The 55958-nt window shown below is 67.6% G+C and carries 56 protein-coding genes and 1 pseudogene; 24 read left to right on the forward strand and 33 right to left on the reverse strand.

Annotated features, from left to right (window positions below; translation table 11 throughout):
• From DBO33_RS20305 to DBO33_RS20330, 6 genes are all read right to left on the reverse strand, one after another.
• Positions 1-1413, reverse strand: a 1413-nt coding sequence (locus tag DBO33_RS20305; protein WP_234391377.1) for a DEAD/DEAH box helicase, incomplete at its 3' end; no start/stop codon positions are given.
• Between the two features lie 194 nt (positions 1414-1607).
• Positions 1608-2546 carry a M56 family metallopeptidase gene (locus DBO33_RS20310; RefSeq protein WP_107656457.1) on the reverse strand — a complete coding sequence of 313 codons (939 nt, stop codon included), beginning with the start codon at positions 2544-2546 and terminating at the stop codon, positions 1608-1610.
• Between the two features lie 40 nt (positions 2547-2586).
• On the reverse strand, positions 2587-2976 hold the full coding sequence (locus tag DBO33_RS20315) for a BlaI/MecI/CopY family transcriptional regulator (protein ID WP_107656458.1): 390 nt from the start codon (positions 2974-2976) through the stop codon (positions 2587-2589).
• Positions 2977-3054: 78 nt separating this feature from the next.
• Positions 3055-3924 carry an ABC transporter ATP-binding protein gene (locus DBO33_RS20320; protein WP_107656459.1) on the reverse strand — a complete coding sequence of 290 codons (870 nt, stop codon included), beginning with the start codon at positions 3922-3924 and terminating at the stop codon, positions 3055-3057.
• The gene (locus DBO33_RS20325) at positions 3921-5006 is read right to left on the reverse strand and encodes a FecCD family ABC transporter permease (RefSeq protein ID WP_107656460.1); all 1086 of its coding nucleotides are present in this window, start codon (positions 5004-5006) and stop codon (positions 3921-3923) included. Before DBO33_RS20325 ends, DBO33_RS20320 begins: the two co-directional genes overlap by 4 nt.
• Positions 5003-6049 carry a FecCD family ABC transporter permease gene (locus DBO33_RS20330; protein ID WP_107656461.1) on the reverse strand — a complete coding sequence of 349 codons (1047 nt, stop codon included), beginning with the start codon at positions 6047-6049 and terminating at the stop codon, positions 5003-5005. Before DBO33_RS20330 ends, DBO33_RS20325 begins: the two co-directional genes overlap by 4 nt.
• A 107-nt stretch (positions 6050-6156) precedes the next feature.
• On the opposite strand from DBO33_RS20330, the gene DBO33_RS20335 reads away from it, so the two are divergent.
• The 6 genes from DBO33_RS20335 to DBO33_RS20360 all read left to right on the forward strand — a co-directional run bounded on the left by DBO33_RS20335 (position 6157) and on the right by DBO33_RS20360 (position 11153).
• Positions 6157-6867 (forward strand): hypothetical protein, encoded by a 711-nt coding sequence (locus tag DBO33_RS20335; protein ID WP_107656462.1) that lies wholly within the window; start codon positions 6157-6159, stop codon positions 6865-6867.
• 403 nt (positions 6868-7270) lie between these two features.
• Positions 7271-8086: a carbonic anhydrase gene (locus DBO33_RS20340; protein ID WP_107656463.1), complete on the forward strand. Its 816-nt coding sequence runs from the start codon at positions 7271-7273 to the stop codon at positions 8084-8086.
• A 100-nt stretch (positions 8087-8186) separates the two neighbouring features.
• Entirely contained in the window at positions 8187-8576 is a 390-nt protein-coding gene (locus DBO33_RS20345; RefSeq protein WP_407670622.1) for a PaaI family thioesterase, read from the forward strand.
• Between the two features lie 84 nt (positions 8577-8660).
• On the forward strand, positions 8661-8963 hold the full coding sequence (locus DBO33_RS20350; RefSeq protein WP_107656465.1) for an urease subunit gamma: 303 nt from the start codon (positions 8661-8663) through the stop codon (positions 8961-8963).
• A gap of 50 nt (positions 8964-9013) precedes the next feature.
• Complete coding sequence (locus DBO33_RS20355) at positions 9014-9331, forward strand: urease subunit beta (protein WP_107656466.1); 318 nt, start codon at positions 9014-9016, stop codon at positions 9329-9331.
• A 100-nt stretch (positions 9332-9431) separates the two neighbouring features.
• Entirely contained in the window at positions 9432-11153 is a 1722-nt protein-coding gene (locus tag DBO33_RS20360; protein WP_107656467.1) for an urease subunit alpha, read from the forward strand.
• Here the strand turns inward: DBO33_RS20360 and DBO33_RS20365 are convergent.
• Positions 11150-11674: a DUF3558 family protein gene (locus DBO33_RS20365; RefSeq protein WP_107656468.1), complete on the reverse strand. Its 525-nt coding sequence runs from the start codon at positions 11672-11674 to the stop codon at positions 11150-11152. The two genes, DBO33_RS20360 and DBO33_RS20365, sit on opposite strands and share 4 nt — an antisense overlap.
• Before the next feature lie 94 nt (positions 11675-11768).
• On the reverse strand, positions 11769-12107 hold the full coding sequence (locus tag DBO33_RS20370; RefSeq protein ID WP_234390940.1) for an ArsR/SmtB family transcription factor: 339 nt from the start codon (positions 12105-12107) through the stop codon (positions 11769-11771).
• 540 nt (positions 12108-12647) lie between these two features.
• On the opposite strand from DBO33_RS20370, the gene DBO33_RS20375 reads away from it, so the two are divergent.
• The 3 genes from DBO33_RS20375 to DBO33_RS20385 are packed head-to-tail and all read left to right on the forward strand — an operon-like array spanning position 12648 to position 14550.
• Positions 12648-12836 (forward strand): hypothetical protein, encoded by a 189-nt coding sequence (locus DBO33_RS20375; protein WP_107656469.1) that lies wholly within the window; start codon positions 12648-12650, stop codon positions 12834-12836.
• A gap of 2 nt (positions 12837-12838) precedes the next feature.
• Entirely contained in the window at positions 12839-13783 is a 945-nt protein-coding gene (locus tag DBO33_RS20380) for a magnesium transporter CorA family protein (RefSeq protein ID WP_107656470.1), read from the forward strand.
• A gap of 47 nt (positions 13784-13830) precedes the next feature.
• Positions 13831-14550 (forward strand): TetR/AcrR family transcriptional regulator, encoded by a 720-nt coding sequence (locus tag DBO33_RS20385; protein ID WP_107656471.1) that lies wholly within the window; start codon positions 13831-13833, stop codon positions 14548-14550.
• A gap of 10 nt (positions 14551-14560) precedes the next feature.
• Here DBO33_RS20385 and DBO33_RS20390 read toward each other — a convergent pair whose 3' ends face one another.
• Genes DBO33_RS20390 through DBO33_RS20410 form a run of 5 tightly spaced genes read right to left on the reverse strand, consistent with a single transcriptional unit; the run spans position 14561 to position 19869 of the window.
• A complete protein-coding gene (locus tag DBO33_RS20390; RefSeq protein WP_107656472.1) occupies positions 14561-15613 on the reverse strand; it encodes a ferredoxin--NADP reductase in 1053 nt (350 codons plus the stop codon).
• Positions 15614-15617: 4 nt separating this feature from the next.
• Positions 15618-16562 carry an SDR family NAD(P)-dependent oxidoreductase gene (locus DBO33_RS20395; RefSeq protein ID WP_107656473.1) on the reverse strand — a complete coding sequence of 315 codons (945 nt, stop codon included), beginning with the start codon at positions 16560-16562 and terminating at the stop codon, positions 15618-15620.
• Positions 16559-18097: a flavin-containing monooxygenase gene (locus DBO33_RS20400; protein ID WP_107656474.1), complete on the reverse strand. Its 1539-nt coding sequence runs from the start codon at positions 18095-18097 to the stop codon at positions 16559-16561. The genes DBO33_RS20395 and DBO33_RS20400 overlap by 4 nt, the downstream gene beginning before the upstream one ends.
• Entirely contained in the window at positions 18094-18957 is an 864-nt protein-coding gene (locus DBO33_RS20405; RefSeq protein WP_107660435.1) for a metal-dependent hydrolase, read from the reverse strand. Before DBO33_RS20405 ends, DBO33_RS20400 begins: the two co-directional genes overlap by 4 nt.
• A gap of 33 nt (positions 18958-18990) precedes the next feature.
• Complete coding sequence (locus DBO33_RS20410; RefSeq protein WP_107656475.1) at positions 18991-19869, reverse strand: metal-dependent hydrolase; 879 nt, start codon at positions 19867-19869, stop codon at positions 18991-18993.
• A gap of 367 nt (positions 19870-20236) precedes the next feature.
• Between DBO33_RS20410 and DBO33_RS20415 the strand changes: the two genes are divergently transcribed.
• Positions 20237-20524 carry a hypothetical protein gene (locus DBO33_RS20415; RefSeq protein ID WP_228540822.1) on the forward strand — a complete coding sequence of 96 codons (288 nt, stop codon included), beginning with the start codon at positions 20237-20239 and terminating at the stop codon, positions 20522-20524.
• A gap of 139 nt (positions 20525-20663) precedes the next feature.
• Positions 20664-21566: a S1C family serine protease gene (locus DBO33_RS20420; protein WP_107660436.1), complete on the forward strand. Its 903-nt coding sequence runs from the start codon at positions 20664-20666 to the stop codon at positions 21564-21566.
• A gap of 154 nt (positions 21567-21720) precedes the next feature.
• Here the strand turns inward: DBO33_RS20420 and DBO33_RS20425 are convergent, their stop codons facing one another.
• Entirely contained in the window at positions 21721-22410 is a 690-nt protein-coding gene (locus tag DBO33_RS20425) for a TVP38/TMEM64 family protein (protein ID WP_199856703.1), read from the reverse strand.
• A 181-nt stretch (positions 22411-22591) separates the two neighbouring features.
• Here DBO33_RS20425 and DBO33_RS20430 point away from each other — a divergent pair, with 181 nt between their 5' ends.
• The 3 genes from DBO33_RS20430 to meaB are packed head-to-tail and all read left to right on the forward strand — an operon-like array spanning position 22592 to position 27896.
• Entirely contained in the window at positions 22592-24469 is a 1878-nt protein-coding gene (locus DBO33_RS20430) for a methylmalonyl-CoA mutase family protein (RefSeq protein ID WP_107656477.1), read from the forward strand.
• The gene (scpA, locus tag DBO33_RS20435; protein WP_107656478.1) at positions 24469-26763 is read left to right on the forward strand and encodes a methylmalonyl-CoA mutase; all 2295 of its coding nucleotides are present in this window, start codon (positions 24469-24471) and stop codon (positions 26761-26763) included. The genes DBO33_RS20430 and scpA overlap by 1 nt, the downstream gene beginning before the upstream one ends.
• The gene (gene meaB / locus DBO33_RS20440; RefSeq protein ID WP_199856704.1) at positions 26760-27896 is read left to right on the forward strand and encodes a methylmalonyl Co-A mutase-associated GTPase MeaB; all 1137 of its coding nucleotides are present in this window, start codon (positions 26760-26762) and stop codon (positions 27894-27896) included. The genes scpA and meaB overlap by 4 nt, the downstream gene beginning before the upstream one ends.
• A 6-nt stretch (positions 27897-27902) precedes the next feature.
• Here meaB and DBO33_RS20445 read toward each other — a convergent pair whose 3' ends face one another.
• The gene (locus tag DBO33_RS20445; protein WP_107656479.1) at positions 27903-28310 is read right to left on the reverse strand and encodes a type II toxin-antitoxin system VapC family toxin; all 408 of its coding nucleotides are present in this window, start codon (positions 28308-28310) and stop codon (positions 27903-27905) included.
• A 2-nt stretch (positions 28311-28312) separates the two neighbouring features.
• Positions 28313-28636, reverse strand: coding sequence for a type II toxin-antitoxin system Phd/YefM family antitoxin (locus DBO33_RS20450; RefSeq protein ID WP_234390941.1), 324 nt, complete (start codon positions 28634-28636; stop codon positions 28313-28315).
• A 310-nt stretch (positions 28637-28946) separates the two neighbouring features.
• Between DBO33_RS20450 and DBO33_RS20455 the strand changes: the two genes are divergently transcribed.
• Positions 28947-29621: an L-2-amino-thiazoline-4-carboxylic acid hydrolase gene (locus DBO33_RS20455; protein ID WP_107660440.1), complete on the forward strand. Its 675-nt coding sequence runs from the start codon at positions 28947-28949 to the stop codon at positions 29619-29621.
• Positions 29622-29861: 240 nt separating this feature from the next.
• On the forward strand, positions 29862-30326 hold the full coding sequence (locus DBO33_RS20460; RefSeq protein WP_107656480.1) for a hypothetical protein: 465 nt from the start codon (positions 29862-29864) through the stop codon (positions 30324-30326).
• Between the two features lie 137 nt (positions 30327-30463).
• Here the strand turns inward: DBO33_RS20460 and DBO33_RS20465 are convergent, their stop codons facing one another.
• Complete coding sequence (locus tag DBO33_RS20465; protein ID WP_107660441.1) at positions 30464-30958, reverse strand: MarR family winged helix-turn-helix transcriptional regulator; 495 nt, start codon at positions 30956-30958, stop codon at positions 30464-30466.
• Positions 30959-31080: 122 nt separating this feature from the next.
• On the opposite strand from DBO33_RS20465, the gene DBO33_RS20470 reads away from it, so the two are divergent.
• The gene (locus tag DBO33_RS20470) at positions 31081-31722 is read left to right on the forward strand and encodes an NAD(P)-dependent oxidoreductase (protein WP_107656481.1); all 642 of its coding nucleotides are present in this window, start codon (positions 31081-31083) and stop codon (positions 31720-31722) included.
• 61 nt (positions 31723-31783) lie between these two features.
• Positions 31784-32452 (forward strand): hypothetical protein, encoded by a 669-nt coding sequence (locus DBO33_RS20475; protein WP_107656482.1) that lies wholly within the window; start codon positions 31784-31786, stop codon positions 32450-32452.
• A gap of 3 nt (positions 32453-32455) precedes the next feature.
• Here the strand turns inward: DBO33_RS20475 and DBO33_RS20485 are convergent.
• From DBO33_RS20485 to DBO33_RS20500, 4 genes and pseudogenes are all read right to left on the reverse strand, one after another.
• Positions 32456-33475, reverse strand: a pseudogene (locus tag DBO33_RS20485) (amidohydrolase family protein).
• Positions 33472-34506, reverse strand: a complete 1035-nt coding sequence (locus DBO33_RS20490; RefSeq protein WP_107660443.1) for a nucleoside hydrolase — start codon at positions 34504-34506, stop codon at positions 33472-33474. The pseudogene DBO33_RS20485 and the gene DBO33_RS20490 overlap by 4 nt, the downstream one beginning before the upstream one ends.
• A gap of 322 nt (positions 34507-34828) precedes the next feature.
• Entirely contained in the window at positions 34829-36385 is a 1557-nt protein-coding gene (locus DBO33_RS20495; RefSeq protein ID WP_234390942.1) for an MFS transporter, read from the reverse strand.
• A 142-nt stretch (positions 36386-36527) separates the two neighbouring features.
• Positions 36528-37874, reverse strand: coding sequence for a CoA transferase (locus tag DBO33_RS20500; RefSeq protein WP_107656485.1), 1347 nt, complete (start codon positions 37872-37874; stop codon positions 36528-36530).
• A gap of 40 nt (positions 37875-37914) precedes the next feature.
• Here DBO33_RS20500 and DBO33_RS20505 point away from each other — a divergent pair, with 40 nt between their 5' ends.
• A complete protein-coding gene (locus DBO33_RS20505) occupies positions 37915-38688 on the forward strand; it encodes a thioesterase II family protein (RefSeq protein WP_107656486.1) in 774 nt (257 codons plus the stop codon).
• A 35-nt stretch (positions 38689-38723) separates the two neighbouring features.
• On the opposite strand, the gene DBO33_RS20510 is transcribed toward DBO33_RS20505, so the two are convergent.
• The 6 genes from DBO33_RS20510 to DBO33_RS20535 all read right to left on the reverse strand — a co-directional run bounded on the left by DBO33_RS20510 (position 38724) and on the right by DBO33_RS20535 (position 44183).
• On the reverse strand, positions 38724-39113 hold the full coding sequence (locus DBO33_RS20510) for a DUF2784 domain-containing protein (RefSeq protein WP_107656487.1): 390 nt from the start codon (positions 39111-39113) through the stop codon (positions 38724-38726).
• A 21-nt stretch (positions 39114-39134) separates the two neighbouring features.
• Complete coding sequence (locus DBO33_RS20515; protein WP_107656488.1) at positions 39135-40565, reverse strand: SDR family oxidoreductase; 1431 nt, start codon at positions 40563-40565, stop codon at positions 39135-39137.
• A gap of 95 nt (positions 40566-40660) precedes the next feature.
• Positions 40661-41446 (reverse strand): hypothetical protein, encoded by a 786-nt coding sequence (locus DBO33_RS20520; RefSeq protein WP_107656489.1) that lies wholly within the window; start codon positions 41444-41446, stop codon positions 40661-40663.
• Between the two features lie 45 nt (positions 41447-41491).
• Complete coding sequence (locus DBO33_RS20525; RefSeq protein WP_107656490.1) at positions 41492-43015, reverse strand: hypothetical protein; 1524 nt, start codon at positions 43013-43015, stop codon at positions 41492-41494.
• Positions 43012-43218 carry a hypothetical protein gene (locus tag DBO33_RS20530; protein WP_107656491.1) on the reverse strand — a complete coding sequence of 69 codons (207 nt, stop codon included), beginning with the start codon at positions 43216-43218 and terminating at the stop codon, positions 43012-43014. Before DBO33_RS20530 ends, DBO33_RS20525 begins: the two co-directional genes overlap by 4 nt.
• A gap of 35 nt (positions 43219-43253) precedes the next feature.
• Positions 43254-44183 carry an alpha/beta fold hydrolase gene (locus tag DBO33_RS20535; RefSeq protein WP_107656492.1) on the reverse strand — a complete coding sequence of 310 codons (930 nt, stop codon included), beginning with the start codon at positions 44181-44183 and terminating at the stop codon, positions 43254-43256.
• A gap of 199 nt (positions 44184-44382) precedes the next feature.
• Between DBO33_RS20535 and DBO33_RS20540 the strand changes: the two genes are divergently transcribed.
• From DBO33_RS20540 to DBO33_RS20550, 3 genes are all read left to right on the forward strand, one after another.
• Complete coding sequence (locus DBO33_RS20540; RefSeq protein WP_234390943.1) at positions 44383-45075, forward strand: TetR/AcrR family transcriptional regulator; 693 nt, start codon at positions 44383-44385, stop codon at positions 45073-45075.
• A 123-nt stretch (positions 45076-45198) separates the two neighbouring features.
• The gene (locus tag DBO33_RS20545; protein WP_107660445.1) at positions 45199-46344 is read left to right on the forward strand and encodes an acyl-CoA dehydrogenase family protein; all 1146 of its coding nucleotides are present in this window, start codon (positions 45199-45201) and stop codon (positions 46342-46344) included.
• Positions 46328-46999: a TetR/AcrR family transcriptional regulator gene (locus DBO33_RS20550; RefSeq protein WP_234390944.1), complete on the forward strand. Its 672-nt coding sequence runs from the start codon at positions 46328-46330 to the stop codon at positions 46997-46999. The genes DBO33_RS20545 and DBO33_RS20550 overlap by 17 nt, the downstream gene beginning before the upstream one ends.
• A gap of 51 nt (positions 47000-47050) precedes the next feature.
• Here DBO33_RS20550 and DBO33_RS20555 read toward each other — a convergent pair whose 3' ends face one another.
• Positions 47051-47413: a hypothetical protein gene (locus DBO33_RS20555; RefSeq protein WP_107656493.1), complete on the reverse strand. Its 363-nt coding sequence runs from the start codon at positions 47411-47413 to the stop codon at positions 47051-47053.
• Positions 47414-47608: 195 nt separating this feature from the next.
• Between DBO33_RS20555 and DBO33_RS20560 the strand changes: the two genes are divergently transcribed.
• A complete protein-coding gene (locus DBO33_RS20560) occupies positions 47609-48370 on the forward strand; it encodes a DUF4190 domain-containing protein (protein ID WP_107656494.1) in 762 nt (253 codons plus the stop codon).
• Between the two features lie 4 nt (positions 48371-48374).
• Here DBO33_RS20560 and ligD read toward each other — a convergent pair whose 3' ends face one another.
• From ligD to DBO33_RS20585, 5 genes are all read right to left on the reverse strand, one after another.
• The gene (ligD, locus tag DBO33_RS20565; protein ID WP_107656495.1) at positions 48375-49376 is read right to left on the reverse strand and encodes a non-homologous end-joining DNA ligase; all 1002 of its coding nucleotides are present in this window, start codon (positions 49374-49376) and stop codon (positions 48375-48377) included.
• Positions 49373-50497 (reverse strand): ATP-dependent DNA ligase, encoded by a 1125-nt coding sequence (locus tag DBO33_RS20570; RefSeq protein WP_199856993.1) that lies wholly within the window; start codon positions 50495-50497, stop codon positions 49373-49375. Before DBO33_RS20570 ends, ligD begins: the two co-directional genes overlap by 4 nt.
• 142 nt (positions 50498-50639) lie before the next feature.
• Positions 50640-51038 carry a cold-shock protein gene (locus DBO33_RS20575; RefSeq protein ID WP_371865768.1) on the reverse strand — a complete coding sequence of 133 codons (399 nt, stop codon included), beginning with the start codon at positions 51036-51038 and terminating at the stop codon, positions 50640-50642.
• A gap of 40 nt (positions 51039-51078) precedes the next feature.
• The gene (locus DBO33_RS20580) at positions 51079-52179 is read right to left on the reverse strand and encodes an SPFH domain-containing protein (RefSeq protein ID WP_107656497.1); all 1101 of its coding nucleotides are present in this window, start codon (positions 52177-52179) and stop codon (positions 51079-51081) included.
• 30 nt (positions 52180-52209) lie between these two features.
• Positions 52210-52443 (reverse strand): hypothetical protein, encoded by a 234-nt coding sequence (locus DBO33_RS20585; protein WP_107656498.1) that lies wholly within the window; start codon positions 52441-52443, stop codon positions 52210-52212.
• A 166-nt stretch (positions 52444-52609) separates the two neighbouring features.
• Here DBO33_RS20585 and DBO33_RS20590 point away from each other — a divergent pair, with 166 nt between their 5' ends.
• The gene (locus DBO33_RS20590) at positions 52610-55642 is read left to right on the forward strand and encodes a tetratricopeptide repeat protein (protein ID WP_107656499.1); all 3033 of its coding nucleotides are present in this window, start codon (positions 52610-52612) and stop codon (positions 55640-55642) included.
• Positions 55643-55958: the final 316 nt, after the last annotated feature.

Raw genomic sequence — 55958 nt, forward strand, 5'->3', positions numbered from 1 at the left:
CGACCCGGTGCCACTCGATGAACCCGCAGCGCGCCCGCCCGAGGCACCCGCCCCGGACCGTCCCTTCGAACCTTGATCGCGCGACGACCCTTTCGCCGAACCATCCTTGCGCCGATCGGCCGCCGCATGCTCGGCCCGCACCGGCGCGCCCCCGCCGCGCGTCTCACCCGACCGCCGCCCGGCTCCGGAGCGTCGCCGACCGGTCCCCGAATTACTCTCCGCCACAGGCTGCTTGGGAGGTGCAGGTGCGGCGACCGGAACGCCCGAGGGCTGCCGTGCCCCGGTGATCTCGATCAGCCGACGATCGCCGGGCCGAACATCGATGCCCACGATTTCAACGCCGGCCTTGCGCGACATAGCCTCGACCTCGCGCCGTTCCTCGTCCATCACCAGCGTGACGACCACCCCGTCCTCACCCGCCCGCGCGGTCCGCCCGGCGCGATGCAGATACGCCTTGGACTCCGCGGGCGGATCGACGTGCACCACAAGCGAAATGTTGTCGACGTGGATTCCTCGCGCCGCGACGTCGGTGGTGACCAGCACCGGAATCGACCCGTCCGCGAACGCCGCCAGCGTGCGCGTCCGGTTGTTCTGCGCCTTACCGCCGTGCAACGCGCCTGCCGCGACGCCGGCCCCACGCAACTGCTTGGCCAGCCGGTCCGCACCGTGCTTGGTGCGCACGAACATGATGGTGAGCCCGTCGCGCGCGGCGATCTCGGCGGCCACGGACCGCTTGGCGAGCTTGTCGCGCACGAAGAGCAGGTGGTGCGTCATGGTGGTGACCGACGCGGACGCGGGCGCGGTGGAGTGGGTGACGGGGGAGCGCAGGTAACGCTTGACCAGCTTGTCCACCTCGCCGTCCAGCGTGGCCGAGAACAGCAGCCGCTGACCATCTTTCGGTGTCTGGTCGAGCAGTTTGGTGACCTGCGGCAGGAACCCCATGTCGGCCATGTGATCGGCCTCGTCCAGCGCGGTGATCCGCACATCGGACAGCCCTGCCGAACCCTGCGCGATCAGATCGGAGAGTCGCCCGGGTGTGGCGATGAGCAGATCGACGCCGCGCGCGAGCCGCTCGGCCTGCCGCCGGATCGGCGCGCCACCGACCACCGACGCGACCCGCAAGCCCATCGCGAGCGCGGGTCCGTCCAGTGCCCGTTCGATCTGCGCGGCCAGTTCACGGGTGGGCACCAGCACCAGTCCGCGCGGCCGCCCCGGCTTGGTCGACCCGCTGGCCAGCCGGGCCAGCATGGGCAGACCGAACGCGAGCGTCTTACCGGACCCGGTCGGGCCGCGGCCGAGCACATCCTTGCCCGCCAACGCATCCGGCACCGTCGCGGCTTGGATCGGAAACGGTGCCTCGATGCCGTCGTTGCGCAGTGCCTGCACGAGCACGGCGGGCAGCCCCAGGTCCATGAAGGTCACGGTGGGCGCCGCGGCGACGGGTGTCGAGGGGGTCACGGGTGCTGTGTGCCTTTCGTAGGACGCGCTCGTGCTCGGAAAACGCGTTGCAGGTGGGGCGGTGCGCGCTACGGGAGAACAGCAGCGCGAAAAGACGATGCGGCCGACCGAGTAGCAGGCCAAGTGTCCAGGATACGTCCTACGATCCGCTAACCACGGAACAGGCGTTCGAGCTCCACCAGCCAGGGCACCGCGACGGCCATGGTCGGCACGACGAGGATGGCGGCCGAGCCGAGGTAGGCGGCGGTGGCGACCCGAACGTCACCGATCCGCCCGGTGAGGCGCTGGATGCGAATCAGGGTGGTCGGCCCGCCCGCGGCGAGCGCACCCTGCGGCGCGGTGGACTTCGAGCAGGCGACGAGCGCGCGCGCCAGCGGCTTCGGGCCGGTCACCTTCACCGCGGAGTCGTCGGCGAGCAGTTCGATGAGCAGTTTCACCGAGCCGAGCGCGGCCTTGCTTCGGACGAATCGCGGAAACGCTTCGTGCACAGCGGTGAACGCCTCGAGCACCAGGTCGTGCCTGGCGCGCAGGTGTGAGCGTTCGTGGCTGACGATCGCGGTGATCTCCGCGTCGTCCAGGTTGGTCAGGGTGCCTTCGCTGATCACCACGCGCTGGCGGAGACCGGGCAGGCAGTAGGCGATCGGTTCGGTCGCGGCGAGCACTCGGATATCGGAGGCGCGGCGGCGCGGACCGCTCTGATCGAGCAGGTCGACCAGCATCCGGTGCCTGGCCCGCCTGCGCCGCGTGTGCACCCCAACCCGGACGATCGCGTAACAGAGCCGCGCGCCGACCAGCAGTGTCAGCGCGAACACGAAAACGTAGGCCAGCCACAGCGGTAACCCGAGCGCGTCGATCTCGCGGGTGGGTGCGGTGGTCGGCCTGCCGTCGGGTCCGGGCACCAGCAGTTCGGCGGCGATGGCCAAACCGGAGCCGAACGCGCTGAGCACGGCGGCGAGCGCGATGGCCTGCCAGAGCACGAGCGCGGCGCGGGGCGTCCGGTATGTCCAGGTCGCCCGGCTGAGCAAGGCCGGGGCAGGCCCCGCGAGAAGCAATGCGAGTCCGGCGAATACCGGCGCGGTTGCGTTCATCGACTCAGCTCACTGCGTTGGGGGCAAGGTCGCGAGGAGTCTACTGCGGGGGCGGTGTGTCCTCGTTCGCTTCGAGCTTAGCGAGTGCTTCGCGAAGTGCGGCAGCCTCATCCTTTCCGACCTGTTCCACGAAGTGCACCAGCGCGGCGGCGCGGCTGCCCGCGGCGTCGGCCTGTTGTAGTGCGTCCACCATGAGGCTGGCGACCAATTCGTCCCTGCTGTGCACGGGCGCGTAACGATGAGCACGGTCGTCGCGCTGCTGGACCACGAGGTTCTTCTTCGCGAGTCGTTGCAGCACCGTCATCACCGTGGTGTACGCGAGCTCGCGGCGTGCGGCCAATGCCTCGTGCACCTGCCGGACTGTCTGCGGTTCATCGGTCGACCACAACTGGTCCATGACCGCTTTCTCGAGTTCACCAAGTCCTGCCATTCCACAATTTTACGGACTCAACGACGCGCATGCGTACTACAGGGTGTCGTAACTATGGAATAGCTGGTGTGGTATTTGTCATACGGCGGTGGATTCGGGCATGACGGGCCCGCCTGCCTTGCCGAGAACGTGGCGCGTTCCGATCGGCACAACCATCGGCCGGCCGGACACCGGATCCTCCAGCACCGAGGCGTCGAGGTCGAAAACCTCGCGCAGCAAAGCGACGTCGATGATGTCGGCGGGCTTGCCCTGCGCGACGATGCGACCTTCGCGCATCACGATCAGCTCATCGCTGTAGCGGATCGCCAGATTCAGGTCGTGCAACACCATCACCACGGTGCGGCCGAGCTCGGCGTGCAACCGATCGACCAGGTCGAGCACGTCCACCGCGTGCGCGAGGTCGAGGTAGGTGGTCGGCTCGTCGAGCAGCAGGATGTCGGTGCCCTGCGCCAGCGCCATGGAGATCCAGGCCCGCTGGCGTTGGCCGCCGGAAAGCTCGTCGAGCGCGCGGTCGGCCAGCTCGGCGATGCCGGTCTGCGCGAGCGCGGTCATCACCTCGTCCTCGTCGGCGGCCGACCACTGCTGGAACCACGACTGATGCGGATGACGCCCGCGCGCCACGAGATCGGCGACGGTCAGCCCCTCCGGCGCGACCGGCGACTGCGGCAGCATGCCGATCACCCGGGCCACATCTTTGGTCTTCATCGTCGAAATGGCCTTGCCGTCCAACAACACTCGGCCCTGTTGCGGGCGGAGCAACCGGCCGAGCGAGCGCAGCAGGGTGGATTTGCCGCAGCCGTTGGGCCCGATCACCGTGGTGATCACGCCGGGCGCGATGTCGAGGGTCAGCCCGTCGATGATCACCCGATCGCCGTAGGCGAGCGTGACGTCGTCGGCGGCGAGCCGGGTTGGCGCCGATTCCGCGGTGGTCGCAGCGTCTGTGGTCATGACAGCGTCGCCTTCCGATTCATTCGCACGAGCAGGTAGAGTAGGAACGGTCCGCCGAAGGCCGCGGTCACGATGCCCACCGGCAGGTCGGCCGGGAAGAGCGAGCGCGACGCGACATCCGCGCCGACCACCAGGATGGCACCGGTGAGCGCCGACCCGATCAGCGGTTCGCCTGGGGTGCGCAGCAGCCGCCGCGCGATCTGCGGCGCGGACAGCGCGACGAAACTCACCGGCCCGACGGCCGCGGTCGCCACCGAGGCGCCGACCACCGCCGCGCCGATCAGGATGGCCTGCTGGGTTTGGATGCGAACACCCAGCGACCGGGTGGTGTCGGCGCCGAGCCGCAGCGCGGCCAAGGTGCGGGCCGAGCCGAGCGCGACGACCACCACCACGGCCAGCGCCAATGTCGCTGGCAGCAAACCGGATCGATCGGCGTTGTTCAGAGATCCGTTGAGCCACAACTGGGCTCGCTGGGCGTCTTGCAGTGTGGCGCGGGTGAGCAACCAGCTGATGCCGGCCAGCAGCAAGGCGTTCATGCCGACGCCGATCAGGACCAGGCGCAAACCCGTCACGCCCCGGTCACCGGTCGGACTGCGGCCCCAAGCCAAGAGATAGATCGCCACGGCGGTGAGCAGACCGCCGGCCAAGGCGGCCAGCGGCGCGCCGAACGTCGCGAGCAGCCCGGTGCCACCCCCGCCGACCACCACCGCGACGGCGCCGAGGCTGGCGCCGGTAGTGATGCCGAGCATGTCCGGCGCGGCGAGCGGGTTGTGCAGGATGGACTGGGTGATCGCCCCCGCGAGTCCGAGGGCGGTCCCGACGACCAGCGCGGTGAGCGCCCGCGGCAGCCGGGAGTCGAGCACGATGAACCGCTGGGCTCGGGTTCCGCCGCCGGTCAGCACGTCGATCACTCGGCCGAGCGGGATGTGCGAGTCGCCGGTGGCGATGTCCAGGCAGAAGCACAGCACCAGCAGCGCGACCAGCGCCAGGACGACGAGCACCATCACCGGACGCAACACCACCGAGGCGGGCCCGACCCGCAGCGCCGGCCGTGAGCTCGCGGTCTTCAGCGACAGTGTCACAGGCTCACCAACTTCCGACGCCGGACGAACGCGATGAAGAACGGCGCACCGACCGCGGCCAGCATCACGCCCACCTGCAGCTCTCCCGGTTTGGCCACGACGCGTCCGACGATGTCGGCGATCAGCAGCAGCAGTGCGCCGAACAATCCGGAGTACGGGACGAGCCAGCGGTAGTCCGGCCCGGTGATCACCCGGGCCAGGTGCGGCACCACGAGCCCGAGGAATGCGATCGGGCCGACCGCCGCGGTCGATGCGCCGGACAGCAGCACGATCGCGGCGAGTCCGAGCGCACGACTGCGGCCGATGTTCACCCCGAGTCCGCGCGCCACGTCGTCGCCGAGACTGAGCAGATTCAGGCCGGGGGAGGCGATGAGGGCGAGGAGCAAACCGAGGGCCAGGAATGGCAGTACCTGCCATAACACCGAGGCGTCGCGGCCCGCGACCGTGCCGACGACCCAGAATCGGTAGGTGTCCAGCGCCGCGGGATCAAGCAGCACAATGGCATTGGTCATCGCCTGCAAAAATGCGGTGACTGCCGCGCCGGCCAGCACCAGGCTCAACGGGCTCGCCTTGCCGCCGCCGATGGCCGAGGCGCTGAACACCACCACCCCGGCGATCAGCGCTCCGGCGAAGGCGAACCAGATGTACTGCTCCGGCGCGGTGAACGCGAACAGGTAGATGCTCAGCGCCGCGAGAAATGCCGCGCCGGCGTTGAGCCCGAGCAGTCCGGCGTCGGCGAGTGGGTTGCGTGTGTAGCCCTGGATCAGCGCGCCCGCCATGCCGAGGGCGAGTCCGGTGACCAGCGCCAGCGCCGTGCGAGGTAGCCGAAGTCCACGTACGATTTCCTCGGCGGTGGAACCGGCCGGGCAACTGAACGGTCCACCAGGACAGGTGAGCGCGTTGTGCAGGGCGTCGTAGACGGTGCCCGGCGCCAGCGACCTGGTGCCGATCGCGATGCTGGCAACCACGGCGAGCAGGAGCAGTGCGGTCAGGATGAGCAGGCCGGTCAGGCGACGCCGCCGTGTGTTGCCGAGCGTGGTCACGGTGACGAACTACTCCTGAGATTCGTGGTAGCAGAGTACTGGTTGGTCTGGTAAGCCTAACCTATCTTGCGGTACGCACCGCTACGGCCAATCCTCGAGGAGGTTCAATGCCCGAGCTCATGACCACCTGCCCGCCGCGCCATACGTACCTGGCGTTCGATCGCACGTGTGACAGGCTGCGCGCGCTGCAGCCTGAGCATCCGCGTGTGTATGCGGTGGCGGCGATGGTCGAGCAGGGCAAGCGCCGATGGTGGCGGCTCGCCGACGGGGTGCGCGAAGGTCGCATCGAACGCATGTATCGCAGGCACGCCGCGGAGATGATCCGCGCCGATGTCGCGGCCGAGGTGGTGGCGACCGCGCTGATCCACGCGGTGGTCGGCCGGGTGATCGCGCTGCTGGTGGCCGAGGGCCGGGCCTGGGATCCGGGCCTGGAGAACCTGTGGATCCACACCGACAACGACGGCGGCATCGACTGGGCCGGGCTGGGCGACACCACCATTCGCGTGCTCGACGGCGACCCGCTGGGCGAGGAGCCGGGTGTGGTGAGCCTGCCGTGCGAGGGCGCGATGTATGTCTGGCTCGCGCATCGCTGCGAGCCGTCGCTGACGCTGATCCAGTCGAGCATGGCCCGCTACTCCGGGCTGAGCGCGCGCCGATTCTGGCTGCTGGTCGGTGAATCCATCGCGGGCGCCTCGACGTACGTGCCGGATCTGGCCGGCACCGACGCCGTGGTGGGCACGCGGCGCGGTCAAGGGCTCTTGGCGGCCTTGGAACAGCGCGGATTACCGGTTCGACGCGCGACGGCCTTGCTAAGTTAGGTAAGCCTGACCTATAGTCATAACCGGCGTAAGGATTGGTCGAGAGTCCCGAGGGCTGCGGTGACCCCCGATCCATTGCCGCGAAGGGCTCCACCCCTAGGGGTGGAGCCCTTCGCTTTGTCCAGGTGTGACCTATCTCGCTTTTCCGTTCCCTGGCGTGCCGCGATTTCGCGGGTCTACTGTGACGCCGACACGGAAGCGAAATCCCCTGAACCACTGGGTGATTCGTCGCATTTCGGACAGCACGGCGGGTCGGAAACCGCCGCGTGGCCGAGCTGTGCGATGCCGTGTCGCCGACCTTCGGTGCGACCGCCGCCGCACCGCTGCCGAGTCGCCGACGCCCGTTTGCCTTGCCCGGCAAACGTTCTCGCCGTCGCTCATCCTGTACCGAGGAGTGTGCCGGGTGCTCGCCGAACCATCCCGTTTCCGTTCCGTCGCCGCGGCCTCGGCCGCGACGGCTCTATTGCTCGCCGCCTGTGGCGATGAGCCGAAATCGCGCAGTCACGTTCCGGTCGGCGCGGCCGCGCATGCCGCATCGCACTGGGACTACGACGCCGAAGGTCCCGACCACTCGGCCGATTTGGACTACGACTACCTCACTTGTAAGAGCGGCCACGAACAGTCGCCCATCGATCTGCCGAGCCATACCCGGCTCGACCCGGCCGAGCACATCACCCTCGACTACGGCTCGGTGCCGACGCTGCGGCTGGTCGACAACGGACATACCGTGCAGGCGAACCTGCAGGCGGGCAACGGAAATCGCCTCGTCGCCGGGGGAGTGGCGTACGAGCTCACGCAGTTCCACTTCCACCTGCCGAGCGAACACACCGTCGACGGCGGCGGCACCGCCATGGAATTGCACCTGGTGCACAAGAGCAGTGCGGGCAAGCTCGCGGTACTCGGGGTCTTGTTGGCGGAGGTGGCCGAGCCCTCGCCGTTCGACGAAATCCTTTCGACCGCACCGACAACGGTGGACACCGAGACGATCATCGAAACCCCGACCGACTTGCGCGCACTGCTGCCCGCGGACCTCGACCAGTTCCGCTACCAAGGCTCGCTCACCACGCCACCGTGCAGCGAGGGCGTCTCGTGGACCGTGCTCGAACACCCGGTGCCGGTCGCCACCGCAGGCGTGGATCGGTTCCGGGCATTGTTCCCGCACAGCAACCGCCCCACCCAGCCGCTGAACGGACGACCGGTCACGCTGGCGGGCGGGTGAGCCAGCGGTAATCGGTGCAAACCGCTGTGCAAAAGTGGACCACATGACAGATCAGGAGAAGCCGGCGGCGGACTGGCTTGCGACCATCACGCCGGAGCAGATGACCGAGGCCAGCGAAGGCACGTTCAGCGACCTGATCGGCCTGCAATACACCGAGCTGAGCCCGGACCGGGTGCGCGGCGAGTGGACCGTCAAACCGCACCTGTACCAGCCCGCGGGCATCCAGAACGGCGGCGTCTACTGCACCGTCATCGAGACACTCGCCAGTGTCGCAGGCGGGATCTGGTACGGCGGCAAGGGCGCCGTCGTCGGGGTGAACAACAACACCGATTTCCTGCGCGCGGTCCGCGACGGCACCCTCTACGGCGAGGCGACCCCGGTCCATCGCGGCCGGTTGCAGCAGCTGTGGCAGGTGGTGATCACCGACGAGCAGGAGCGGGTGGTCGCGCGCGGCCAAGTCCGGCTGCAGAACCTGCCTGCCAGGGACTGACCAGGCGCTCGTCCCGCACCGCCGGGACGGGCGTGCCAGAATGACCGTCACCCCGACCACCCCCGACCCGGTGAGGAACCCCGAATGCGACTGTCGCCGCACGAGCAGGAACGGCTGCTGTTGAGCTACGCGGCCGAGCTGGCGCGGCGCAGGCAGGCGCGCGGGCTCAAGCTCAACCACCCCGAAGCCGTCGCGCTGATCAGCGACCACGTGCTCGAAGGCGCCAGGGACGGTCGCTCGGTGGCCGAGCTGATGTCTTCGGGGCGAACGGTTCTCACCCGCGCCGACGTGATGGAGGGCGTGCCGGAGATGATCCACGACGTCCAGGTCGAGGCCACCTTCCCCGACGGCACCAAGCTGGTCACCGTCCACCATCCGATCGGCTAGGAGCGCCGCATGAGACAACGACGCGAAGCCGACGGGCGGGTGCGCGCGGCATGATTCCCGGTGAATACCGCTGTGCCGAGGGCACTATCGAGCTGAACGCCGGTGCCGTCCGGATCGAACTCGACGTGGTGAATACCGGCGACCGGCCGGTCCAGGTAGGCAGCCACGTGCATTTCCCGCAGTCCAATGCCGCGCTGCGGTTCGACCGCGAAGCCGCGCACGGCTACCGGCTCGACATCCCGGCCGGAACCGCCGTCCGTTTCGAACCCGGCCTGGGCCAACGTGTTTCGCTGGTCCCCATCGGCGGCACCCGCGAGGTCCACGGCATCACCTTCCCAGCCCCCGGCCACCTGGACGATCCGCAGTGAGCAAGCGCAGCCGCACGACTTCTGATTTCCCGCATACGAAATCGCATGCGATGTCCGGTGCGGGAAACCAAAAAGTGTGCGCCGACTCCGAGAGGGCACGATGAGCGAGTTGAGCCGCGCACGGTATGCGGAGCTGTTCGGGCCGACCACCGGCGACCGAATTCGGCTGGCCGACACCGATCTTTTCGTCGAGATCACCGAAGACCGCAGCGGCGGACCGGGACTCGCGGGCGACGAAGCCGTCTTCGGCGGCGGCAAGGTGCTGCGCGAATCCATGGGCCAGTCCCGCGCGACGCGCGCCGACGGTGCTCCGGACACGGTGATCACCGGCGCGGTGATCATCGACCACTGGGGCATCATCAAGGCCGACATCGGTATTCGGGACGGCCGCATCTGCGGCATCGGCAAGGCGGGCAACCCCGACACCATGGACGGCGTACACCCCGACCTGGTCGTCGGCCCGTCCACCGAGATCATCGCGGGTAACGGCCGCATCCTCACCGCGGGCGCCATCGACTGCCACGTGCACTTCATCTGTCCGCAGCTGATGGACGAGGCGCTCGGCGGCGGCATCACCACGCTGATCGGCGGCGGCACCGGCCCGGCCGAGGGCAGCAAGGCGACCACCGTCACGCCCGGTTCCTGGCATCTGGCCAGGATGCTGGAGGCCACCGACGGCTGGCCGCTGAACATCGTGCTGCTCGGCAAGGGCAATACGGTCAGCGCCGACGCCATGTGGGAGCAGTTGCGTGGCGGCGCAGCAGGTTTCAAGCTGCACGAGGACTGGGGCTCCACCCCGGCCGCGATCGACGCCTGCCTCACCGTCGCCGACGCGGCGGGCGTCCAGGTGGCCCTGCACTCGGACACGTTGAACGAGGCCGGTTTCGTCGAGGACACCCTCGGCGCCATCGCGGGCCGCGGCATCCACGCCTATCACACCGAGGGCGCGGGCGGCGGCCACGCGCCCGACATCATCACTGTCGCAGCGCATCTCAACGTGCTGCCGAGTTCGACCAATCCCACCCGCCCGCACACGGTGAACACCCTCGACGAGCATCTCGACATGCTGATGGTGTGCCATCACCTGAGCGCGTCCATCCCGGAAGACCTGGCGTTCGCGGAGAGCCGGATTCGCCCGTCCACCATCGCGGCCGAGGACCTGCTGCACGACCTCGGCGCGATCTCGATGATCGGCAGCGATTCCCAGGCCATGGGCCGCATCGGCGAGGTGGTCATGCGCACCTGGCAGACCGCGCACGTGATGAAGCGCCGCCGTGGCGCGCTGCCCGGTGACGGCGCCGCCGACAACGCCCGAGTGCAGCGGTACATCGCCAAATACACCATCTGCCCAGCCGTTGCGCACGGTCTCGACCACGAGATCGGGTCGGTGGAGGTCGGCAAGCTCGCGGACCTGGTGCTGTGGGAGCCCGCCTTCTTCGGTGTCCGCCCGCACGCGGTGCTCAAGGGCGGTGCCATCGCCTGGGCCGCGATGGGCGATGCCAACGCCTCCATCCCGACCCCGCAGCCGGTGCTGCCGCGGCCCATGTTCGGTGCCGCCCCGCTCGTCGCGGCCGCGACCTCCCTGCACTTCGTCTCCGAGCAGGCGATCGACGACGGCCTGGCCGACCGGCTGCGCATCAACCGAAAGCTGGCTCCGGTCAAGAACGTTCGTGATCGCAAGAAGACCGACATGCCGCACAACGACGCCATGCCGCGCATCGAGGTCGACCCGGACACGTTCACCGTGCGCATCGACGGCGAGGTCTGGACCGAGCAGCCCGCCACCGAACTCCCGATGGCTCAGCGCTATTTCCTGTTCTAGGGGGAGAGGTCGACCATCAGCGTGGCCAGCTGCAAGGCAGCCGCGCACGGGTCGAGTGATGTTGTGCGCGAACGGGTCTGGACCCGCCAGGTGATGGCGCCGTTGGACGCGGCGACGACCGCGCAGTCGCCGGGATCGTGCGGGTTTCGCACGTAGAACGCGGTCGCGGTGACCGTGCCGAGGGCGTGCTTGGTGATCACCATGTGCTCGGTCCGGAAGCCGCCGGCTCTGGCGCGGTCCCACAGCTGCTGGAGCGAGTCCTGCGCGGAGAAGGTGAAGCTGATACCCGCATCGCCGTCACCGACCTGCGCCTCCCAGAAGCAGGCCTGCGCGCTGCGGTGGGCGGTCAGGCTGTCGGCATGGACGGCGTCGCTGATCTGCTGGGTGGTCACCGGCGCGCAGTCGGCGAACGGACTGGCGGGCGCCGCAGGGGCGGCGTCCGGGGTGCTGCTGCATCCCGTCACCAATCCGGCCAGGGCGAGCACGGCGAATCCGGCATTACGGGCAGAGAACGGAGTCATCACCGCTCCCTTTCTGGATCATCAAAGGAGTCAGACCAGGCCACGGTACCGACCGGTCTGTAGAAATGCGACCTGAGCAGCGGCGATCTTGGTCTCAGTCGACGCCGTCCGGCAATCGGCCGCCGTGCAGCCGGTGGTGCCGGAAGGCGAGGCGGACGATATCGGCGATGCCGGGATCGGCGATCGTATAGACATTGCGCCGGCCCTCTTTGCGCATACGCACCAGACCGGTCAGTTTGAGTTTGGCGAGATGCTGACTCACCGCGGGCACGGTTTGGCCGATCTCGGTGGCCAGCGTGCCGACGTCGCGTTCGCCTTGGCTGAGCAACCAGAGGATCTGCAGCCGGGCGGTGGCCGCGAGCATGCCGAAAACCGCTGCCGCGTCATGTAGTTGAGCCGCCGGGATGGGACCCGGCTCGCCGTGCTCGGTCACGTCCGCCTCCAACCTGTCGGTAGCGTGGCACGGAGTGGAATACTTGCGCAACTGATTGACGGATGTGGGGCAGCGGGTTTCTAATAATGAGTGCGCGAGTCCGCGTAAATGAACAACCAACGAAGCGGGGTGAGCGGCTGATGCCGGTTGACAGTATCGACGTCTCTGGCCGGTTCTCCCTAACGAAACGGGTTGTGCCGGTTCGTCGTTGATCTGCCCGCGCGATCCGTGGCCGTGCTGAGCGGCCGGTCGCCTGACGCGGCACCATTTCTCGATCTTTTCGACCCGACGGGTCGGCGCATCCGGCGTCAGCCTGTCCAGTCGGCGCGACCGTCCCCGACGGACCGCTTGTCAACGCGAGTCGTCTACAACGCTGGCAGGTACGAGCGCGGGGGTCGCACACGGCGCTTACCAGCGCGAATGTGCAAGGGCGCGCGCCGATATCCGGGCGCGGCTCGATCGGCTCGCGCACGGACATTCGACCCGCGAGGGAGGCGGGCACTGCCAGAACCAGACACAACGAAGTAGGGGAGTTCCGCCATGGCGATCATGTTCAAGAAGGCCGAAACAGCGCACCGCGCACCGAATCTGGAGCGGCAGTCGATCTGGTTCACCATCGGCCTCTACCTGCTGATCAGTGCGGGGCTGCTGACCATGCACTACGCCCACCCGCAGGGGCCGGTCGGTTCCTCGTCGGGTTCACCCGCCCACTCGTCCTACGGTCGGTAGCGATGCCTGCCCTGAGTAGCGCCGTGCCCGCCGACCGGTTCGACACCGAAGTCCTGCAACAACATTGGATTCCGCTGGCGGCGGGCGACACCGACACCGCCGCCGTCCTGCGCGAGCGGCTCGGCGTCGACTTCGCCGCCGCGCGGAACCGGGTCTGGGAGACCGACAATTTCCTGTACCTGCCGGTCGTCGCCAACTACAAACGCGGCGACGCCATCGAACGCGAAACGATCGTCTTCGCACTCGGTTCCGAATTCCTGGTGACGCTGCAACCGGACGAGCACTTCGTGCCGTTCGACAAGGCGATCGCGAAGATGCGCCGCAACCCCGCCCTCACCGGCTCCGCGCACGGCGTGATGTACGCGCTGCTGTGGGCGCTGAACGAGGCGTCCGAGCGGGTCATCTACTACGCCAGCGACGCGCTGGAGGCGATGAACGACGAGATCGAGATGGCCACCAACGGCTACGACCAGCGCGGCCGCGAGATCGGCGTGGCCGACATGCGCGGCACCATGTCGCGGATGAACGCCGCCGAGGAGATCGTCTCGCGCACGCAGGAGACCCAGCTCCAATTAGCGCGTGCCGCAAGGCATCTGATGGCCGACAGCACCGTGCACAGCGCCGAACTGGAGAGCCTGCTCGCCATCCTGATCGCCGACATCGACGGGGTGAAACAGCACGCGGGCTTCGAACACGACAAGGTCCGCTACCTGCAACAGTCGGTGATGACCTGGCTCGACGTCAAACAGAATCAGATCGTCAAGGTGTTCACCATCATCACCGCGGTCTTCCTGCCGCCCACCCTCATCGCCACCTTCTACGGCATGAATTTCACCTGGATGCCCGAACTGGAATGGCAGCACGGCTTCGTCGCCACCACCTGCATGACCCTGGTGGCCGCGGTGATCCCGCTGGCGTACATCAAACGAAAGGGCTGGCTGCGCTGACCGCCCGTGCGGCGTGGCCGAGCTCGGCATTCAATATCATGACTGGCATGACGGCCGCCGGTAGTAGCTCGCCCGCCGCGCCGCGCCTGGACGCCAGGACCGAACGGTGGCGTGCGCATCGGGAGCAGGTGCGCGGCGAGTTCGTGGATGCCGCGTTCCGCGCTTTGGCCGAGCACGGGCCCGACGTGAGCATGGATGACATCGCGCGGGCCGCGGGTTGTGCCAAACCCAAGCTGTATCGGCATTTCGCGGACAAGACCGATCTGTATCTGGCGATTCTCGAGCGAGTGCAGAGCCTGCTGTGGGAGCGCGTGCTCGCGAAGATCAGCCTGACCACCGATTCGGTGGCCGAACTGCTGCGCACCGCGATCGCCGAGTACGTCGCGGTGGTGGAGGAACAGCCCGACGTGTTCCGGTTTCTGGTGCACAGCCGGATGGCGCAGCAGGCCGAGCAGCCGGAACGGGCCATCGAGGTGGCCCAGCGTTCGGCGTTGGTGGCGGCGCAGCTGATCGAGGAACGGCTGGTCGGGCAGGACGTCGATACCGGCAGTCTGGAGCTCACCGCCTACGCGATCTTCGGCGCGGTGGGCTCGGCGACCGACTGGTGGCTCGGCGCGAATCGGGCCAGGACAGAGGTGATGTCGACCGAGCGGTTCACCGAGCACGTGAGCACCATCGCCCGCGGCATGCTCGACGGTGTCGCCGAACTCAACAACCTGTCCATCGACGTGGACAAGCCGGCTCACCTCGCGTTCCTGCCGGAGTGAATCGCCCCGGCTATTGGTCGAAGGCGATGTGGACCCGGGGTGACTCCGGGAGGGTTTGGCAAGCGAGGGTCAGGCCGAGCGCGATCTCGTCATCGATGAGTGCCTCGCACTGCCGCATTCGGGTGCGGCCTTGCTTCACCGAGCAGACACAGGTGCCGCAGGCGGATTCGCGGCAGACGTAGGGCGCGTCGATCCCGTTGGCCAGCAGCACATCCAGCAGGGGAGTCTGCTTGGGCCAGTTGAGGACGTGGGTCGTGCCGTCGATCTCCACTTCGGCAATGGCGGCATCTGTTGCGGCGGGCAGTGTTTCGCTGTTGCGGTGAGGTTCATCGAACGGATTTGACTGCAAGGACCGGTACTCCTCGGTGTGTATACGAGTCGCCGGCACACGCAAGGCCTGGGCCGCGGTGCCGACCACGGTCATGAATCCCGCAGGCCCGCAACGAAACCACTCATGATCCGAGTACGGCCGTACGAGTTCGGCAACCTCCTTCGAGGTGGGTAGCCCGCGCTCCGATTCCAGCCAGTGCAGCACGCGTAAACGATCGGGGTAGCGGCTCGCCAACTCATCGAGCGCGTCGGCGAAGATCATCGACTGCCGATCCCGATTGGCATACAGCACAACAATATTCCCGCTACCGCCGACCAGCATGGATTTGATGATCGACATGACCGGTGTGATGCCGCTGCCCGCCGCGCACAGCAGCACATCGGTATCCAGATCACGCGGTCCGAACGAGCCGGACGGCTCCAGCACCGTGATCAGGTCACCCACGGCGACGGTGTCGCAGAGCAGGTTCGAGGCATAGCCGCCCGCGATCCGCTTGACGGTCACCGCGATCCGGTCGTCACAGTGCGGGCTGGTGCACAACGAGTAGCACCGCGCCACCGAGCCGGTGCGCTCGCTGGGCACCCGCAGGGTGAGGAACTGGCCGGGACGGTAGCGGAAGCGTTCGCTGAGCTCGTCGGGTACCTCGAAGATCAGGGTGCGGGCGTCGGCCGTCTCCTCGACGACCGCGCCGACCTTCAAAACATGTCCGCGCACGCCGTTGTCCGCGTTCATCGTGCTACCTCGACACCTCGAGCGGCGGTGAAAGCGGCTGGGCGGCCGGCGTTGCCGCGACCGGATCGATCAGCCGGAGCACGCGCCGCCCGATCCGTTCGAGCCGTTGCACATCCAACGGTTGCGTCAACCGCCGATTCACCCCTGGCGCGATGCGCAGCATGAAATACCCCAGCCAGGCCTCGGCGCGCACCGGCACCACGGCGAGGTCATAGCGCACCGCCCGTTGCGCTGCCCGCGCGACCAGATCCGGACTCAGCGGTGCGAACGGCAGTTTCGCGGCCGCGTCCTGTACCCGCCGCGTCAGTTCCTTGCCACGCTCGATGAGGTCCTGATCCACTCCCACGGTGACGGCGTGCTCGCCGATGTTGGTGTTGATCACGCCGGGACAGATCGCGCTGACTCCGATGCCTTTGGGCCCGAACTCGAGTCGTAGACACTCGGTGAGCATCTTCACCCCGGCCTTGGACACCGAATACGCCGACATCACCGGCGTCGGCGTGAACGCGGCCGCCGACGCGATATTCACGATGTGCCCGCGCTTACGGTTGTCGATCATCTGCTGCCCGAAGACGCGGCAGCCGTGCACCACCCCGAGCAGGTTCACGCTGAGCTGGCGATCCCAATCCGCAGGCGAGAGGTCCACGAACGCACCGCTGACCAGCATGCCCGCATTGTTGACCAGGACATCCGGCACACCGTGGTCGGCGAGCACGTCCCGGGCGAACGCCGCCCACGCGACCGGATCGGTGACGTCGAGACGGGCGGCGGAGGCCCGCCGGCCGCGTGCGTGGATCATCGCCTCGGTCGCCAGGGCCGAATCCAGGTCGAGGTCGGAGACCACGACATGCGCGCCCGCCCTGGCGAATCGGAGGGCGATGGCCCGGCCGATGCCGCTGCCCGCACCGGTCACCACCACCAGGTTCGGCTCGATGTTGGTGAGCTTCATACGGATTCCTCGAGGATCGCGCCGGTCCGCGGTGCGGGAACGGTGTTCCGATAGTGGTAGTCGTCGAGATCGAAATGCCGGTTCTGCCAGTACATCTCGCCGTGGGTGGACGGCCGGAACGGTGAATCCCCGTGGCTGTTGATGTAGTAGGTGTTCGATCCCGTGCAGACGTCAGTGAAGAGAAAGTTCTTCTGCTGTCGGCGTAGGCATTTGGCGAAGTACTCGTCGTGCGCCTGCCTGCTGATCTCGCACTCGGTCGCGCCGCGGCGTTTGGTTTCGGCGATGGCCCGGCTCAGGTGCGCGGCGGTGGCCTCGATCATCCAGATATAGGAGCCGAGCACGAAACCGTAGGGTCCGGTGATGGTGAACATATTCGGGAACCCCGGCACCGAAACACCGTGGTACGCCTGGAATCGATGCCGGTCCCAGAACTCACCCAGATCGAGACCGTCGCGGCCGGTTACTGGGAAGGGCGGTATCGAATCTTTCTCCCACAGTTTGAATCCCGTGGCGCAGATCAGCACGTCGACCGGGTGGTCGACCCCGTCCTCGGTGGTGATCCCGCGCTCGCCGACGAACCCGATCGGCTCGGTGACCAGGCTGACATCCGATCGATTGAACGTCGACAGGTAGTCGTTCGACATCGACGGCCGCTTGCAGCCCAATCCGTAGGCCGGAATCAGCTTCTCGCGCAGTACCGGATCGTGCACCTGGCCGCGCATCCACCGCCGTGCGGGAATCTCCGCCAGTCGCCGGCCCGCGTCGGACAGCCAGGCCGGGCCGGCCACCATGCCGCCCATGCCGATCTCGGTGGCGACGGTGCCGACCAGGCGGATACCGGAACGCACCCACGGTCGTTCGAGCACCGCGCGCCCGATCCGGCCCACCGCCGCATCGGTTTTCGGGAACACCCAGATCGGTGTCCGCTGGAAGACGCTCAGGTGCGCCACCTCGTCGACGATCGCGGGCACCAGTTGCAGCGCGGTCGCGCCGGTGCCGATCACCGCGACCCGCTTGCCCGTCAGCGCGACATCATCGTCCCACAGCGCCGTGTGCATCAGGGTGCCGCCGAAGTCGTGCAGGCCCGGAATGTCGGGCATCTTCGGGCGTTCCAGCCCGCCGATCGCCATCACGACGTAGCGGGCGGTGAGCGTGCGGCCGCCGTCGGTGCCGAGCAACCAGACGCTGTCCTCGGCGTCGAACACCGCAGAGACGATCGTGGTGTTCAGCCGCAGCTTCGGCCGGAGCCCGTACTTGTCGACCATGCTCTCGGCGTAGTCGCGCAACTCGGTGCCCGGCGCGAAGATTCGCGACCAGTCGCCCCGCTGCTCGTAGGAGAAGCTGTAGATGAACGACGGAATATCGACGGCGACACCGGGATAGGTGTTGGCGTGCCAGGTTCCGCCGACCCGATCCCACTTGTCCACGATGACGAAGTCGTGAATACCTCTGCGTTGCAGGGCAATGGCAGCGCCGATGCCGCCGAACCCCGCGCCGACCACGATCACTTCGTAGTCGGGCTGCACCGCGCTCATCGGACGCGATCCACGAGCGCGCCTTGGGCGCCGAACAATTCGTTCTGCCACTGCCGCAGCAAGGCGGCGGTGTCGACATCGTCCGGGTGGAAACCCGGCTTCAGATACACCTGGATCTCGCTGAGCAGACCGCGCACGATCGGCCCGCGCGCCAGCCGATAGGTCTGCCGGGCGACGGTGACCGGCCGCCATGCGGCGGGATCGGCGACGATCGAGGCGAGCACTCCCAGCCCGACCACCGGGATCGTGAAGGCGTACAGCACCGACATGACGGCGATCCGCAGCCACTCCGGGCCGTCGACCGCGCGATAGACGTCGAAGGCCACCGACTTGTGTTCCAGCTCTTCGAGGGCGTGCCAGTTGAGCAGATTACGCACCTCGGGATCACCTGCGAGGGACTGGATTTCGCTACTGGAGAGCACCCGCGCCGCCAGTACCGCGGTGTAGTGCTCGGCGGCGGCCGTGACGGCGAGGTGGGCGGCGGGCGGTGCCAGCCGCTCGGCCTGCTGGACGAGGCGGTGCTGTCGGCTCACCACCTGTTGCAGGGGATAGCCGAGCGCGAACAGCTGCTCGTTCAACTTGCCGTGCTGCTGGCCGTGCACCGCCTCTTGGCCGATGAAGGCGGCGACTCGTTTCTTGAGCACCGGATCGGTGATCTGGTCGGCGAATCGGCGCACCGATCGGATGAACGATTCCTCGCCGGGCGGGAAGACGGCCGAGAGCAGTGCCACCAGATGGCTGAGCACGATGTCGTCGCCCGCGTAGTACTTGGTCATCGGTTCCGGCTGGCCGAAGCGGAATTTCATCCGCCGCACCTTCGGGTAGCTGCCCGCGCCGGTGTGCTGCACGCTGGAAGTCATCTGAATCTCCATTGATTCCGGGGTTCGATACGGCTACTTGAGGTGGCCGACGAGGGTGCCGTCGGTGCCGAAGAGTTCTTTCTGCCAGCGGTGCAACAACTCTCGCGAATCTATGTCGTCGGGATGGAAGCCGGGCCGCAGATACAGCACCAGTTCGCGGCCGATGCCACGGAAGACCGGCCCGCGGAACAGCGTGAAGGCCTCTCTGGCCAGGCTCAACGGATAACGCCGCGCGTCCGGATCCCGGCCGAGCGATACGCTCAGGCCGACGGCCGTGAGCGGGAGGGTGAGCGCCACCAGCGTCGCCATGGTGAGGATGCGCATGGTCTCCGTGCCACCGACCGCGCGGTACACATCGAAGGCCACCGACTTGTGCTCCAGCTCCTCGAAAGCGTGCCAGTTCAAGAGGTTTCGCACTTCGTCGTCGCCGGCGAGGGCCTGGATCTCAGGACTGGACAGCACGCGTTCGGCCAGCACCGCCGTGTAGTGCTCGGCCGCCGCGGTGGCGGCCAGGTGCAACCGTGCCGGGATGCGCTGTTCGAGGCGCTTCTGCCGTTCGATGGCGGCCGGCGCGTCCAGCCACTCGATGGGGTAGCCCATCTCGATCAGCTTCTCGTTGAGCCGCCGGTGTTCCTGGCCGTGCATCGCCTCTTGGCCGATGAACCCGGCGACTCGTTTCTTGAGCACCGGATCGGTGATCTCGTCGGCGAATCGGCGCACCGAGCGGATGAACGACTCCTCGCCCGGCGGGAATCCCGCGGAAAGCCCGGCGATGAAGTGGCTGAACACCATGTCGCCGCCCGCGTAGTACTTCGACATGGGCACCGGCTCGCCGAAGCGGAATCTGATTCGCCGCGCTCTCGGATATGCGCTGCCCGCGCGTTCCTTGGTTCGCACACTCTGCTCGGTCATCTCGCACCTCATTGAGCTCGGTACCGTCAGTATGCGGTACTACTAGTACGATACCGTCTCAGACGGATGAGGCAATAGGTAATTCGAATGCCGCAGGTAGACGCAATTCTGTTGTGCCTGTTGGCCTGCCGTGTCTGGGGATGCTGGCCGGAATTCGTCGCCCGACCGGCGTCGCCGCCGTCGCTGAGGTGTGTGGTTCAACTGCCGTGACTGAATGTTTGCTCAAATGTTGCGGAGTGTCGGCGGGCGAGTTAGATTCATCGCGAACGGATAGTCGTAAGTGCCCTGCCTGTTGAGTATTACCGGGAGCATCCGATGAGGAACCGACTTGTAGCTGCAACATTGCTTGTGATCGGTCGTGGCTGATATGGCTGTGATGATCACGCCGGCCGACGACCTGCTGGCCACGAACGAGTTCCTGCACGACGGCGTGCCGGTATACGTCGCGATCGGACGACCCCAGCCGTATCCCGACCGCACCGGTTGGCGCTGCCGGGTGCGCGTCGAATGCGGGACCACGCGACTCGAGCAGTCGCAGGTCGTCGCGCCGACCGCGCCGGAGGTGCTGCGCCTCGCCCTCGAGCTGGTCACCACCCGGCTCGGCATGACCGAGGCGGAGTTCTTCGAAGGCGCCACCATGAGCCCCGCCGCCTGACCGACACCCCGGTTCGCCTGGCCGATTTGGTTGGGGCTCTGGTGAACACAGTGCGCCCCGAGCTGAGTGCGGGCATGCTGGAGGGGTTGGTGCAGACGTGTAATCAGGGGTGGTGGTCGACGTGGACGATGACGCCGCGATGGATGCCTATTCGCGCACGGTGATCAGGGTTGCCGCGTCGGTCACGCCACATGTGGCCAGCGTGCGCACCCGGCGGGGCAGTGGGTCGGCGGTGGTGTTCACGGAAGACGGCTTCATGCTGACCAACGCGCACGTCATCGGGTCGGCCAGCGGCGGCGAGGTGGTGTTCGCCGACGGGGTGGAGGCCAAGTTCGAGGTTGTCGGCATCGATCCGCTCTCCGACCTGGCCGTCCTGCATTCTCGCAACGGCGCGCCCGCGGCGGTGACGCTGGGCGACGCGGACGAACTCGTCGTGGGTCAGCTGGTGGTGGCCGTGGGCAGCCCGCTCGGACTCGCCGGTTCGGTCACTGCGGGGGTGGTGAGCGCGCTGGGCCGTGCCGTCCCGGTTGCCTCGCGCCGCGCAGGGCGGGTCATCGAGGACGTGATCCAAACCGACGCGGCCCTCAATCCGGGCAATTCCGGTGGCGCGCTGTCGGATTCGGCGGGCCGGGTGGTCGGCATCAACACCGCCGTCGCGGGAATCGGTTTGGGCCTGGCGATTCCGATCAACGCGACCACTCGGCGCATCATCGATACCCTGCACACCGACGGTCGAGTGCGCCGCGCGTACCTGGGCCTGGTCGGCATGCCCGCACCACTACCCGCCGCCGTCGCCGCCCGCACCGGACAGAGCGCAGGTGTCCGCATCATGGAGGTGGTCCGCGGCGGTCCAGCCGAGCAGGCGGGCCTACGCCGCGGCGATCTGGTCCTCAGCGTCGGGCGCGCCGAAGTGCGTGACGCGCAGGGCATTCAACGCCAGCTGTTCGCCGATGCGATCGGTGTCAAACTGCCGGTCACCGTGCTGCGCAACGGTGCCATGGTCGACGTGGTCGCCGTCCCGATCGAGCTGACCGTCGACTGAGCTGATCGGCCACTGATCGCCGGGCTGTCGGTGAATCGCCAACCGATCCGCACGGGCACCGCCGCACACTTTTTGAGGTGGCGCACACGAATTCGCATGCGATTCGGTATGCGGCTCCTCAAAAAGTGTGCGGCTTATCCGTCGTCCCAGGGGGCTACTTGGCGACTGCGGCTGGTGTGGGTTCCTCGGTCGGTACGACACGCTCGCCGTTGTTCCAGCGCGCGTCGACGACCAACCCGACTACGCCGATGGCGACCAGCACCCCGGAGAACACGATCATGGCCGGGTGGGTGTTGCCGGTGAGGGCGTCGCCGAGGATGACGGTGCCGACGCTGCCGGGCAGCACACCGAGCAGCGTGGCAACCATGTACGGCCAGAAGCGGATCGAGGACAGTCCGCAGCAGTAGTTGAGCACCGAGAACGGCACGAAGGCGATCAGGCGCAGCGAGCCGACCGCGAGCCAGCCGCGCCGCCGCAGCCGATCGTCGACGGCGCGCACGGCCGGGTGGGTGAGGCGCGAGGCCACCTGTTCGCGGTCCAGGGCGCGCACGAGCAGGACGGCGAGCGCGGCGCTGACCGTGGTCGCGCCGACGGCCAGCGCGATGCCGAGCACCGGGCCGAAGAGCAACCCGGCACTCACCGTGAACACGGTGCGTGGGATCGGCGCGACGGTCACCAGCGCGTGCACTACGAAGAACACCAACGGAAAGATCGGGCCGACCGAGCCCGCCCAGTCCTGGATCTGCTGTGGAGTCGGCAGCGGGACCAGCAGCGCGGCGACGAACAGCGCGGCGATGCCGACGATCGTCGCGAGCACGCGCGGGTCACGGATCAGCCTGGTCACCGGGGCCAGGTTACCGGGTGGTAGTGGTACTGGGGGACAACGTGTCGCAGCGGTCCCGCTAGCATCAGAAGAAACGGGACGAATGCTCGTTAACCAAAGTAGTCGCTGAACTGGGCGAATGCTGCGGTTTCGGCACACACCACGGGTGCGCCTGCAGTCGAGTGGAAGAGGAAAGCAAGCTATGCCGATTGCTTCAGAGCCCGGGCCGGATGTGGCGCCCACGGGCGCGGATCCGGTTCCGCAGTTCGCCGCGTGGCGCAAGGGCGTGGCCGGGGTGCTGGCCAAGGTCCGGCGGGTCGATATCGCCGACTTGCCTGCGGAACCAGAGCATCTGCTCGCGGAGACCACCTACGACGGGCTGACCATCGCCCCGCTGTACACGCGCAAGGACGAGCTGCCCGAGCAGCCGCTGCCCGGTACCTATCCGTTCGTCCGGGGCGGCGACGCCACCCGCGACGTCCACCGCGGCTGGTACGTCAGCGCGCATTTCGGCGGCGACGACGCTGCTGCGGTCAATCGGGAGATCCTGGCCGGTCTGGGCAGCGGGATCAGCGCTGTCTGGCTCGGCGTCGGCGATCGCGGCGTACCGGCGGCCGAGCTGCCCACGGCGCTGTCCGGGCTGCTGTTCGATCTCGCGCCGGTGACCCTCGACGCTGGCACCGCCACGGTCGACGCGGCGGCGCAGCTGTACACCGCGCTCGACAGCTATGAGACGGCTTCGCGCAAGGACATTCACGTTTCGCTCGGTGCGGCGCCGCTCACCAGCCGGTTCGCTGGAATCGCCGATGTCGGGCTCACGGAGACAGTGACGCTGGCCGGGGCCGCGGTAGCGCGCGCCGAGACGGTCCGCGCGATCACCGTGGACGGCACCGTCTTCCACAACGCGGGCGCCTCCGACGCCCAGGAGCTCGGTGCCGCCGTCGCCGCGGGCCTGGCCTACCTGCGCGCCCTCACCGAGGGCCTCGATATCGCGGATGCGCTGGAGCAGCTGAGCTTCCGCTTCGCCGCCACCGACGACCAATTCGCCACAATCGCCAAATTCCGTGCCGCACGCCAACTCTGGGCCCGTGTCGCGCACGTGTGCGGCGCACCGGATTTCGGTGGCGCGCCGCAGCACGCGGTGACCTCCGCGGCCATGATGACCCAGCGCGACCCGTGGGTAAACCTGCTGCGCACCACGCTCGCGGCGTTCGGCGCCGGGGTCGGTGGGGCGGACACGGTGACCGTGCTGCCGTTCGATGCCGCGCTGCCCGCCGGTGAGCTCGGCGTCTCGAAGTCCTTCGCGGACCGGATGGCTCGCAATACCCAGCTGCTGCTGCTCGAGGAGTCGCACCTGGGTTTCGTGCAGGATCCCGGTGCCGGCTCCTGGTATGTCGAGGACCTGACCGGCGCGCTCGCCGCGAAGGCGTGGGAGTTCATGCAGGAGATCGAGGCCGCGGGCGGCTATCTCGCCGCGCTGGACAGCGGGCTCATCGCCGAGCGCATCGCCGCCACCAAGGCGGCCCGGGATACCGATGTGGCCCACCGCAAGACGTCGGTCACCGGGGTAAACGAATTTCCGAACCTGGCAGAGCCGCCGCTGTCCGAGGCAGCGCGTCAAGCCGATCGGGTGGCCCGCTACGGTGCCACGTTCGAGGCGCTGCGCAACCGCTCCGACGCATACCTGGCCGAGCGCGGTGCGCGGCCGAAAGCGCTGCTGGTGCCGCTGGGTTCGGTCGCCGAGCACAACGTCCGAGTGACCTTCATTGCGAATCTGCTCGCCTCCGGTGGTATCGAGTCCGTCAATCCCGGACCATTGACGGTGGACGGAATCGCCGCGGCGGCAACCGAAGCCGGTGCGCCGATCGCGGTGCTGTGTGGTTCGGACAAGCGCTACGGCGCGGAAGCCGGTGCGGCGGTGCAGCAGTTGCGTGCCGCCGGCGTGGAAACGGTGTTGCTGGCGGGTGCCGCGAAGGCGATCGCCGAGCTGGATGACGCGCAGCGTCCGGACGGATTCCTCGCGGCGAAGATCGATGCGGTCGCCGCGCTGTCCGGCCTGTTGGAGAAGGTGGGAGCCTGATGACTACTCGCGAGATCAAGCATCTGATCGGCAATTTCGCCGAGGTGCCGCTGACCGAACGGGCGCCCGAGCCCGCCGCCGTGGACGCCACGCAGGTCGAGGCTTACGTACGCGAGGCGGCCGCGGCCAACCACTACGCGCCCGAGCAGCTGAAGTGGTCGACGCCCGAAGGCATCGACGTGCCACCGGTGTTCACCAAGGCCGACCGGGATGCCGTTGCGGCCGAAGGGTATCCGCTCGACAGCGTGCCCGGCGTCGCCCCGTTCGTGCGCGGCCCGTACCCGACGATGTACGTCAACCAGCCGTGGACCATCCGGCAGTACGCGGGCTTCTCCACCGCCGCGGACTCGAATGCCTTCTACCGCCGCAACCTTCAGGCGGGGCAGAAGGGTCTCTCGGTCGCCTTCGACCTCGCCACGCACCGCGGCTACGACTCCGATCACCCGCGCGTGCAGGGTGACGTCGGCATGGCCGGGGTGGCCATCGACTCCATCCTCGACATGCGCCAGCTGTTCGACCACATCCCGCTCGACCAGGTCAGCGTGTCGATGACGATGAACGGCGCGGTGTTGCCGATCCTCGCGCTGTATGTCGTTGCGGCAGAAGAACAGGGCGTCGCGCCGGAGCAGCTGGCCGGAACCATTCAGAACGACATTCTGAAGGAGTTCATGGTCCGCAACACCTACATCTACCCGCCGAAGCCCTCGATGCGGATCATCTCCGACATCTTCGCTTACACCAGTGCCAAGATGCCGAAGTTCAACTCGATCTCCATCTCCGGCTACCACATTCAGGAAGCGGGCGCGACCGCCGACCTGGAACTGGCCTACACCCTCGCCGACGGCGTCGAGTACATCCGGGCCGGTATCGACGCGGGCATGGAGGTGGACAAGTTCGCGCCGCGGCTGTCGTTCTTCTGGGCCATCGGCATGAACTTCTTCATGGAGGTCGCCAAGCTGCGTGCCGGGCGGCTGCTGTGGAGCGAGCTGGTCGCGAAGTTCGAGCCGAAGAGCTCGAAATCGCTGTCGCTGCGCACACATTCGCAGACCTCGGGCTGGTCGTTGACCGCGCAGGACGCTTACAACAACGTCGCACGCACCTGCATCGAGGCGATGGCGGCGACCCAGGGGCACACCCAGTCGTTGCACACGAACGCGCTGGACGAGGCGCTTGCCCTGCCGACGGACTTCTCCGCCCGCATCGCCCGCAACACCCAGCTGCTGATCCAGCAGGAGTCCAACACCACCCGGCCGGTCGACCCGTGGGGCGGTTCGTATTACGTCGAGTGGCTGACCCATCAGCTGGCCAACCGGGCCCGCGCGCACATCGCCGAGGTGGAGGCGCACGGCGGCATGGCGCAGGCGATCGGTGAGGGCATCCCGAAGTTGCGCATCGAGGAGGCCGCCGCGCGCACCCAGGCGCGGATCGACACCGGGCAGCAGCCCGTGATCGGCGTCAACAAGTATCAGGCCGAAGAAGACCAGCAGGTCGAGGTGCTCAAGGTCGAGAACTCCCGGGTGCGCGCCGAGCAGATCGACAAGCTGCGGCAGTTGCGCGCCGATCGGGACGCCGGTGCGGTCGAACGCGCGCTCGCCGAATTGACCCGTGCCGCAGCTTCTTCCGAAGGCGGCATGGAAAACAACCTGCTCGCCCTCGCCATCGATGCCGCGCGCGCCAAGGCGACCGTCGGCGAGATCTCCGACGCGCTGGAGAAGGTATACGGCAGGCACCAGGCCGAGATCCGTACGCTCTCCGGTGTGTACCGCGACGAGGCAGGCAAGGTCAGCAACATCACCAAGGCGAGCGATCTGGTCGAGGCCTTCGCCGAGGCGGAGGGTCGTCGCCCGCGCATCCTCGTCGCGAAGATGGGGCAGGACGGGCACGACCGCGGCCAGAAGGTGATCGCCACCGCCTTTGCCGACCTCGGCTTCGATGTCGATGTGGGCCCGCTGTTCCAGACCCCGGAAGAGGTGGCGCAGCAGGCCGCCGACAACGACGTGCACGTTGTCGGTGTGTCCTCGCTCGCGGCGGGCCACCTCACGCTGGTGCCCGCCCTGCGGCAGGCGCTGGCCGGGGCGGGGCGACCCGACATCATGGTCATCGTCGGCGGCGTCATCCCGCCCGGTGACTTCGACGCGCTCTACGAAGCCGGTGCCGCGGCGATCTTCCCGCCCGGCACCGTCATCGCCGACGCCGCGATCGATCTGCTGAAGAAGCTCGCCACCGAGCTCGGCCACCCGGAGTTGTCACCCGAAAGCGGCAGCGGCGCCGAGGATTCCGCCGCGGCCGAATGAGCGAGCGCGATTCCGCGGTTACCTCGGCCGATGGCGGCCTTCGGCCGGACTCGTCCGGTGCAGGTCAGGAATCGCCATCGGACGCTCGCCAGCCGGGCTCGCGAGCGGACGGTGCCGGGTCCGTGCGACGTGGCCGGGCGATCGACATCGATGCGATGGCCGAGGCGGTGCGGGCGGGCGAGCGGGCCGCCCTGGCGCGGGCGATCACGCTGGTGGAGTCGACGCGCGCCGATCACCGGGATCAGGCGCAGCAGCTGTTGCTGAAGTTGACGCCGGACAAGCACAGCTCCGAGACGGCGGTGGTGTCGAATCGTGTTGGCATCACCGGTGTTCCGGGGGTCGGCAAGTCGACCTTCATCGATGCGCTCGGGATGGATCTGATCGGCAAGGGGCATCGGGTCGCGGTGCTCGCGGTCGATCCGTCGTCCACGCGGACCGGTGGTTCGATCCTGGGTGACAAGACGCGGATGGCGCGTCTGTCGGTGGAGCGCAACGCTTATATCCGGCCGTCGCCGACCGCGGGGACCCTCGGCGGTGTGGCGAAGGCGACCCGGGAGACCATCGTCTTGCTCGAGGCCGCCGGGTACGACGTGATCCTGGTGGAGACGGTCGGGGTCGGTCAGTCCGAGGTGACGGTCGCCAATATGGTCGATGTCTTCTGTTTTCTGACGTTGGCTCGGACCGGTGATCAGTTGCAGGGCATCAAGAAAGGTGTGCTGGAGCTGGCCGATCTGGTCGCGGTCAACAAGGCCGACGGCAAGCACGAGATGGAAGCCAAGTCCGCTGCCCGCGAACTGGCCGGCGCGCTCCGGTTGATCCACCCGCACGACGCGCTGTGGCGTCCGCCGGTGCTCACCATGAGCGGCCTGGAAGGTATCGGGCTGGACAAGTTCTGGGACACCGTCCTCGAACACCGCCGGGTCCTCACCGATGCAGGCGAATTCGACGAGAAGCGCCGCCGCCAGCAGATCGACTGGACGTGGACCATGGTGCACGATCAGCTGCTGCGCCGCCTCGCCGACAACCCGAAGGTGAAAGCCATTCGCGCACAGGTGGAAAAGCAGGTCCGCGACGGAACCCTCACCGCCGCACTGGCCGCCGAAGAACTGCTACGCGCCTTCGACAACCGCTGACCCGCTTCACCCGAACGGGTTGATCACGGCCGCACCCGTCTCCTCGAAGTGCTTCACATTGCGGGTGACCACGGCTAGACCATGCGTCAGTGCGGTGGCCGCGATGAGCCCGTCCGCCATGTCGATCGGGTGAATGCTGATGCGGGCCCACGCCCGGACGATCTCGGTGGTGACGGGCAGGATGCGATCGCCGTGCCGGGTTTCGATATCGGCGATCGCCTGCTCGAAGAGTTGCGCCCGCGCTGTCCCGCCCCGATGGCGCAGCAACGCGACGCCTCGGCGCAGCTCACCGACGGTGACGACGCTGAGCCACTGGTCGGCCAGGCGTGCCTTGCTCAACCAGTCGAGAACCGCGGGTGCGGGCTTCGGTCGCATTATTTCGGACAACACATTGGTGTCGAGGAGGTAGCTCACAATTATCCGGCCGCATCGTCGAACAGGTCGACGTCGCGCGGCATGCTGTGCTGTCGCGCGCTCTCGACCTCGTCGAGTACGTCGGCTACGTCGTCGCCGAGACCCGAGAATGTCACCAGGAGATGGTCGACGAAGCTGATGTCCGGCCGCGTCAGCTTGCGGTACTCGTTGATATCGAGGACTACCGCCACCGCGTCACCGTGGCGGGTGATGGTCTGTGGCCCGTCCGATTCCGCCGCACGCAATACCTCGGAGAATCGTTGCTTGGCCTCCTGAACTTGCCATTGCACCGTCTCTGCCTCCTGGTCTAGCTGAAGTGTCCCCATCTGGACAGTCTAGACAGACCGGAGCGGGTATGTCGACCCTCGGCCCGCGGCCGTCGGGTGTCCGCTGTGCCCCTGCTTTCCGTGCAGGCATGCCGACCGTGAAAAGACTTCGGTACCAGGGCCATTGGACAAGAATTGCCGCGCGTGGGATGCTGCGAATGTCTCGCAGCCGCGGGACTATCCAAGAATATCGTCAGCGCCAGGTAGGTCGGTGGAGCGCGTTGGCGTGCTCGTCGGTGACGGGCACGGCCGACCCCTGCCTTGTGGTTGTGCTGTGTTCGAGACCGGCGATGTCTCGAAAGGACGCAGTATGCACACCGACCCCTTCGACCTCGCCGACAACGAGTACGTGCCCGATGCGGCACGCGATTCGGCAGCCGTCGTCGAAGCATTTTTCGACCACCTCGCAGCGGGTTTGCCCGATGCGGACCTACCCGAGGGCCTCTTCGCCGATATGCGTGGGGAACTCGCGGAGATGGAAGCCGCCGACGCGCACCGATGCGTGGACGAGCCCGCGCGCTACAACCTGCGGATGACGCTGGCCTTGGTGGTCGCCTACCGGGTCTTGCGCCCTCGGCTCGGTCGCGACGCCACCATTGCCGCGCTGCGCGGTGCGTTCGTCGAACCGCTCGGCGACGCCGTTCAGAAAGCGACCCGGTCGATGCTCGATTCCGCAGACGACCCGTTCGCCACCATGGTCGCGGTGTCGAAGTCGCGCGAGGAACACGCCTTCGGCGCGGGATTCACCTTCGAGCGACCGGCGGACGACCACCAGCGGTACCACGTGGATGTCGTTCAGTGCTTCTATCATGATGTGCTGGTTGCACATTCGGCGTCGGAGCTGACGCCGGTGATGTGTGAGTTCGACGCGAACTGGATCCGCGCTATCGACCCGGCGAAGCACGGATTCCGTTTCGACCGCGTCACCACCATCGGATTCGGCGGCACGCACTGCCCGTTCCATTGGGAGCGCACTGAACGCTGATCGGTCGCCGGACGGCGGAGGTGGCGGGTTGTTCGCTGCCTCCGTCGTCCATGTCGGTCGCTCTACCTGCAAAGTCCTTTACTGGACCGCGTATTTGCTGACCGTCTACTAGTTGTCGAGTGGCATTGACGAGTAGTAACGTGGAAGGTTCCTCAGCTGGCGACGACGCGGCAACGAGGACTCGCCGGCCGACGTGATGCGGGGGGATCGTCCCCTTCGCGGGCAGGGAGGTGCCTGGCGATGTCCGATGACGCGATCGATCGCACGCCTGACCCCGAAATGGGTCGGCCGCAATGGTATTCGGGGCCGGAGCCGCCTCCGCCTGAGGGTAAACCGTTCACTCCGGAGCCGGTTCTGGTGACCGTCGGCGATATCGGATGCACGGCGACTCGGGTGCTGACACCGTCCGGGCAGCGTCCCTTGGCGGGCACCGTCTGGATTGTCACCAATCAGACCACCGTCGACCGGCGCATTCCTTCGTACGCGATCGTGCTCGCTGTGCTGCTGATGATCTTTTGTCTGCTCGGCTTGGTGTTCCTGGCCGTCAAGGAGGAGAAGATCCAGGGATTCGTCCAGGTCAGCGTGCAAGGATCGGATTTCTACTACGCGACCCAGGTCAAGATCACCGATCGCGCCCAGGTCTTCGACACCGAACAACGCGTCAACTACATCCGCGGACTGGTCGCCGCCTTGCCTGCCGCTTGACCTGCCGTCGATTGCTGCGAAGGTCGGTCCGGAGTTCGTGCGCGGGGAATCGCTGGTGGTCGGGCACCAATGAAGGATGGCCCGACGTTCAAGTGCGGCGGAATCGCCGGTGCGTCACGACGGCCCGTGCCCGCCAATCAGGTTGTGTCGCCCAGTGATTCGAGCAGCACGCGCAACGTATCCGCCAGCGCAGCGCGCTGCTTCGGGGTGAGCGGACCGAGGATGCGCTCCTCGGTGGCGACGTGATCGGGTAGCGCCTCGTCGATGAGGTCGTGCCCCGCGTCGGTGAGAAAGACCCGGACGCCGCGGCCGTCGGACTCGTTGGGGGTTCGCCGCACCAGTCCCCGCTCCTCGAGCCGATCGAGTCGCTGCGTGATGGCACCGGAGGTCACCATCGCGGAGTGCATCAGCTCGGTGGGCGTCAGCGAGTGCGGTGGATCGCTGCGCCGCAGGGTGGCGAGCACGTCGAAGGACGCTGCGTCGAGCCCGTGCGCGGCGAAGGTCTTGCGCAGCTCGACGCCGGTGAGCTGCGTCAGCCTGGACAGCCGCCCGAGCACGGCCATCGGGGATACGTCCAGGTCGGGCCGCTGTTCCCGCCATTGCGCGAGCACCTGGTCGACGTGATCGGTCACCACCGCACTCTAGCGAATACCTCAGCGCTGAGGTATCTCGACGCGGGAATTACTCAGCGCTAAGCTAAGTTACTTAGTGCTAAGCAATCGAAACGGGCTCGGGTCCGACAGGAGGACGAATCATGCGCATCACGGTATTCGGCGCGACAGGTGACGTAGGCAGTCGAGTGGTGACCGAGGCCTTGGCTCGCGGACACGAGGTCCTCGCCGTCATCCGCGACCCGGCTCGCGCCGCCGCCGTACCCGCAGCCGCCGAGGTCCGCATCGGCAACGCCGCCGACCTCGACGACGTCGTATCCCTCAGTCTCGGACAAGATCTCGTAATCACCGCCACCCGCCCACCCGCAGGCCGAGAACACGAACTCCCCGAAATCACCGCCGTACTACTGAAGGCTCTGGCCCACACCGAAGTCCGCCTACTGGTCGTCGGCGGCGCATCAACCCTGCTCGTCCCCGGCACCAACGGCCCCACCCTGCACGAACCCCCCGATTTCCCAGCAGAATTACGCCCCATAGCCCAAGCCTGCGCCGACCAACTAGCCCTCTGCCGAGCCGAAACCACCACGGACTGGACCTACCTGAGCCCACCCGCCGACCTCCGCCCCGGCCACCGCACCGGAACCTACCGCACCGGCACGAACGAACTCCTCACCCATCCCAACGGTGAATCAACCGTATCTATGGAGGATTTCGCCGTCGCCCTGCTGGACGAAGCCGAAAACCCGACCCACCGGCGCACTCGATTCACCGTCGCCGCAACCTAGAACATCGCAATGGATTCGATCGGGCGAGACACACACCGGCCGGTACCGCAACGATGGTGACATGCGCGAGAAGTGGACCACACGACCGGCGTGTGCGTTGCTGTTGATGTCGGCGATGGCGTGCTCGCCGGTAGAGGGTCCACCCATCGTGCCGAGCATCGCGTCGCCGGAGACCTCATATCTCAACTCCAGCAGCGTCATCGATCGCAACAATCCGGCAGCGGTCGCCGGGGCGGCTACCGACATCTTTTTCGGCAAGGTTGTCGAGTCGATGGGATCGACCGAACGGCGGGGACAGCTGGAGTCGCAATTCTCGATCGAGGTCAGTGAGCGGTTGAAGGGCAACGCCGCGGGCAGGGTCACCGTCAATCAGCGGGGTGGCGTTAAAGACAGGACTGTTGTTGTCGAATCCGGGGATGAACTGCTCGTGCTGGGCCAGTCGTATCTGATCGCGGCGCGGTTCAGCAAAGACCAGGACTGGTACACGTTGATTCCGGTGGCTGGAGATATCCCCGTCACGGGCAACGGCTCTCCGCGTGCCAAGGTGAACCGTCCCCCCGAGAATCGGGACGAGGTGCGCGATCGGATGAAGGATGCGATCGCGCGCGAAATCCCGTTCGCGCCTTCGGGAGCAACCGGAACAGCTCCGTCGAAAACCCCTGCGCCATCGAGTCCGAGCGTCCCGCCGCAGACGTCATCTCCCGTTAGCGCTCCGCGTCCGACTTCTTGACCCCTACTCGATACCGAACAAGTCGGCGGCGTTCTGGTAGCAGACTTGGCGTAGCCAGTCGTCGCCGAGGTTCAGGCGGTCGAGGGCGTAGACGGCGTGGGCGTAGGGGTAGGGGATGTTGGGGAAGTCGCTGCCGAAGAGGATTCGGTCGGCGAGGGAGTGGAGGCGGGGGAGGTCGTGGGCGGTCTCTTATTCACATCTGGCGCTGCCGGCGGAGGGTTAGGGGGAGAGCTTGGGGGGTGGCGGAGTCTTGGAAAAAAAAGAAGGAAGAGGGGAGGGGGTGGAGGGCGGTAGGGGGGAGAGGGACGNGTCTACTTCTTCGGAGAAGTCGGTGAAGGACATGGTGGTGTCGAAGCGGACGTTCGGGTATTGCTCGGCCAGGTCGAAGAATTCGGTGTACTCGGGGGTGCCGAGGTGGGCGATGATCAAGGGTAGGCGCGGGAAGCGTTCGAGTAGGGCAGCGATGGGTTCGGGGCCGGTGAATTCGCCTGGGACAGGGCCGGATCCGCAGTGGATTACCACCGGAACCTGGGCGTCTTGAATCAGCGCCCAGACCGGGGTTAGTAGGGGATCGCGGGGATCGAAACGGCCGACCTGGATGTGTACCTTGAACAGCTGGGCGCCGCGTTGGATCGCTGCCGCCACATAGGTTTCGGCGCTCGGCTCAGGATAGAAGGTCGCGGTGTGCAGGCAGTCGGGGGTGCGCTCGGCGAACTCGGCGGTCCACTCGTTCAACCAGGCTGCCATCTCGGGCTTGTGTGGGTAGACCAGGGCGCTGAAGGCGCGAACGCCGAAGCCGCGCAACGTCTTCAACCGGACTTCTTCGTCGGCTCGGTAGGCGATCGGCCAGGCGCGGGCGGTGAGTGGACCGGCCGAGTCGAAGTAGGCCCACACCTTGCGCATCACCGGTTCCGGCATGAAATGTGTGTGCACGTCGATGATTCCGGGCAAGCCGAGTCGGTGGCGGAAGTCGGCGAGGTAGGTGTTGTCGTCCTGATCGCCGGTCACGGCTTCTCCTGTCATTCGGGCGCTCCCGCCTCGGGTGGGTACAGCGCCCGCGCGAAATCGCCGATCCGGCTGATCAGCCGGTCGAAGAACAACTCCTGATCGGTGCCGATCACGATGTCCGCGTTGGGTTCTCGACCCCACATGCCCGCCCAGTCGGCCACCGTGGTCGCGCGGGTCAAGGTGCCCGCGAGCTCGACGTCTACCGTCGCCGGTCGGGTGACGGCGAGGGCGGGATCCAACGCGACCGCCGCCGCGAACGGATCATGCATGTGCGCGAGGTAACCCAGGTCGTAGAGCCGGTGGAAGTCGAAGTAGAACCGCACCGCGTCGGTGACATGCCGGACGATCGGATTGCTCGCCACCGATCGCGCCTCGGGGGGATCTGTCTCCGAAACCCCTTCCACGGGAAGGCTGCCCGCCCGCTCGGCGAGCAACGACAGATGCTTCGGCCGCATCTCGATGGTCTCGGTGATGTCGAGTGCGCAGACGATCGGCCTGTGGTCCGGCGGCGCGGCGGAGAAGGCATCGAAAACCTCCTTGGCCGCCTCCGGATCGACGTGCACGTTCCATTCGTTGGTGGGGGTGGTGTTGCCGGGATGGTTGAACGCACCGCCCATGATCACGAGTCGCCGCAGCAGCGTCGGCAGCGCGGGCTCCAGCCGGACGGCCAACGCCAGATTGGTCAGCGGCCCGGTGCACAGCCCGACGATCTCCCCGGGATGCGCGCGCACCAGATCAACCCACATCTGGGCAGCGGAACGCGACGAAAGCACCCGGTCCGACGCCGGCAACTCGGCATAACCCACACCCTGCGGACCATGCGTGTCCTCGGTGGTGCGCAACGGAATCGCCAACGGCTCGACAGCGCCGAGCGTTACCTCGATCTCGGGCGCCCGGCACACATCCAGCCAGGCGAGATTGTTCGCGGCCACCTGCGGCGCGGGCACGTTCCCCGCAGTCGAGGCGATCCCGACGATCTCGGCTTCGGGCGAGGCCAGGAGGTAGAGCAGCGCAAGAGAATCATCGACCCCGGTATCAACATCCATGATGATCTTCTGCCGCACCCCACGAGACTAACGCTGCCGCTGTACCCCGCATCGTCCCGGACGGCCGGACTCCTGGTTCGCTGCCCTGCGCGGTTGAGGTGACGGGCCGAACGCCGCCCAGCGCGGCGAGTCCAATGCGGCAACGCCCCGCTGCGGGTTGAAAGCGGCGACGCTCAGTGGCGGCTGAACGCGGGAACGCCCTGCGGCGGGCCGAACGCGGGAACGCCCCGCGGCGGGCCGATTGCGGCAATGCCCTGCGGCGAGCTGAATGCGGCAAGGCCCCCGGTGAGCCGAATGCTCGGCGCCCAGTACCGCACTCCGATCAGTGCAACTCGCCACCAACCCCCGTGGGCACATGCCGCAACCGCACCACCGCGACCACCGAAATAACCGCTGACGCGACCGCGGTGATCCAAGCGGTGACCTGCATGCCGTGCAGGAACGCCTCCCGCGCCGCGAGCAACACCGCCTCCCCGAGCTGCCCAGGCAACTCAGCACTCGTCTGCACCGCCGCACCCAAGGTGTCACGCACCGATCGACTCGCCTCGGCAGGCAGTCCCGCGGGCAACGTGGCGGCCAGATCGCCGCGGTACAGCGCGATACTGATGCTGCCCAGAATCGAAATCCCCAGCGCACCACCGAATTCCGCACCCGTCTCGGAGACACCCGCGGCGGCCCCCGCCTGCTCCGGCGGCGCGGCACCCACGATGAGCTCGGTGGTAATGCCGTACACCGGCGCGAGACCGAGCGAGATGATCACCGAGGCGGCGACGGTGAGCGCGACCCCGCCGGTGAGCCCCACCCGCGTCATCATCAGCAACCCGACGGCCGTGACCGCCATGCCGACGCCGATCACATACGCGGGCCGAACCACCCGGATGATGAGCGGCGACAGCTGCGAACCGACGATGAACCCGATACCAGAGGGCGCGAGTGCCAGACCGGTGGCCAGCGGCGAAAGCCCGAGCACCAGCTGGAAGTACTGGGCGACGAACAGGAAGTAGCCGAAGGCGACGAAGATGCCGACGATATTGATCAGCAAGGCGAGCCGGAAAGCACCGAGCCGGAACAGCCGCAGATCGAGCATCGGATCGGGCCTGGTCAGCTGGCGACGCACGAACAGCACGCCGACGATCGTGCCCGCAGCCAATGCCAGCAGCGCAGCGAAACCGAGCCCGTCCTGCGCAATCTTCTTCATCCCGAACACCAGCGCGATCATGGTGGCCACGCTGAGCAGCGCGCTGACCGGATCGAGCTTGCCCGCCTCGGGATCACGGAACTCCGGCAGCACCTTCGGCCCGATCACCAGCAGCAACGCCATCACCGGCACGGCGAGCAGGAACACCGAACCCCACCAGAACTGTTCCAGCAGCACCCCGCCGAACAGCGGACCGACCGCGCCGCCCGCCGAGAACGCGCCGACCCACACGCCGACGGCGATCGAGCGCTGCCTGGAGTCGCGGAACATGTTGAAGATCAAGGACAGTGTCGATGGCGCGAGCGTCGCCCCCGCGATGCCGAGCAGCGCGCGGCAGACGATCAGCAGCTCCGCGGTGGGGGCGAACGCCGCGATCACGGACACCACCGCGAACGCCGCCGCGCCGGCCAGCAGTATGCGGCGCCGTCCGATCCGATCACCGAGGGTGCCCATGGTGATCAGCAGTCCAGCCACCATGAACCCGTACACGTCGATGATCCACAGCAACTGTGCGCTGGTCGGATGCAGATCCGCGCTGAGCATCGGCACGGCGAGGTGCAGCACCGTGAGGTCCATCGCGTAGACGAAGCAGGCGAGCGCGAGCACCGCGAGCCCGATCCACTCCCGCCGTCCGGCGCGTGGCTGCACCGTGTCCGAGGTCCGGTCGAGGGTGCTGTCCACGGGACGGTTTCCTTCCGTGGTTGCCGAGAGGGTCATGACGGTTCAGACGAACACGGCACGTCTATCTCATCGGTCACCGGTAAGAAACCGCAAACGATTTTCGGTTCCCGCGCGTGAACCGTGCGTGGCCCGCGGGCCGCGACTACCGGGTTTTCAACGGCCAGGCCGGCCGATCCCCACCGTAGGCCGGGGCGGGCCAGTTGTACGCGGGATACTCGGCAATGGCGGGCGTAGCCGTGATGACTTCCCCGTGCGACGTCACCTCGGTGGGATCGGGCAGCGCCGCCGGCGGATGACGTGGCGTGCGGTCCGGCGCGGCGAGCAGCCAGGATGCGGTGCGCGCCAACGACACTCGCACATCGCGCCCGATGCCGTCCGTAGCGCGGGCAGCCAGCGCGTCGATCACCCCCGCGGCGAGCAGATACCCCGAGGCATGATCGAGCGCCTGCGCGGGCAGCGCGCTCGGCACGGCGGGCGCACCCTCGGCGATCGATATCCCCGACGCGGCCTGCACGATGCTGTCGAACCCGCGCCGCCCACCCCACGGCCCGACCTCACCCCAAGCACTCACCCGGCCGTGCACCAGACCGGGCCGCATGGCGGCGATGAGCCCCGCGCGTTCCAGCGAACCGGGCCGGTATCCGGTGATCAGCACGTCGGCCGAGGACAGCAGGTCCCGGATCAACGGCAGCTGCGTCCACAGATCCACCAGTGTGGAACGCTTGCCCTGGCAGGTGTCGGCGTACTGCCAGGGAATTTCTGGCAGCTGCGGCGGATCGACGCGCAGTACGTCCGCGCCGAGCAGCGCCAATGTGCGCGTCGCGACCGGCCCGGCGATCACCCGGGTCAGGTCGAGCACCCGGAGTCCGCGCAGCGGCTGGAAAGGGGCGCCACCGATCGGCAATCCGGGTTCGGCACGGTCGGCGCGCGATTCGATCGCCACCACGGGCCCGGTGGCGGCGGCCCACCCTTCCGCGCTGCCCAGCCACTCCTGTTCGGTGCGTACGCGGACCGCGATCGCCCCGTGCGCGGCCGCATGGTCCTCGATGTCGGCGGCGCGGCTCATGGCCATGTGCGCCACGGCGAGATCGAAGGGGGCATCGGTGGGCAGGCCGAGCGCGGTGAGCAAGCGATCACGGTGGTGCGGGTAGTTGGCGTGGGTGCGAACCCATCCGTCGAAGGTAGGGAAGAATCCGGAGAGGTCGCCGAATAAGGTTGCGGGACGACCGTTGATCAGTAGTAAGCGTTCGCTACAGAAGGCGGCGGTGATACGCGCGGGGTCGATGCGATGCGCGACCGGATCGAGTCCGCGCACAACGCGGATCCGGTTCGCCGCGGCGATGAGCGCGGCGACCGACCCGGCAGCCAGCGACCAGACCGGCAGTGTCGCAGCCAGATTGCTGCCAGGATCGGGACAGGGCGTAATGGCAGAGGGGGTGACACCGATTCCGGCTTCGTAGTCGTGGACCAGCCGTGTGTGCGCGTTCACCCGAAAGAGCGTAATAGTTCCGTCTGAGAAGGAGATTTACGTGGGCCGAACAATCGAGTCCGGTGAGTGGCTGCGGATCCTGCGATCCGAGCCGACTCCCCGCCACTACCTGCTGTGTTCCCCGCCGGGCGGCGGTCCGGCGACCGCCTATCGGGAGTTGGCGCAGCACTTCGGGGCGGGCATCACCGTTGCCGCGGTGCAGTATCCGGGTCGGCAGGACCGGCTCGGCGAGGCGCCGATCACCGAACTCACGGAGCTCGCCGACCGGATTGCTGAAGAAGTGCTGCGACACGGAATCATCGACCGGCTCGCGTTATTCGGCCACAGCATGGGGGCCAGCGTCGCGTTCGAGACCGCGCGACGGCTGGAGCGCAGGGGGCAGCCGGTGACGACGCTGTTCGCATCCGGCCGTCCCGCACCGAGTTTCGTGGAGACCCAGCGGGTGCACCTCGGCACCGACGCGGAACTGATCGGGGAGCTGGAGCGGCTGGCCGCCGATCCGGCGCCGATCCAAATGCTGCGCGACGAACCGAGTCTCGCGGAATTGGTGCTGCCCGCGGTGCGCGGCGACTACCAGGCCGTCGAGACGTACCGGTACACCCCGGGCGACCCGTTGGCCGCCGACATCGCCGCCCTCGTCAGCACCGAGGACCCCACGATGACGCCCGAGCAGGCCGACGAGTGGCGCGACTTCACCACCGGAACCTTCGATCGCGCAACGTTTTCCGGCGGGCACTTCTATCTGGACGAACACCCCGCCGCGGTGGTCGAGGTGATCGCGGAGCATCTCGCGCGCGATCGGACGCGCGCATGAAAAGTATTCCGGCCCAGACTGTTTCACGCGTGTAACTAGTGGGATGCCTGCAGGCGGGTGGCCGACCCGGCTGCCCGCCGCCGCAGCCATCCGTACCCCACCCAGGACACCACGACACACACCGCGACGAGCACCCGCACGGTCGCGAGCGCGCTCTCCGGATAGATCACGCCGGTGAGGTAGTGGTCGATGAACCCGCTCGACGGCAGTCCGGCGTCGCCTGCCTTGTGCCGCGCCCAATTCTCCGCATGGGTGAGCGGGCAGTCGAGTCCGAACAGGATCGTGCTGAACCCCCACCCGAACGCGATCAGGTGCAGGAAGATACTGCGCGGCCAGCGCCACGCGAGGAACCCGCCGACAACCACGTACGCCACGAACACGAAATGCGCGGCGGCGGTGAGGTCAGCCAGCAACCGGTACAACACTCCACCAGCCTAGGCGCTGTGTCACCAGGGCGAGGGCCGGTAATCCTTCAGGAAGCAGCCGTACAGGTCGGTGCCGTTCTCGCCCTGGACAATCGGGTCGTAGACGCGCGCGGCGCCGTCGACGAGGTCGAGGGGCGCGTGGAAGCCCTCCTCGGCGAGCCGGACCTTCGTATAGTGCGGCCGCTCGTCGGTGATCCAGCCGGTGTCGACGGCGGTCATCAGAATGCCGTCGGCTTCGAGCATCTCGCCGGCGCTGGTGCGGGTCAGCATGTTCAGCGCGGCCTTGGCCATGTTGGTGTGCGGGTGGCCGGGTCCCTTGTAGGCGCGAGCGAACTGGCCTTCCATCGCCGACACGTTGACGATGTACTTGCGCCGTGCGGCCGACGCGGCCATGGCCGGGCGCAGCCGGGAGACCAGGATGAACGGCGCGACCGAATTGCACAGCTGCACTTCGAGAAGTTCGGTCGGATCCACCTCGGCGACGGTCTGCACCCAGCTGTTGGTGTGCGCCAGATCCGGCACCAGGCCGCCCGCATCGATCGCCACGCCACGCGAAATGCGTTCGGGCGTAGCCGATCCCGCGACCAGCGCGAGCTCGGCGACGTCGGCGGCGGTCAGCGTCGGGGTGAGCGAGGCGGTGAGCGCGGTGGGATGGGCTTGCATCGTCTTGCCGAAGGTCACCACGTCGGGCAGCGCGCCCGCTGGCAGTGGACCGGACTCGGCGTCGACCAGCGCGCTGTAGGCGCCGGGGGAGCGGCGCACGGTCTGGGCGGCGTTGTTGATCAGGATGTCGAGCGGACCATGCGCCGCGACGTCGTCGGCGAGGGCGACCACCTGGGCCGGATCGCGCAGATCGATGCCGACGACGCGCAGCCGGTGCAGCCAGTCCGCGCTGTCGTCCATGGCGGCGAAGCGGCGGATGGCGTCGTTCGGGAAGCGGGTGGTGATGGTGGTGTGCGCGCCGTCGCGCAGCAGCCGCAAGGCAATGTACATGCCGATCTTGGCGCGCCCGCCGGTGAGCAGCGCGCGGCGGCCGGTGAGATCGGTACGGGCGTCCCGCTTGCTGTGGCTGCTCGCCGCGCATTCCGGGCACAGCTGGTGATAGAACGCGTCGACCTGCGTGTACGACTGCTTGCAGATGTAGCAGGGGCGCGCACGGAGCAGCGTGCCCGCGCTCGCGCCGCGGGCGTTGGAGGCCAGCGGGATGCCCGCGGTCTCGTCGTCGATCCGCTGCGGCGAGCCGGTGGCCGTCGCGGCGATCACCTCGCGGTCGGCCTGCGCCACCGCGGTCCTGGCCTCGATCCGGCGCCGCTGCTTGAGTTTCTTGAACATGTGGCCGACCGCGCGCTGCACCGCCACCGAGTCGGGATGCTCTTTTTCCAGCTGTCCGGCCTGGTCCAGTACCCGCAGACAGGTCGCGAGTTCGTCCGGATCGATCATGCTTTCGGCCATCGGTGGTACAGGCATCCTTCGGTGAGCTGGGAAATCGACCCGACCATTGTCGCAAACCCCGCCACCCGGTTACCGCGCGGTTGCCTCTCGGTCGCCTACGCGCGCAGCAGCGCCATGGTCGAGGCGGCGGTCCCCTTCAGCAACTCGATGACGGCGGCCACCGTGAGATCGGTGTTCGGGTCGAGCGAGGGCGGGTGCAGCCAGCTGATCTCATAGGTGGTCCAGCCCTCGCGGACGGCCACCGTGACGCCCGTGTTCGGGGCGTGCTCGGACTCCTTGCGCACGACGTAGGCCTCGTCACCGAGACCATCGATCTTCGTGACGTCATCGTCCTCGGTCAGTTCGGACTTGTTCCAGGTCTCGAAGCGGGCGGTGAATTCGGGACCGGGATCGGTCTGCTTGTGCACCGCGGCGCTGGCCTTGAGCGTGGTGTCCTTGGACCGCTCCCGGGACCCCGGCGGAGCCAGCCGAATCGTGCAGGTCATCGAGTCGACGGCGCTGTGCAGCAGCGTCTGATGGAGCGGATACTTCGGACCGGTCGAACTCGACGGTGCCAAGACGAAGCCGGCGCTCGTGTAGGGCGCCGTATCGGTGATCGCGCACAGATTGTCGACGTAGTGATAGCCCCGCAGATCGGGCACCGGCTCGGCGCGACGGTCGCTGTCGGCAACGCCGAGCACGCCGACGATCACCAGTGCCGAGACACCGGCCACGGCGCCGAGCGTGCGTAGTCGGTTGCCGCCGGGCTGTTTCCAGCGCCCGAGCGGTTGCGGCGGCACCCGGCCGTCCGGGTACGGCCGCATCGGTCCGATCGGCGCCAACGGCTGATGCCGCCAGCCGGCGTTGCTGAGGCGAGGACCCTGACCCGCCGGTCCCGTCATGGGGGCGAAAGTATCACTTCGCCGACGGCGCCGCCGGTCGTTCGGTCAGGCCTGTTCGGCGCGCAGATCGGCCGCCTCGCTGCCGCGGCCGCAGCTGTGCGCGCGGTCGGCGAGGCGGGTGCGCAATTCAGCGGGGATCTCCGCGCGGACCTCGATCAGACCGGCCCACACCACATCCGGCGTGTCCGGTGTCAGTGCGGCGAGGAACTCGTCGAGATCGTCCATCCCGTCGATGATGTCCAGCACCCGTGCGCGGCCGTCGACGTCCTGGGCGAGCGCGACATCCACCAGGGTGTCGATGTTGTCGCTGCGCGCTGCGGTGAGCACGGCGGCGAGCAGCTGTTCCCTGGTGAGATCGCCGAGGCACGAGGCGAGGATCGGGGTAGCGGAGTCGGGCAGCGCATCCACCAAAGGCAGTGCCTGGGACCAGAGTTCGTGTTCGGCAGTAGTGGCGATCACCGCGCGGAGAACCTCGGGATCACGCATGATCGGCAGTCTGGCCATCCGGCGCCGGTCGGTATCGGTCATGGCGAGCGCGATCGGCAGCATGGCATCCCACAACTTCGCCGAATCCGCCTGCGTGACAAGGTCGCCGAGTTCCTCGTCGGATTTGTCGGCCAGGCGGGCAGCGAGGACGGCCAGTTGTGACGGCTGCAAGTGCACCGCGAGCGGCAGCAGGTCGAGCCAGAACCCTTTGTTCAGTGCGGCATTCATGATCGAGGCGAGCACCGATTCCTCCTGTATCGCGGGCCGCTCCGCGAAGACGCGCAGGCTGTCGGCGTTCATGGCGCTGGTGATCGGCAACAGCGACTCCCAGGCGTCCAGCGCCCGCACCGTCTCGATCAGGCCGTCGAGCACGTCGCCGCCGAGCCCGGCCGCGATATCGCCGAGCGCGGCCCGATTCTCCGGGCCGACGCTATCGAGCAGGTCGAGGCCTTCGGCCCACAGATCGTGTTCGTGCGCGGCTCGGATGACACCGGCCAGCCGGTCGGTGACCAGGCCCATCAGCCGGTCGACGGCGGACTTGTCCTCCATCAGGAAGCCGATGCGCAGCAGATCGGCGTCGCCCATCGCGGGCACCGCGGCGCGCATCGACTCCTCCGGCACCACACCGACGAAACGGCTCATGGTGACGTGGTCGTCGCGGCGCAGCAACTCCCGCGCCACCTCGACGACCAGCCGGGGCGGCACCGCGGCGATGATGTCGGCGGTGCGCCGCGGATCGAGCTGGATCGCGGTCTCGGCGAGAAACCGCGCGGGCAGCGCCTTGGCGATATCGACCGCGCGCGACGGTTCGACCGAGCCCGCGACGGCCGCGCACAGCACCGGGCCGAACGCGCGCTCGGCGGCCTTGGCGCTGATCGCGGTCGGTACCAATTTCGTTGCGGCGGCAACACGTTTCATCCGTGCGGCGTCGCCGTCGAACAGCAGATCGGTGGCCCGCTCGCGGAACGCCCGAATCGCTTCTGGTGAAAGGCCATTGAGGAAGTCGAGCTGCGCCGGATCGGAAATATCGAGCAGGCGGGCGAGTTTCGTGGTCTCGGCCCGGGCCATGAGTTGGGTACTCATAAGCCGAGCGCTCTTTTCACGGTCGGCCGCATCAGCCGGGGAATGAGCTGCAGCGAGGATTCGACCGCCGCGCCGAGGCGCTCGCCGCGGGCGGCCACCGCGTTGCGCAGCAGGCGGTCGAGTTCATCGAGGTCGGAGTCGGTGAGCCGGTCGAATTCGTCGGGCAGTGGTGCGCCGAGGGTGCGGCTCAGTGCGTCCGGCATGAGATCTCCGTATCGGTGTCGAGTTGTCGAAAAGGTCAGCTGCTGCGCGGGGTGATCGCCGCTCGATCAGCGCGCATGTCGTCCACGAAGTTGGCGATCGCCTCGGCGACCAGCAGCGGCTCGGTGACCGGCAGCCAATGATCGGCCGGGACCGCACAGCGCCACAGCCGGTCGACCCAGCGGGTCGAGGTGTCGTAGAGGGCGGCGGGCACGAACGGGTCGGTGCTGTCGACGAGCAACTGCACCGGCACCGCGGTGCGCCGCACCCGGGGCCGCCGCAGATGATGCAGCAGGTTGGCCTGCGCGATCCGCCCGCCCGCCAGCAGATCCGTGCGCCAGGTGCGCGCGATTCGGGCGGGCACGGGGGAGAGCCCGCCGAGCCGTTCCAGCAGCAGCGTGCGGACGCGCGGCGGGTAGAGCCTGCGCGCCACCGGAACCGGGCTGAGCGTGCCACGGGCATTACGCAGCCACCAGCCGAGGTCGCCGGCCCGCAGCTTGGCCTGCGGTGCGGCGGCCCGCAACCACAGGCCGAGATGGTCGAGGTTGGGGCCGGAAATGGCGGTGAACGAGGCGATTCGGGTGTTCGCCCGCGGATCGCACACCGCCTCCCACAGCTGCACCGCACCCCAGCCGTGCCCGCAGGTGTGCACCGGCCGCTTCGGGCTCGCCGCGTCGATCACCGCGTAGAAGTCGGCCGCGAGCCGGTCGAGCCGGAAGTCTTCGAGCAGTGCCGGGCTGGTCGAGCGGCCGTGGCCGCGCACGTCGTAGGTGATCACCCGGAAGCCGTCGGTGAGCAAGGCGGCCACCGTGGCCCACACGCGGTGGGTGTCGGTGAGGCCGTGCACCAGGACCAAGGGCAGGGCAGCGGGGTCGCCCCATTCGAAGACCGCGAGTTCGGCGCCGTCGGCGGTCACCGTCCACTGCCGGTCCGGGCGGGGGGTGTCGGTGTCGAGCAGGTTGGTCATGTCGTTGCCTCGTTCGGTGCGAGCGGCCGGCCGTGCACGCAGTTCGTCGGTGGAGCGGCTCGATTCCAGCGCCCCGTACCGCTAGTACGTTTTCCGATACTGACAGTACGAAGAAAATCCCGCCAACGGGAGATCTAGCCGCAGACTATGGCGTAGCTCACGCTGATAACCGTACCGGCGGTACGTGTATGCTGCGGTCGTGCCCCGTCCCAGCGTTCGTTCTTCGCCGACCTCCCGCGCGGAGATCGTCGATGCCGCGATCCGGGTGATCGACCGGGACGGGCCGCGGCCGAGCATGGACGACATCGCCAGGGAGGCGGGCATCACCAAGCCCCGCCTGTATCGGCAGTTCGCCGACAAGGCCGATCTCTACACTGAGATCGGCAACCGGATGGCCAAGGCCGCCGCGGCCGCCGCGGGCAACGATCTGACGCTCATGCTGCAACCCCCGCGAATCGCGTTGCGGCGGGTGCTCACCGGATACGCCGACAGCATTCTCCAGCATCCCAACGTTTTTCGCTTCCTGGGCCAGGCGCAGGTGACCCAGCAGTCCGACGGCACCGTGCTGCAATTCGACCTCGGCCGCGCGGCCTCGGACCGTTTCGCCAGGCAGGCCCGCGACATCGCCGAGTCCATCCCGATCGACACCGCGGGCATCGACTATCTGTCCCGCGCGGTGGTCGGTGTGGTCGTCGCGATCACCGACCTGTGGCTGGCCGATTCCGCTGTGCCGCACCCGGACCGGACCGCCGAATTCATCGATCAGGCCACCGAGTTCGTCTGGGGCCTGATCGACGGTTTCCTGCGCAGGCAGGGCATTTCCGCCGATCCGGAGACGCCGATCCTCACCTCGCTCGCCGCCGTGAATCAGGCGCAACAGCCCGCAAGCTGATAACCCATCGCCCCGGGTTGGATCACCGCGTGCCCGCTTTGTTGACACACTGCCAATAGTGCGAGAATCTGATGGCGAGGGACCGGCACCGAGGCCGGAGAGCAGCGAGCAAAGGATGCGATGATGGCACGCGCCGCATGGAGTGACGACGAGGTCGAGGCGGTACGCGACCTGGCGAAGGCGTTCTTCGAGAAGGAGGTCGTCCCGCACGAGGAGAAATTCGTCGCGCAGGGCCACCCCGACCGCGCGTTGTACAACCGGGCCGGCGAGCTCGGCCTGCTGTGCACCGCCATCCCTACCGAATTCGGTGGTGGCGGCGGCACCTTCGCGCACGAGGCCGCGATCATCGAGGAACAGTCCCGCGCGGGTGACGGGTCGATGGGCATGCCGGTGCACAGCTCGATCATCGCGCCGTACCTGAAGGAGTTCGGTTCCGCGGAACTGAAGCAGCGCGTGCTGCCGAAGGCGGCCAGCGGTGAGATGGTGCTGTCGATCGGCATGACGGAACCGGGCACCGGCTCCGACCTGCAGAACATCAAGACCCGCGCGATCCGCGAGGGCGACGAGTACGTCATCACCGGCTCGAAGATCTTCATCACCAACGGCTGGCTCTGCGACGGCATCATCATCGCCGCCAAGACCGACCCGACCAAGGGCGCCTCCGGCGTCTCGCTGATCTTCGCCGACGTCTCCGACGACACCCCCGGCTTCAAGCGCGGCCGTATCCTGAACAAGATCGGCGGCAAGGCGCAGGACACCGCGGAGCTGTTCTTCGACGGACTGCGGGTGCCCGCCTCGAATCTGCTCGGCGAGGCCGAGGGCCTCGGTTTCTATCAGATGATGCAGATGCTGGCCCAGGAACGCCTGGTCACCGGCATCATCGCGGTCGCGATGATGGAACAGGCCGTGCAGCTGACCATCGATTACACCAAGGGCCGCGAGGCCTTCGGCAAGCCGCTGTTCGCAATGCAGAACACCAAGTTCGAGCTCGCCGAGTGCGCCACCATCGCGAAGGTCAGCCGCACCTTCCTCGACGACTGCATCGTCAAGCATCTGCGCGGCGAACTCGACATTCCGACCGCGGCGATGTCGAAGTACTGGCTCACCGACCAGCTGGGTATCGTGGTGGACCGCTGCCTGCAACTGTTCGGCGGCTACGGCTACATGACGGAGTATCCGATTTCGCAGCTCTACACCGGCGCCCGCGTCCTGCGCATCCTCGCGGGTAGCAACGAGGTGATGAAGGATCTCATTGCCCGGTCTCTCTGATACGACGAGCGATGCCACCGCTCGCCGGGACGACACCGACGCTGCCGCGCTGCCGCGCCGGCGTCGGCTCGAACCCGACGAGCGGCGGGCCCAGATCCTGGCCTGCGCGATCGACATGTTCGGCGAGCGGCCCTACGCGGCCGTGTCCACCGCCGAGCTGGCCCAGCGCGCCGGAGTGGCCCGCGGGCTGATCAACCACTACTTCGGCAACAAACGCGACCTCTATCTCGCGGTAGTGCGCCGCATGGTCACCCTGCCCAGGCTGGACGACATGATCGTGCCCACCGGCACCGAGCGCGAGCGCGTCGAGGCAAGTGTGCACTGGCTGCTGGATACCATCGCCGAGCACGGCAGCACCTGGGTGAAGGTGACCAGCCACGAGGGCGTCGGCGACGACCCCGAGGTGCAGCAGATCCTCGATCAGGCCGACGACGCGGCCGCCGAGCGCCTGCTGCTCATGGTCGGACTGGCCGATTCGGCACGCAGTGCGGCTTTGCGCGCGATGGTCCGCGCGTACGGCGGGCTGGTGAAAGTCGCGGGGCGCGAATGGATCACCCGCGGCACACTCACCCGCCCGCAGGTGCACGAGCTGCTGGCCGACATGCTGATGACGCTGGTCACCGAGTCACTGCCGAAGGTGGACCGCCGGCACTGAGTGCACGGCGGTCCGTATCCGTCAGCATCCGGCCGGACTTCGATACCGGGCCTAGGTGAGTGGCTCCGGGGCCGCCTCGCCGGGGGCGACCGGTTCCATGCTGTAGCGCACCGGCCGTCGGTGCCCCGGCGCGTGGCCTAGCCTGCCGTACTTGCGTTCGAGCACCTCCTCGCGCCGATGCTCGACCAGCAGCGCGCCGACGCCGAGGATCCACAGCGCGGCCGTCGCGATCGCGCCGATCTGGGTCCAATTGCTGAAGCCGTAACCGGCGGCGGTGAGGGTGCAGGCCAGCGCGACCATGCCGAGCGCGCAGAGAATGAGACCGGGAACGTTGTAATTGTCGCCGAGTAGATCGCCCGCCTGGGCGTGCCACGGCCGATTTTCGCGGTCGTCGGGGGTGGTGCTACCGAACATGGTTCCTCCTGGGGAGTCAGCGCAAGATCAGTGACACTTTCCGATCAGCATGAACCTCGAATGGCAAAACAGCCAGCAATTGCACGTTTCAGATGATGTCGCGCCGCCGTGCCCCTATTGTGGGTCGGGATATCGGGGCGGGTCCGGGCAGTCCGAGGTTCCTGCACGGTGGTTTTGTGTGGAGAGGGTCCTGGCATGGCACGGGCGGATCGCCGTGAGAGTGAACGTTGGCCTGCGGCAGCGCCGGATGACAGGTGGCCGGCGGCCGAAGAAGAGCAGTGGGTCGAGCCGGAACCCGAGGAGCGCTGGCAAGAGGCGCCGCGGCGCCGGACCGGCCGGTTGCGGGTGGAGATTCCGCCCATTGTGAACCCCTATGCGATCGTCGCGCTGGTGGCCGCGCTGGTCGGATTGTTTCCGGTCGCCATCGTTTTCGGGTTCATCGCGTTCTCGCACCCGCGCGGCCGGGTGATGGCGATGTTCGCGCTGCTGATCGGTGTCGCGGAGGTGACCGCCGTCGCCGGGCTGGTGGTGCTGTCGGGAAACATGCTGCCGGACTCGCTGACTCGCCCGGACCGGCAGCCGACGACGGCGAGCCTGTCGGCACCGTCGACCGCCGATCGACTACCCCCGCCGACCACCTCCGTCGCGCCGAGCACGGCAGCGACCACCACGACAGGCGCGAGCACGACCGAGCCGAGCAACCTGAAAAAGGGTGCGTCGTGCACGGAGAGTCAGGTCGGCCAGATCGGCAGCGGCGCCGAGGGCGGCACGCTCATCTGCCTACTGAGCTCGGGCAGTTATCGGTGGTCGGGCCCGTTCGTGGTGTCGACGGCGATCCAGCAGGCCGGGGGCAAATGCGATGGCAGCACTGCGAAGACGGGCCGCACCGCGGACGGGCGCGCGCTGGTCTGTGAACTCTCCGGCCGCAGCGGCACCTGGGTGCTCTGGACCGAGTAGCGCGCTACTCCTCTTTCTTGGCACGACTCGGCTGAACGCGGGGCGGTTCGTTCGGCATCTTCGGATACTGCGGTGGCCATGGCGCGTCCATGAGACCCGAGGCCATATCGCGTTCCGACATTTCCAGCAGCGGGGCAATCGATTGTGGTGCGCGGTCGGCCCACGGATCACCCTTGTCGGCCAGTCGCGCGGGCACGGTGGCGATGGTCAGCTCGTCCGGGACCACGGTGTCCAATTCGGACCAGTCGATCGGGGTGGAGACCTGCCCGCCGACCTTCGGGCGCACACACCACGCCCCGAACACCGTCTTGTGCGGGGCGTTCTGATTGAAGTCGACGAACACGCGGTTGCCGCGCTCCTCTTTCCACCACTGCGCGGTGATCTGCTCGGGATGGCGGCGCTCCAGCTCCCTGGCCAGCGCGACGGAGGCGGCCCGCACCTGGTATCCATCCCAATTCGGTTCCAGCGCAACATAAATGTGCAGGCCGCGAGACCCGGAGGTCTTGATCCGCGACTCGATGCCCAACTCCGCGAACAACTCTCGGGTGAGCACGGCGGCGTGCTTGAGGTCGTCGAAGGTGATGCCGGGGGAGGGATCGAGGTCGATGCGCAGCTCGTCGGCGATCTTCAGGTTGTCGGCCCGGTTCGGCCACACGTGAAAACCCAGGCAGCCCTGGTTGACCGCCCACAGAATGTGCGCGAGATCGTGGGCGACGAGCGCGTCGGCGGTGGTGCCGTTCGGCGTGGATACCTCGACGGTGTGCAGCCACTTCGGCGCGGTTTTCGGCACCCGCTTCTGAAACCACGACTTCCCGGAGGCGCCGTCCGGATAACGCTCCAGCAGCAGCGGACGCCCGCCGACCACATTCAGGAACGGTTCGGCCACCGCCTGGTAGTAATGCACGAGATCTAGTTTCGTCTCGCCCCGCTTGGTGAAATACACCTTGTCGGGATTGCTGATGGTGACCGTCTGGCCGTCCAGCTCGATATCGACCGACTCGGTCATGACTTCGCCTCGCTATCGGCTTTCGCCGGCCCGTCGCCCTTTGCTGGGACCTCGGTGAAGATCGCACTCAATTCGGCGGGCGGTGCCTCGTCGAGCTGGGCGTAGGTGCACGATTCCGGCGTGCGGTCGGCCCGGAAGCGGACCAGCCTGCCGCCGTGGCGCAGCCGCCCGGACTGCACGTGTTCGTAGCGGACCTCGGCGACCAGTTCGGTGCGCAGTGCCTCCCAGGACAGGTCCTTGCCGCCGGTCCAGCGGCTCACCCCGCCCGGCATCTTGCCGTCGGCCCTGGCCTGCGCCGCGGCGTCGGCCCATTCCCGCCACGGATGGTTTTCCAGGGCGTTTTCGCGCAGCGGTGCCAGTTCCTCGACCAGTTCCTTGCGCCGCGCGGCGGTGAAACTGCTCGCGACCCCGACATGGTTGAGATTGCCCTCGTCGTCGAACAGACCGAGCAGCAGCGAACCGACGCCCTCGCCGTCCTTGTGCCAGCGGAACCCGGCGACCACACAGTCGGCGGTGCGTTCGTGTTTGACCTTGAGCATCACCCGCTTGTCCTGCAGGTAGGTGAGGTCGTTGCCCTTGACCATCACCCCGTCGAAGCCGGCGCCCTCGAACCGGGTGAACCAGTCCTCGGCGACGTCGGGATCCTGGGTGATCGGCGTGAGGTGCACCCGCGCGAGTGCGGTGTCCAAGATTGTTTCCAGCAGCCGCCTGCGTTCGGCGAATGGTTCCTCGGTCAGGTCCTTGTCGCCGAGGGCGAGCAGATCGAACGCGACGAAACTGGCCGGTGTCTCCACGGCCAGCTTGTTGACCCGCGAGGCGGCGGGGTGCAGCCGGTTCTGCAACGTATCGAAGTCGAGGCCCTGCTCGGTGACCACCACGATCTCGCCGTCGACGACGCACCGATCCGGCAGCGCCTGCTTCAGCAGCTCGGCGACCTCGGGGAAGTACCTGGTCAGCGGGCGATCGTTGCGTGAGCCGAGTTCCACCTCGTCCCCGTCGCGGAATACGATGCAGCGGAATCCGTCCCATTTGGGCTCGTAACTCAGCCCCGCTTCACGTGGCACGCCGGACGTGGTTTTGGCCAGCATCGGCTTGACGGGCGGCATGACCGGCAGGTCCACGCGATCCTCCTCGGGTTCGTTGCTTACCCGTACCGACGCCGCGATCGTGCGAAATTCATCGGTGCGGGTAGTGGCCTCGCCGATGATCGTATGCGCCGCATCCGACAAGATCATCGAACGTGCGGATGCGGCGGTTCACCTCTCAGCTGTCCAGCCAGCCGTGCTGCTCGGCGAAGACGGTGAGCCGATCGCGAATGGTGAGAATCTCGCCCGCGGTGAGCGCGGGGCTCGCGTCGAGCAGCAGCTCGGTGATCAGTCGTTTGTGTTCGCTCGCGTTGAGCTGGCCCGAGTTCGACCGATGTTTGGATTTGTGCGGCGCGGGCGGCGGGCCCGGCTGACCGGCCACCACGGTCAGATTGACGGCCTTCGGCCCACGATCACCCTCTGTCATGTCGAATTCGAACACCCGACCCTGGCGCAACTCGTCTTCATCCAGACCGATGTCGTTGACGTGCACGAATACGTCCGGCCCGCCATCTTCCGGTCGAATGAAACCGAATCCCCGAGAGCTGTCGAACGACACCAATTTCCCGATGGACACCAACACCCGCTCCTCGCCGCGCCGTCGCTACCCGGCCACCTTAGCCCGCGTTTTCGCTGTCGTTGGTTGAAAGCGCCTTTTGTAATGAATTGAAAACGGTGAGTCCCTGGCCGACCATTCCGTTGACGAGTTCGCTCACTCCGTCCGGCCCGTTGAGCACGGTCAGATTCGCGTTCGCCAATCCGTTCGAGGCCTGCTTGACGATTTCCGGAAGTTGTTCGATCAACAACTGGTCCAACGCGATCCGGTTGTTCGACGCGGCCGCGGCGGCCTGGATCCTGGTGCGGTCGGCCTCCGCCTCGGCCAGGATGCGCACCCGTTCCGCTTCCGCCTGAGCGGGTTTCACCACTTCGGTCTGCAACTGCTGTTCGCGGAGCTCGGCTTCCTTGCGCGCCTGAATAGCCTGTGCGGTAAGCACTTCCTGCATCGCCATCGCCTCGGCGAGCGGACCCGACTGTGCCGCTTCGGCATTCGCCTTGTCGATGTCGCGCTGGTACTGCGCGCGCAGGATCGCGGTCTCGCGCTGGTACTCCGCCTGCCTGCGCAGCGACTCCTGCTCGGCCTGCGCGGAGAGCTGCGCCGCCTGCGATTGCGCGATCTGCGCGTCGCGCTGCACGGTGGCATTGTGCGGCGCGGCGAGCGCCTGGATGTAGCCGAGGTTGCCGTCGTCGATGGACTGGATCTGGAAGGAGTCCACCCAGAGCCCGATATTGCCCATCTCCACCTTCGAGGCCACGAGCACTTCATCGGCCAGCTTCTGGCGCTCCCGGATGATCTCCTCGACCGTCATCGAGCCGACGATCGAGCGCAGGTGGCCGGAGAAGATGCGGCCGGTGAGCACCGACATCTCCTTCTCCTGTTCGGACAGGAAGCGTTGCGCCGCATTGACGATCGAGGTGGTGTCGTTGGCGACCTTGAACGCGATCACCGCACGGACCTCGAGCTGGATGGCCTGCTTGGTGACGCAGCGCTCCTTGATCTCGGCCTCGAACATGGCCAGCGAAAGGTAGCTGACCTTGCGAAACAGCGGAATCACCCAACTGCCCCGGCCGATCACCACCTTGAACGGCGCGTTGTCTGCGCTCTTGGCGCCGCTGATCAGCATCGCCTCGTCCGGGTTGGGTACGTGGTAACCCAGCACGGTTGTCTCCCTTACTGTTTCAGAACTGCTTCAGAATGGTCCGGCCGGTTCCGGCGTCAGCGGAATCCATGGCACCACATCGAGGATGCGTCCCGGATTCACCGCGATGACCAACACGGTCGCGCCCGCCGGAATCGCCTCGGCGGCGCGTGCGATGTACAGCTCTGTCCCCCCTCGAATTGCTATCAGCACCTCTGCGAGCAAGCCCGCACCCCGGATCGGCGATGTGAGCGTACCCGTCAAACCGACCACCGGGTCGCTCATCGCACCGATCTCCTCCCGCTGGTTACCAGACCGCCACACTACGTCCCGCACAGCACGTTTCGGTATCCGAACGGAATCGGTGAACGTAACGCGATCGTTGTCACGGCGGAATGCCCAGGTTGCGGGTGTGTGATCGCCGTCGATAGCACACGGGTATGTTGCTTGCATGGGAGGACGGCTCGCGTTGGTTGTCGGGTCCGAGTGTGTGGCGCTGGGGAAACTGGGGTTCACCGGCGAACTCGCCAACGGGTTGTACGCGAGCTTGACCGAGGTCGGTGGTTGGCGCTCGGCCACGGAGCTGGACGGGCCGGTGCTGGATCCGACCGCGGGGCAGCTGGCGACGGTGATGGATGCGGCGTTCGCGGAGGCCGGGGAGCGGCAGGCGACCTTGTTGCTCGCGTTCATCGGTCACGGCGTGACGACCAGCGCCGAGGACTTCTATCTGCTCGCCCACGATTCGCCTGCAGTGCCTAACTCGCGCAACGCCTTTCATCTCACCCAGGAGATCAGGGAGCGGCTGAACCAGTCGGCGCTGGACGGTCTGGTGGTGCTGGTGGATGCCTGTGAGACCGGGCAGGGGGTGATCGGTGCGGCCCGCCGGTGGACTGATCTGCTGGCCCAGTCGGCAGGGCGGATGGAGATGCTGGTCGCGGCCGGCGAGGGGCCCGCGTTTTCCGGCTGTTTCACCCGAACGATGCTGTCCACGTTCGACATCGGGCTGCCGCTGCGCGGGGAGAACCTGCTGCCCGCCGATCTGGTCGATCCGATCGCCGGTACCTGCGTTCATCAACAGCCGCAGTATCTTTCGTTCACCTCGGGTTCGGTCTCGGTGGCGCACACCGCGGATCCCGGGCTCTGGCTGGTACCCAATACCGCGCGGCACCGTGATGCGGTAAGTGGCCGTTCGGCAGCGGGATTCGTCGATCAGCTCACCCGCGGACTGCTGGTGACGCCGGATGTCCGTGAGCATCTCGACGCGATCGTCGACGCGGGCAGCCATCGGCTGCGCGTGGTGATCGGTCCGGCGGGTGCAGGTAAGGCCACCTTGCTGGCCATGCTGATTCGGCCGAGCCTGGGCGAAGGGCTCGCGGTGACGCCCGAATATGTCACCGCCGCAGTATTTCTCACCGCAGCCAGCTCGATCGAGGCGGTCGCGGCCGAGCTGGCGGCGCAGCTGACCGCGCGGCTGCCCGGATTCGCGGAGGCGGCCCAGACGGTGCGCGCGCACCGGGCCAGGGACGAGTTCGACATCTTCGACCTGTCGGTGCGGCATCCGCTGGCGCGACTGTCGACCGCGGGCAGACGGGTCACGCTGGTGGTGGACGGATTGAACCAGCCGCAGGAAGGCACCCGGCGGCTGCTCGCCTCCGCGATCGCCGATTTGACCAGGCGCGACGATCTGCGACACGTGCGGGTGATCGTCGGAATCCGGGACGGGACGGGTGTCGAGCACTGGCCGAAGTTGGCGCACATGCACCGCATCGAGGTGGGTGAACCGGCCGCCGACGACATCGCCACCGTAGTCGGATCCGCGCGCGGCAGCGGGGCGCCCGCCGACCCGGCGGACTGGGTGAACTGGATCCAGTCGCTGCTGGCCGAGGCGCCGACGGCCGTCGGGGACGAGTCGCATGTGGTTTCCGGCGGCTGGCTGCTGGCTCGGATGTTGGCGGAGGTGGCGTCGAGCATCACCGATGGCGCGGTCGCCGCCGGTATCGGGTTCGACCGCATCGTCGCCTTGCGGGTCGAGGGGGCGCTGCGCGGCATGTCTGCCGAAACATCCGGTGCGGCAGGCACTTTCCTCAGCGTACTGGTCGCCGCCGGGGTCGGGCCGGTGCTGCCGATCGAGCTGCTCGATGCCGCGATGACGGCGCTCGGCGTGGACTTCCACATCGCCAGGATCCGGGATATGACGGTGGCCCTGGGCGCGCTGGTGACGCGCAGCCGGCCGGGCACCCCGCGCGAGTCGCTCGGTGTGACGCACAGTGCCCTGCTGCCCGGGCTGCGCAACGAGTGCCGGTTGCTCGGTGTGGAACTCGAGGACGCGCATCGGGCCATCGTGACCGCCATCAAGGAGAGTTCCAGCGACCGCGCCGCGGACTACGCACGCGGGTCGGCCGTGCGGCACTGCCTCGCCTATCGGGATTCCGCCAGTGCCCTGCACTTCCTCGAACTACTGGAGACCGCGAGATCCGCGGACAACCGCGATCTCTGGGCCGCCTGGGTGCCTGCCTTCATCGAGACGCTCGGCCCCGACCATCCCGACACCCTGACCACCCGCAGTCGCGAGGCCTACCACCGCGCCGAGAGCGGCGACCTGGTCGGCGCCATCACCGCCTTCGAGCTGTTGCTGGCCGACCGCCTGCGCATCCTGGGCCCCGATCACCCCAAAGCCCTTGGCACGCGCGCGAACCTGGCTACCTACCGGGCCCGCTGCGGTGACTACATCGGTGCCCGCGCCGAATACAAGCGGCTGTTCAGCGACCAGCGTCGCCTGCTCGGCCCCGACCATCCCGACACGCTGCGCACCCGAAACGACCTGGCGTCCAACCGTGCCGACCTGGGCGACCTCGTCGGCGCCATCGCCGATTTCGAAGAACTACGCGCCGACCGCTCCCGGGTGCTCGGTCCCGAGCACCCGCAGACCCTGAAAACCCGCAACAGCCTGGCCTACTGGCGCGCCGAGACCGGCGACTTCCCCGGCGCCCGAGCCGATTTCGAGCAGATACTCGACGGCTGCCAGCGCGTCTTCGGCCCCGACCGCCCCGCAACCCTGGCCGCCCGAAACAGCCTGGCCGCCTTCCGCGCCCGCAGCGGCGACCTGGCCGGCGCGGGCACCGAGTTCAAACACCTGCTCGCCGACCGCCTCCGCGTGCTCGGCCCCGACCACCCCGACACCCTCACCACCCGAAGCTCCTTGGCGAGCTACCGTGCCGACGCCGGCGACCTCCCCGGCGCGATCGCCGACTTCGCCCGCCTGCTCGCCGACCGTCTCCGCGTACTCGGCCCCGACCACCCCGACACCTTCGCCACCCGCAACGAACTGGCCGCCCGCCAAGCCCAGAACGGCGACATCGCCGGCGCCATCGCCGAACTCGAAGTCCTCCTGGTCGCCGAACTCCGCGCCCTCGGCCCCACCCACGCCGCCACCATCCGCACCCAAACCACCCTCGCCTACTGGCGCGAGGAGCTCGGGCGGTGATTTTCCGCTGATCCGCACTGGTTCGCGGGATCCGCACTGCTGGGGCTCCCCGGAGCGGGTGCGGGTCCCGAGAGTCGGTGCACACCTGACACGACGCCACGAGCTCGGCGGCGTGCGCGTCATCGTCGGCATCCGCGACAGCATCGGCGTTGAACTCGGGCACACGCACTGCCGCGCGCTTGTCCTGCTGGTCCATAGTGGACTGGCCGCCATCGTCTCTGCGAGCCGGGTGCGGCCGCCGTATGAACCCGCGCCGTCGGACAGGGACATGGGACCTAGGGCCGGGTGACGGACCGGAGATCGGACCTTGGATAAG

This window comes from Nocardia suismassiliense, from assembly GCF_900269665.1.
Lineage (GTDB): Bacteria > Actinomycetota > Actinomycetes > Mycobacteriales > Mycobacteriaceae > Nocardia > Nocardia suismassiliense.

What these genes read in the sequence shown, in the direction of transcription:
- DBO33_RS20310 (WP_107656457.1), bottom strand. Translation starts at nt 2,546, where the DNA reads ATGAACGCAACCGCGCCGGTATTCGCCGGACTCGCATTGCTTCTCGCG.
- DBO33_RS20315 (WP_107656458.1), bottom strand. Translation starts at nt 2,976, where the DNA reads ATGGCAGGACTTGGTGAACTCGAGAAAGCGGTCATGGACCAGTTGTGG.
- DBO33_RS20320 (WP_107656459.1), bottom strand. Translation starts at nt 3,924, where the DNA reads ATGACCACAGACGCTGCGACCACCGCGGAATCGGCGCCAACCCGGCTC.
- DBO33_RS20335 (WP_107656462.1), top strand. Translation starts at nt 6,157, where the DNA reads ATGCCCGAGCTCATGACCACCTGCCCGCCGCGCCATACGTACCTGGCG.
- DBO33_RS20345 (WP_407670622.1), top strand. Translation starts at nt 8,187, where the DNA reads ATGACCGAGGCCAGCGAAGGCACGTTCAGCGACCTGATCGGCCTGCAA.
- DBO33_RS20350 (WP_107656465.1), top strand. Translation starts at nt 8,661, where the DNA reads ATGCGACTGTCGCCGCACGAGCAGGAACGGCTGCTGTTGAGCTACGCG.
- DBO33_RS20355 (WP_107656466.1), top strand. Translation starts at nt 9,014, where the DNA reads ATGATTCCCGGTGAATACCGCTGTGCCGAGGGCACTATCGAGCTGAAC.
- DBO33_RS20360 (WP_107656467.1), top strand. Translation starts at nt 9,432, where the DNA reads ATGAGCGAGTTGAGCCGCGCACGGTATGCGGAGCTGTTCGGGCCGACC.
- DBO33_RS20365 (WP_107656468.1), bottom strand. Translation starts at nt 11,674, where the DNA reads ATGACTCCGTTCTCTGCCCGTAATGCCGGATTCGCCGTGCTCGCCCTG.
- DBO33_RS20375 (WP_107656469.1), top strand. Translation starts at nt 12,648, where the DNA reads ATGGCGATCATGTTCAAGAAGGCCGAAACAGCGCACCGCGCACCGAAT.
- DBO33_RS20380 (WP_107656470.1), top strand. Translation starts at nt 12,839, where the DNA reads ATGCCTGCCCTGAGTAGCGCCGTGCCCGCCGACCGGTTCGACACCGAA.
- DBO33_RS20385 (WP_107656471.1), top strand. Translation starts at nt 13,831, where the DNA reads ATGACGGCCGCCGGTAGTAGCTCGCCCGCCGCGCCGCGCCTGGACGCC.
- DBO33_RS20390 (WP_107656472.1), bottom strand. Translation starts at nt 15,613, where the DNA reads ATGAACGCGGACAACGGCGTGCGCGGACATGTTTTGAAGGTCGGCGCG.
- DBO33_RS20395 (WP_107656473.1), bottom strand. Translation starts at nt 16,562, where the DNA reads ATGAAGCTCACCAACATCGAGCCGAACCTGGTGGTGGTGACCGGTGCG.
- DBO33_RS20400 (WP_107656474.1), bottom strand. Translation starts at nt 18,097, where the DNA reads ATGAGCGCGGTGCAGCCCGACTACGAAGTGATCGTGGTCGGCGCGGGG.
- DBO33_RS20405 (WP_107660435.1), bottom strand. Translation starts at nt 18,957, where the DNA reads ATGACTTCCAGCGTGCAGCACACCGGCGCGGGCAGCTACCCGAAGGTG.
- DBO33_RS20410 (WP_107656475.1), bottom strand. Translation starts at nt 19,869, where the DNA reads ATGACCGAGCAGAGTGTGCGAACCAAGGAACGCGCGGGCAGCGCATAT.
- DBO33_RS20415 (WP_228540822.1), top strand. Translation starts at nt 20,237, where the DNA reads ATGGCTGTGATGATCACGCCGGCCGACGACCTGCTGGCCACGAACGAG.
- DBO33_RS20420 (WP_107660436.1), top strand. Translation starts at nt 20,664, where the DNA reads ATGGATGCCTATTCGCGCACGGTGATCAGGGTTGCCGCGTCGGTCACG.
- DBO33_RS20430 (WP_107656477.1), top strand. Translation starts at nt 22,592, where the DNA reads ATGCCGATTGCTTCAGAGCCCGGGCCGGATGTGGCGCCCACGGGCGCG.
- scpA (WP_107656478.1), top strand. Translation starts at nt 24,469, where the DNA reads ATGACTACTCGCGAGATCAAGCATCTGATCGGCAATTTCGCCGAGGTG.
- meaB (WP_199856704.1), top strand. Translation starts at nt 26,760, where the DNA reads ATGAGCGAGCGCGATTCCGCGGTTACCTCGGCCGATGGCGGCCTTCGG.
- DBO33_RS20450 (WP_234390941.1), bottom strand. Translation starts at nt 28,636, where the DNA reads ATGGGGACACTTCAGCTAGACCAGGAGGCAGAGACGGTGCAATGGCAA.
- DBO33_RS20455 (WP_107660440.1), top strand. Translation starts at nt 28,947, where the DNA reads ATGCACACCGACCCCTTCGACCTCGCCGACAACGAGTACGTGCCCGAT.
- DBO33_RS20460 (WP_107656480.1), top strand. Translation starts at nt 29,862, where the DNA reads ATGTCCGATGACGCGATCGATCGCACGCCTGACCCCGAAATGGGTCGG.
- DBO33_RS20470 (WP_107656481.1), top strand. Translation starts at nt 31,081, where the DNA reads ATGCGCATCACGGTATTCGGCGCGACAGGTGACGTAGGCAGTCGAGTG.
- DBO33_RS20475 (WP_107656482.1), top strand. Translation starts at nt 31,784, where the DNA reads ATGCGCGAGAAGTGGACCACACGACCGGCGTGTGCGTTGCTGTTGATG.
- DBO33_RS20490 (WP_107660443.1), bottom strand. Translation starts at nt 34,506, where the DNA reads ATGGATGTTGATACCGGGGTCGATGATTCTCTTGCGCTGCTCTACCTC.
- DBO33_RS20515 (WP_107656488.1), bottom strand. Translation starts at nt 40,565, where the DNA reads ATGGCCGAAAGCATGATCGATCCGGACGAACTCGCGACCTGTCTGCGG.
- DBO33_RS20520 (WP_107656489.1), bottom strand. Translation starts at nt 41,446, where the DNA reads ATGACGGGACCGGCGGGTCAGGGTCCTCGCCTCAGCAACGCCGGCTGG.
- DBO33_RS20525 (WP_107656490.1), bottom strand. Translation starts at nt 43,015, where the DNA reads ATGAGTACCCAACTCATGGCCCGGGCCGAGACCACGAAACTCGCCCGC.
- DBO33_RS20530 (WP_107656491.1), bottom strand. Translation starts at nt 43,218, where the DNA reads ATGCCGGACGCACTGAGCCGCACCCTCGGCGCACCACTGCCCGACGAA.
- DBO33_RS20535 (WP_107656492.1), bottom strand. Translation starts at nt 44,183, where the DNA reads ATGACCAACCTGCTCGACACCGACACCCCCCGCCCGGACCGGCAGTGG.
- DBO33_RS20545 (WP_107660445.1), top strand. Translation starts at nt 45,199, where the DNA reads ATGGCACGCGCCGCATGGAGTGACGACGAGGTCGAGGCGGTACGCGAC.
- DBO33_RS20555 (WP_107656493.1), bottom strand. Translation starts at nt 47,413, where the DNA reads ATGTTCGGTAGCACCACCCCCGACGACCGCGAAAATCGGCCGTGGCAC.
- DBO33_RS20560 (WP_107656494.1), top strand. Translation starts at nt 47,609, where the DNA reads ATGGCACGGGCGGATCGCCGTGAGAGTGAACGTTGGCCTGCGGCAGCG.
- ligD (WP_107656495.1), bottom strand. Translation starts at nt 49,376, where the DNA reads ATGACCGAGTCGGTCGATATCGAGCTGGACGGCCAGACGGTCACCATC.
- DBO33_RS20585 (WP_107656498.1), bottom strand. Translation starts at nt 52,443, where the DNA reads ATGAGCGACCCGGTGGTCGGTTTGACGGGTACGCTCACATCGCCGATC.
- DBO33_RS20590 (WP_107656499.1), top strand. Translation starts at nt 52,610, where the DNA reads ATGGGAGGACGGCTCGCGTTGGTTGTCGGGTCCGAGTGTGTGGCGCTG.